Raw genomic sequence first — 55547 nt, forward strand, 5'->3', positions numbered from 1 at the left:
TACGAGATCATGCTGCCGAAGGACAAGGCGCCGCCCCTGTGGGACGCGCTGATCGAGGCCGGTGTCTCGCCGGCCGGTCTCGGCGCCCGCGACACGCTCCGGCTCGAGGCGGGTCTCGCGCTGTATGGTCACGAGATGGACGAAGAAACCACACCGCTGGAAGCGGGGCTCGGCTGGACCGTCGCCTGGAACCCCGCGGAGCGCGATTTCATCGGCCGCGAAGCGCTGGCGAAACAGCGCGAGGCGGGCGCCGATCGCGTCTTGGTGGGCCTGTTGCCGGAAGGGCGCGCGGTCCCGCGTGAAGGGCAGGTGGTGCATACCGATGCCGGCGAGGGCATCGTCACCAGTGGCGGGTTCGCGCCGACCCTGGAGCGGCCCATCGCGTTGGCCCGGGTGCCGGCCGGCTCCGGTGGCGACTGCGAGATCGAGATTCGCAAACGGCGGGTACCGGCCCAGGTCGTCGACTACCCGTTCGTTCGTAAAGGCAAGCCCGCCGTCTGAGCGCGGCAACCCTGTCAGAGGGAGACCAGTCCATGAGTGAAGTACCGAGTGATCTGAAATACACCCGCGACCACGAGTGGCTCCGTCTCGAGGACGACGCCGTGGTGACGATCGGCATTACCGACCATGCCCAGGCGCAGCTGGGTGATCTGGTGTTCGTCGAGGTGCCGGAGACCGGATCGAGTCTGGGGGCCGGTGACGCCGCCGCCGTCGTCGAATCGGTCAAGGCGGCCTCGGATGTCTATGCGCCGGTGGCCGGTGAGGTGGTCGGTGCCAACGAGCAGCTCGACGAAAGCCCCGAACTGGTCAACAACGATCCGTTCGGCGAGGGCTGGATCTATAAGCTGCGGGTCGAGAATCCGGACGCCCTGGACGAATTGATGAGCGCGGCCGATTACGAGGCCTTCGCCGAGTCCGAAGAAGACTGAGGAGGCGACAGCCGACGTGCCTTTTATTCCCCATACCGATACCGATGTCCGCACGATGCTCGACGCCATCGGCGTCGAGGATATCGACGGGCTGTTTGATGAGATCGCGGGTGGGCTGCGTGCCGGCGAGCTCGAGGGCGTGCCGGAAGGCATGCCGGAGATGGCCGTCAATCGGCTGATGGAGCGCCGGGCGGCGCAGGAAGGTCGCCCGCTGTGTTTCGTCGGCGCGGGCGCCTATCCGCACCATATCCCGCAGGCCATCTGGCAGCTCACCACCCGCGGCGAGTTCTACAGCGCCTATACGCCATATCAGGCGGAGGCGAGCCAGGGCACGCTGCAGGTGACCTACGAGTTCCAGTCCATGATGGCCGAACTCACGGGCATGGAAGTGGCCAACGCCTCGCTCTACGACGGCGGATCGGCCCTCGCCGAGGCGATCCTCATGGCCGTACGCGGGAACCGCAAGGCCAAATCGAAGCGCGTAATCGTGCCCCGCGCGGTGCATCCGCATTACCGCGATGCCACACGCACGATCGTGCGCAACCAGGGGATCGAACTGGTCGAGGTCGATTTCGACCGGTCGACCGGCACGACGCCGCTGGACCAGCTCGATGCCGTCCTCGGCGACGACCCGGTCGCCGCGGTGGTGATCCCGCAGCCGAACTTCTTCGGCCGCCTGGAGGACGTCGACGCGTTGACCGATCGGGCGCATGAACGCGGCGCCCAGGTGATTGCCGTCGCCAACCCGACCGCGCTGGCATTGCTGACGCCGCCCGGGCAATGGGGCGGCAACGGCGTCGACATCGTTGTCGGCGAGGGCCAGCCTCTGGGGATACCGCTGTCCGCCGGCGGGCCGTATATGGGGTTCCTCTGCACGCGTAAGAACCTCGCCCGCCAGATGCCGGGCCGCGTGGTCGGGCGCACCCTGGACGCCGACGGCAACACCGGTTACGTCATGACCCTGCGGGCACGCGAACAGGATATCCGCCGCTCGAAGGCGACCTCGAACATCTGCACCAACCAGGGTTTGATGGTCACCGCGGCGACCCTGTACATGTCGATCATGGGGCCCGAGGGCTTCGAGCGCGTGGCGCGGCACTGCCACGCCAACGCACGCGCGCTGCGCGACGAACTGTGCGCGATCGACGGCGTCAGTGCCGCCTTCGACGGGCCGTTCTTCCACGAATTCGTACTGCGCATCGAGGGCCGTCCGGTGACCGACGTGCTCGGCGATCTGGCCGGCGAGGACATCCTGGGGGGACTCGCGCTGGCGCCGTATTACGACGAACTGGGCGATGCGGTGCTCGTCTGTGCGACCGAGCTGCACCGCGACGACGAGCGCAAGGCATTCGCCGAGGCGCTGGCCCGCGCGGTCGCGTAGACCGGAACCCGCAGCGACCGGGTCGCCCTGCCGTTACGGCCGGTGTCCCGGTCAACACTGATCGGAAACTGCTGTCATGACCGAACTGATCTTCGACCATTCGCATCCGGGGCGCAGCAACGGCGCACAGATGCTGCCGCCGGCCCCCGAGCCGGATGACCTCCCCGAGGCACTGCGCCGTGAAGCGCGTCCGCGCTGGCCCGAGGTCTCCGAGCTCCAGGCGGTGCGCCATTACACGCGCCTGTCGCAGCTGAACTTCTCCATCGATACGCACGTGTACCCGCTGGGCTCGTGCACGATGAAGCACAACCCGCGCGCGTGTAACGCGCTGGCGATGCTGCCCGGTTTCCTTGAGCGTCATCCGCTGGCACCGCCGGAAGCGGGGCAGGGGTATCTCGCCTGCATGTACGATCTGCAGAACATCCTCGCCGAGGTCACCGGGATGCGCGGCGTGTCGCTCGCCCCGGCCGCGGGCGCCCAGGGCGAGTTCGCCGGTGTGTCGATGATCCGCGCGTACCACGATGCCCGCGGGGATACCGAGCGCCGGGAGATCCTGGTGCCGGACGCGGCCCACGGCACCAACCCGGCCTCGGCCAGCATGTGCGGCTACCAGGCGCGTGAACTCCCGACCGACGACGAGGGTGATGTCGACCTCGACGCGCTGCGTGAGGCGGTCGGTCCGCAGACCGCGGGGATCATGCTGACCAATCCCTCCACGGTGGGCGTGTTCGAGCGCAACATCGAGGAGATGGCGACCATCGTCCACGAGGCGGGCGGGCTGCTGTATTACGACGGCGCCAACCTCAACGCCATCCTGGGCAAGGTGCGCCCCGGTGACATGGGCTTCGACGTCATTCACCTGAATCTGCACAAGACTTTCTCGACACCGCATGGCGGGGGCGGTCCCGGTGCGGGTCCCGTCGGCGTGCGCGAAAACCTGCTGCCCTATCTGCCGACCCCGATGGTCGCGCACGAGGACGGCCGCTACGTCTGGCGCACCGAGGCCGAGTGCCCGGACACGATCGGCCGGATGACGGCATTCGCCGGCAACGCCGGTGTGCTGCTGCGGGCCTACGTCTATATCCGCATGCTCGGGCGCCGCGGCATGGAGCGCGTCGCCGAGTACGCCACGCTCAATGCCAACTACCTGATGACACAGTTACGCGAGGCCGGCTTCGAGGTCGCTTTCCCGAAGCGGCGCGCGAGCCACGAGTTCCTGGTTACGCTCAAGAGCGAGCATGACCGGTTCGGCATCTCGGCCATGGACTTCGCCAAGCGCATGCTCGATTACGGCTTCCACGCGCCGACCATGTATTTCCCGCTGCTGGTGCCGGAGTGCCTGCTGATCGAGCCCACCGAGACCGAGGCGAAGGAAGACCTGGATCGTATGGTCGAGGTGTTCAGGACGATCCGCGACGAGGCCGAGAACAATCCCGAACTCCTGCGTACCGCCCCGCATACGCTGCCGTTGCGCCGCCTGGACGAGGTGCGCGCCGCGCGTGAACTGCATCTGCGCTGGTCCCCGGAGGATTCGACGCCGGCCGCCGCCGAGGGCTGAGCCGGATGGCCCGCCCGGGCCGCGGCGGTCTGTCACACGCGGGACATCGGCCGGTCGCATGATGCCCCGGGCCGCGCGGCGGTCCGGTCAGTCCTGCACGAAGCGGCAGCGCGCGGAGGCGTATTCCATGTTCAGGGATCCGCACACCGGCCCACACGCGCGCCGCTACCGTCCGAAGGGAATATCGCCATGAAACCGGGCTACACCGGGATCACGCGTATCGTCCATGCCACGCGTTTCTCGCTGCAGGGCCTCGCTGCCTGCTGGCGTCACGAATCGGCCTTTCGCCAGGAAGCGGTGCTCGCCGCCGTCCTCGTGCCACTGGGCCTGTGGCTGGGGGCGAGCGGGGTCGAGCGGGCCCTGCTGGTCGCCAGCATCCTGCTGGTGCCGATCGTCGAGCTGCTCAACAGCGCCGTCGAGGCGGTCGTCGATCGTTTCGGCGCCGGCGAGCACCCGCTCTCCGGCCGCGCCAAGGACGTCGGTTCCGCGGCCGTCATGCTGACTCTTCTGTTGGCCGCGAGCGTCTGGCTGCTCGTGTTGTGGCCGGACTGAGCGCTGACCAGGCTTCCATGCCCCCGAGTCCTGTCGCAGTTCCCCGCCGCGGGGTTATGCTTCGTTCACACGGGAACGGACGGTCGCCATGCGCCGATGGATCGTAAGCTGCGTGCTGCTCTTGAGCCTGCTCCCCGGCGCGGCGAGCGCCTCCGAAATCGGTGGGGTTCGCCTGGATGACCGGGTGACGACCCGCGACGGCACCGAACTGCCCCTGCACGGTGCCGGGCTGCGCGAGAAGTTCTTCTTCGATATCTACGTCGGCGCGCTGTATCTGCCGACCACGAAGCAGCCCGTCGAGCGGATCCTGGACACCGACCAGCCCGGGCGTATCGATATGCACTTCATATATGACGAGGTCTCAAGCGACAAGCTGGCCGCGGCATGGCAGGAAGGGTTCGCCGCCAACAACGCGGATGCGGCTCTGGAGCCGCTGGGCGAACGGATCGATCGCTTCATCGACCTGTTTCCCGACGCCACGGCCGGTGACCGCTTCACGCTGGAGTATATCCCCGGGCAGGGCACCGAAGTCCGGATCAATGGCCAGCGCGCGGGGGTGATCGAGGGCGGTGGCTTCTTCCGGGCATTGCTTGCGGTCTTCCTCGGGCCGGAGCCGCCGGACGGTGACCTCAAACGCGGTATGCTCGCGCAGCCGTAGGAGACCGTTTACGGTCTCTAAGCCGGGGCCGCACAGCCGCAACAACGCATGGGCAGGACATGATCGAGCTGCGCACGTTCGAAGAGCGCGATTGGCCGGCACTTTGGGCATTGCTCGAGCCGGTCTTCCGCGCGGGTGAGACCTACGCCTTCCCCACGGACATCGACCCGGCCGAGGCGCGTTCGCGCTGGGTCGAGGCGCCGAGCGCGACCTGGGTGGCCTTCAATCCGGCCGGCGAGCTGGTCGCCACCTACTACATCAAGCCGAACCAGCCGGGTCCGGGGGCACATGTGTGCAACTGCGGCTACATCGTGGCCGAGAGCGCGCGCGGACAGGGCATCGCCGGAACCCTGTGCGAACACTCCCAGGTCGAAGCGGTGCAGATGGGATTCCGCGCGATGCAGTACAACCTCGTGGTGGAGACCAACAAAGGCGCCATCCACCTGTGGGAAAAACACGGCTTCGGCATCGTCGGGACACTCCCCGGCGCGTTCCGGCATCCCACCCACGGCTATGTCGACGCCCATATCATGTTCAAGACATTGGTGTGGGAGGGATGAAAGCCGAAGGGAAACCGATCTCTCGCCAAGACGCCAAGTGCGCCAAGGAAGTCAAAGCGTAGGCCGGCCTTGTCCGGCGTACCGGGGTGTTTCATCCGCCACTGGCTTTCGCGCCGGACAATGGCGGCATGAACCGCGCCGATGGTGACGCGCTTGTGGGCATGGGCACGCTGTCTGCGCGCGTTCGCCTTCGGCGAAAACGCGCCTACGAGTGTTATTTCTCGCCTTCCTTGGCGCACTTGGCGTCTTGGCGAGAGATCGGTTTTCTTTCGCCTTTACCCGATCAACATTCGCACACCGACAATCGCCACGAAGATCGCGAATCCCCGCCGCAACAACATTCGTGGCAGCGCGTGCGCCAGACGCGCGCCCAGGGGCGCGAAGGCCATGCTGGTGGGGACGACCGCCAGGAACGCCGGCCAGTACACGTAACCGGTCGCGCCGGCCGGCAGTCCGCTGGTGCCGAGGCCCATGACGATGAAGCCGACGGTGCCGGCGAGGGCGATCGGCAGGCCGCAGGCCGAAGCGGTGCCGACCGCGGCACGTACGTCGGTGTTGTGCCAGGTGAGCAGTGGCACGGTCAGCGTGCCGCCACCGATCCCGAGCAGGGATGAGAGGGTGCCGATGCCGGCGCCGTACGCGCTCGTGCCGGGCCAGCCCGGGAGTCGGCGATGCGCGGCCGGTTGGCCCGGTAGAAAGAGCCGCACGGAGACGACCAGCAGGAATACGCCGAACACGATCGCCAGTGTTCGTGTGGGCAGCAGATCGGCGATCGCGGCCCCGAGCAGGGCGCCCGCGATAATGCCCGGGGTGAGCCGCGCCATCACCGGCCAGTCGACCGCCCCCCGACCATGATGGGCGCGGATGGACGACAGCGCGGTCGCGACGATGGTCGCCAGCGAGGTGCCGACCGCGAACTGCATCAGCCGGTCCGTGGGGACCGTGCCGTCGCCCAGCAGGAAGGCGAGGCCGGGGACGATCAGGATGCCGCCGCCGATGCCGAGCAGACCCGCGAGGGTTCCGCCCACCGCCCCGAGGGCGAGAAAGGGCAGGATCTCCGCCAGGGTCATTCCCCGCTTCCCGCCACCGCGTGCGCGTGCAGCTGGCGCAGGCCTTCGAGATCGAGCCAGTCGTGACCATGGGCGTTGCCGGCAAGCACCCGCCATGGGCGATCGGGTTCACCGAGCGTATCGGCCACGAGTACGGCCCCCGTGAAGTCGTGCTCGTGGGTGTAACTGCTAAGGGTCACGATGGTCGGCAGGCCCGCCGACAGGGCGGCGCGGCAACCGTTCTCGGAATCCTCGATCGCCACGCAGCGATCCGCCGGCAGATCCAGGCGCTCCAGCACCCGGCGGTAGATGTCGGGATCGGGTTTTTTGGTCGCGGCGTCATCGCCGGTGACGATCGCGTCGAACCATGTCTCCGCGTCCGGCGCGAGCGCGTTCACCAGCAGCGCGCGGACATTGGCCCGCAGGCTCGAGGAGGCGATCGCCAGCTTCAGACCCGCCGCGCGGATCTCGTCGATCAGGCGGCGCACGCCGGGGCGCAGGGGGACGTCGCCGGCCCCGAGCATCGCGTGGTAATGGAGGTTCTTGCGCCGGTGCGCGGCACCGACGAAGGCGGCCCGGCCCTCGGTCGGCTCGAAGTCCGGTTCGTATTCGCGCAGGTAATGCCGCAGGCGCTCCGTGCCGCCCTCTACGCGCAGCAGATCACCATAGAGGGTCTCGCCCCACTCCCAATCGGCGCCAAGGTCTTCGAACGCCTGGTTGTAGGCGACCCGGTGTCCGTGGCGCTCAGTGTCGGCCAGGGTGCCGTCGACGTCGAAGATGACGGCCTGCAGCCCCGTGGCGGTCTCGCTCATGCGTCGCGGCTCACTCCTCGCGCTCGGGCAGATCCCTGGCGTCGGGCCAGGGTCGACCGAAGGGCCACGGCCGACTCTCGCTCGCATAGGTCGCGTAGCGCACCGTTTCGGCGAGCCACGCGCCGAGGCGGTGACCGAATTCGCGCAGACTCGGATTCGGGGCGCCGGTGAACAGGTGCCACAGGAACTGGATGGCCACGATCGCGGCCAGGATCAGTTCGGCCAGCTGGAACATCACCACATACACGACGATGTAGAGCAGGCGCAGCCATTTATCGCGGCTCGTCAGTTCGTCTTTGAGCGTTTCATCCATGGCGCGCGGCCTCCGTGGTTGCATTCAGGCTGGCAAAAGCGTCGGTGGCGGCATCGAGCGTTGCCTCGATCGCCGTATCGTCATGCATGGCCGATACGAATCCAGCCTCGAACGCCGACGGCGCCATGTACACCCCGCCCGCGACCATCGCGTGGAAGAAGCGGGCGAAGCGGTCCGTGTCGCAGGACTGGACATCCTCGAAGGTGCGCACGGCGGGCCGGTCGGTGAAGAACAGGCCGAACATGCCACCGACGTGATTGGTCGCGAGCGGGACGCCCGCGGCCTCGGCGCGCTCGCGCATGCCCGTGACGAGCCGTTCCGTCGTGGCCTCGACGGCCTCGTAGAATCCCGGCTGCGACACGATCTCCAGGGTCGCGAGTCCCGCCGCCGTGGCGAGCGGATTGCCGGACAGCGTACCGGCCTGGTAGACGGGCCCCTGCGGCGACAGGTGTTCCATGATGTCGCGGCGGCCGCCGAACGCGCCGACCGGCAGACCGCCGCCGATGACCTTGCCGAGGGCGGTCAGGTCCGGCGTGACGCCGTAGCGGCCCTGGGCGCCATGCAGCCCGACCCGGAATCCCGTCATGACCTCGTCGAAGATCAGCAGGGCGCCGTGATCGCTGCACAGGTCGCGCAAGCCTTCAAGGAAGCCCATCGCCGGCGGCACGCAGTTCATGTTGCCGGCGACCGGTTCAACCATCACGCAGGCGATCTCGTCGCCGTATTCGGTGAACACATCGAAGGCCGCGCTGATGTCGTTGTACGGCAGGCTGATGGTGTCGGCGACGACGCTCTCGGGCACTCCGGGCGAGCCGGGGATGCCATGGGTCAGTGCACCGGACCCGGCCTGGACCAGCAGCGCGTCGACGTGGCCGTGGTAGCAGCCGGTGAACTTGACCACCTTGTTGCGCCCGGTCGCGCCGCGGGCGAGGCGGATCGCGCTCATCGCCGCCTCGGTACCGGAGTTCACCAGACGCACCATGTCGAGTGAGGGCACGAGGTCGCAGAGCCGCTCCGCCATGGCGTTTTCGTTGGCGGTCGGCGCGCCGAAGGAAAGGCCTTTCGAGGCCGCCGACTGGACGGCCGTGACGACTTCTCCGCGGGCGTGGCCCACGATCGCCGGCCCGAACGAGCCGACATAGTCGACATAGCGATTGCCGTCCGCGTCCCACACGTACGGCCCTTCGGCGTGTTCCAGGAACAGGGGGGTGCCGCCGACGCTCCGCCAGGAACGGGCGGGTGAGTTCACGCCGCCGGGAATGCGGTGGCTCGCGCGCTCGAACAGCTTTTCACTCTCGGTCATGGTTCCGCTGTGGTCTTTGCTGGAAAGCGTCGCAGTGTAACAGTTGTCGCGTTCCGGGCTGAGGGCCCCGCCGGGCCTAGCCGCGCCCGTGTCGTGCTTCAGGGACGATCCTGGCGGGCCGATGATGTCTCGAAAAGCGTCGCATACTCGGCGGCGCGGGCGGCGGTGTCCGTGCGCTCGAAGAGGTCGCCGATGACGGCAAGCAGATCCGCGCCCGCCGCGATCAGCTCCGGGGCCCGGTTCGTGGTGATCCCCCCGATCGCGCAGATGGGCAGGCCGGTGGCCTCGCGGGCACGGGCCAGCAGCCCGAGGTCGGGTCGGGGCCCGCCGGGCTTGGTCGTCGACGGATACATGCGGCCGAAGGCGACGTAATCGGCACCGGCAGCGCTCGCCTGCGTTGCCAGATCAAGCCGGTCATAACAGGAAACCCCGATGATGGCATGCGGCCCCAGGCGTTCACGCACGGCGATGGGGTCGCCGTCACCCGCGCCGACGTGGACGCCGTCGGCGCCCGCCTCGGCCGCGAGGGCCGGATCATCGTTGATGATCGAGCGCGCCCCGAAGCGCCGGCAGGCCCGCACGAGCGATTGTGCCTCCCGAAGCCGGCGCGCCGCGTCCGTCCCCTTGTCCCGGTATTGCACCATGACGGCACCGCCCCGGAGCGCCGCTTCAACGGCCTCCCCGAAGCGCTCGTCGCCGATGGTTTCGCGGTCGGCGATCGCGTAGAGCCCGCGCAACGGGGGGCGCGTCGAGTGGGATCGGTCCATCTTGTCCGTTTTCATGGTTCGCTCGCGTTGGCCGTGTCATGCGTGCCGCATACAGGTTCCACCGTTACCCCGGCTGTGGGAAAATCCCGCGCCTGCAGTCACCCCGGCAGCCGTCCCGGCCGCCGCCTGCGCCCAGCTTTCAGGAGGCATGATGGAATACCGCAAATACATGTGCATCGTCTGCGGCTATATCTACGACGAGGCGCAGGGCGCCCCGGAAGAGGGCATCCCGGCCGGCACCCGCTGGGAAGACGTCCCGGTCACCTGGACCTGCCCGGACTGCGGCGCCAGCAAGGAAGACTTCGAGATGATGGAGATCTGAATCCATCGTCAACGATGGTGTAGGCCGTAGGCGCGTCTTCGACCGGCGCCACCGCACCGGTCGAATGCGCGCAGCCCGCCTGAAGCGCCTGATCCCGCCGAACCTCCGAATGCGCGCGTTCGCCTTCGGCGAAAACGCGCCTACAACCCCGCCGCCTGCCGCCTCAATCCCGGGGGGCGATACCGGCGACCCGCGCCAGCCATGCGATGCGGGCGCTGGCCTCCAGCGAGCAGTTCCACTTGTAGGCCCGGTCCAGCGTCTCCCCCCAGGCATAGACGCCGTGGCCGCGGACGATCGCGACCGGGTGCTCGGCCAGGGCGCCGGCCACGGCGGCCGGCGACTGCGCGACATAGTCGGCGTAGGCGATATCCAGTACCGGCACGCGGGGGAAATACGCGGCCCCCTCAAAATCCACCGGCACGAAATCCTCGCCCGAGAGGGACAGCGCGATCGCGTGCGGCCCGTGGCTGTGCAGAACCGCGCGGGCTTCGGGGCGGGCGCGGTATACCGCGAGATGGAGTGCGGCGTCGAGCGATGCCCCCGTGGGCGGCGGGGCGTCCAGCGGGCAGCCGACCAGGGCGTCGGACGTGAGCGTGTCACCGCAGGCCCCCGTGGGCGTCACCCAGGCGGTATCTTCCAGGCGCACCGAACCGTTGCCGGAGTGGGAATCGTTGTAGCCATGCCGTCGTAACAGCCGGTAGTAGTCGATCAGTTCAACGCGGGGATCGGCCATTGGGGGTTTCTCCGGCGGGCGCTGGCGGGCGAGTATAGGTGGAAAGCCGTTACCCGCGCGAGGCCGGCGCCCGCATCGGAGGTCCCATGTCCGCACATACGCTCCAGCTCGACGATGCGCTGCAGCGCTATCTGGCCGAACACGCGCTGCGCGAGCCCGCCGACTGCCGGCGCCTGCGCGAACGCACCGCCGGACTCGAAAACGGCGGCCAGATCAGTTCGCCGGAACAGGTCCAGTTGCTGGCCCTCATCGCGCGTCTGTGCGGGGCACGCCAGGTGCTGGAAGTCGGTACATTCACGGGGTACATGCCCCTGTGGCTCGCGCCCGTGCTGCCGGAGGCGCGATTCGTCTGTGTCGACCGGGATCACAACGCCACCGCGATTGCCCGCGAGGCCTGGACGGCGGCGGGGGTGAACGATCGGATCGATCTGCGGATCGCCGAGGCCGGGCCGGCCCTGGAACGGCTGGTCGATGGCGTGGCCGCGATTTTCGATCTCATCTATCTGGATGCGGACAAGGAAGGGCAGATCGAATACTACGAATCCTGCATGCACCTGGTCCGGCCGGGCGGACTCATCGCCGTCGACAACGTGCTCTGGAAGGGACGCGTCGCCGATCCCGGCTGTGACGATGAGACCACCCGGGCGGTGCGAGCGTTCAACGACCATGTCCACGGGGACGACCGGGTCGATCTCAGCATGATCCCGGTCGGCGATGGCCTCAGCCTGATCCGCCGTCGGACCTGACCGACCCGGCCAGGCAGGCGCGCAGCGATTCACCGAGTTTCCGCAGCAGATCCGGGTACAGATCCGGCCCGGGTGTGAGCCCGGCCCCAAGGGGGTCCAGTTCGGCGATGCGCGCCCCGGTCCCTTCGGCGATGGTGCGGGCGATCTGCGGTTCGAACTGCGGCTCGACGAACAGGCAGGTCGCGCCGAGGGCCCCGATCCGCTCGCGCAGTTCCGACAGGCGGCGCGCACCCGGAGGCCTTCCCGGGTCGACCACGATCGAACCGGCCGGTGTCAGGTCGTAGCGCGATTCGAAGTACTGGTAGGCGTCGTGGAAGACGAGATACGGCCGCTCGGCCACCGGTTCGAGCTGCTTCTTCAGGGCCATATCGATGGCCTTGATGCGTTCGATCGTCGCGTCGGCGTTGGCCCGGTACACGCCCGCATGTTCCGGGTCGATGCGACCGAGTCGCTGCGCGGCCGCGCGGACGAAGGCGATGGCATTGCGGGGGTCCAGCCAGGCATGGGGGTCAACGGTCTCAGCCGATGGGTCTCCGTGCGTCGGGTCGTCGCCGTGCTTGTGTCCATGCCCTTCGTCTCCATCGCCCGTATGCGCTGTGTCCTGCTCGCCGCCGTCCTCTCCCCCGTGCGGGTTACGCCAGACACCGCCGCTGCGGGCCCCGAGCGTGCGGACGCCGTCCATGTCCAGCAGGCGGACCTTGACCGCGTCCCCGGCGAGTGAATCCAGCGGGCGCTCGAGGAACCGGTCGGTCGCGCCGCCGGCGCTGAATACGATGTCGGCACGCGCCAGGGCGCGCGCATCGGACGGCGCCAGCGAGAAGGTGTGCGGGGACTGGCCGGCCGGGACGATCAGGTGCGGCTCCGTCCGCTCGCCGGCAACGGCCGCGACCAGGGAGTGCAGCGGGGCGATCGAGACGACCACGCGCGGACCGGCGGCAGCGGCGGAGGCGGCGCCGAGGAGCGCGAGCGCGAACAGGGCGGCGGGCAAGGAGCGCGGCATGACGGGATCCGGGTGACGTCGGGCGCGCGGAATGTTATGTTATATCGTGTTCTAGCGCAAGGCTCGTTACATGACCGACCATGGCCACATGCACGTCGACCCGGACGCCGCGATCGACCGCGCGGAGCGGGTCTGCCGTTCCCGCGGTGCCCGTTTCACCTCCCAGCGCCGGCTCGTGTACGAACTGATCGTGCGCGCCGGTGAACCCGTAACGGCCTACGAACTGCTGCATCGCATGGGTGACGAAGGGGGGCATCCCGCCCCGCCGACCGTCTACCGGGCGCTCGAATTCCTCCAGGCTCACGGTCTTGTCCATCGCCTCGCCAGCCAGAGTCGTTTCGTCGCTTGCGATCATCCGGAGACCGGAGCGCATGGCGGCGTGTTCCTGGTCTGCGCTCACTGCGGCCGCGCGCTCGAATGGCAGGACGAGCGCGTCGCGCGCGCGGTCGCGCGCTCGGCGCAGGAGGCCGGGTTCGAGCTCGGCGACGAGGTACTGCCCGAAGTCGAAGGCACCTGCGGAGACTGCCGCAATGGCTGAGGGCGAGGCCCTGATCCGGGCGGAGGACATCGGCGTACGCTTCGGTGATCGCACGATCCTGCATGATGTCGGTGTCACCATCGCCGCGGGCGAGATCGTGACCCTGATCGGCCCGAACGGGGGCGGCAAGACCACCCTCGTGCGGGTGCTGCTCGGCCTGCTCCGCCCTGGCGGTGGGCGGGTGCGGCGACGCGCGGGACTGCGCATCGGGTACGTCCCGCAACGGATGCATATCGAACCGACGCTGCCGCTGTCGGTATCCGGTTTCCTGGGGCTGGGCCGGCGCGCCGGGCGCGATGCGTATCGTGCGGCCCTCGCCGAAGTCGGTGTGGCGCATCTGCTCGACAGCCCCGTGCAGCAGGTCTCGGGCGGGGAATTCCAGCGCGTTGTGCTGGCGCGCGCGCTGCTGCGGGAACCGGATCTGCTGGTGCTCGATGAACCGGCCCAGGGGGTCGATATCGGGGGCCAGCGCGAGCTGTACAGGCTCATCGCGCGTCTGCGTGAGCGCCGCGGCTGCGCTGTGCTGCTCGTCTCGCATGACCTGCATCTGGTGATGGCGGCGACGGATCGGGTGCTGTGTATCAACGGCCACGTCTGCTGCACCGGCGAGCCGGCAAGCGTCACCGATCATCCCGAATACCGGCGGCTGTTCGGTCCGATCGACCGCGAGTTCGCCGTCTATACCCACGAACACGACCATGAGCACGACGTCCATGGCGACGTCGTCGAGCGGGAGTAATCGGGATGGACCTGCTGGCCGATCCGTTCGTCTGGCGCGCGCTCGTCGCGGGCGTCGGTGTCGCGGTGGTCGCGGCGCCGCTCGGTTGCTTCGTCGTCTGGCGGCGCATGGCGTATTTCGGCGATACGCTCTCGCATGCGGCGCTGCTCGGTGTCGCACTCGGGGTCGTCCTCGGCGCCGAGCCCATGCTGGGCGTGCTGCTCGCCGCGCTCACGACGGGGGCCGTGCTGGTCACGCTGCAACGCTTCAGCGAGTTCGCCGTCGATACCGTGCTCGGCATCCTCGCGCACTCGACGCTGGCACTCGGCGTGGTCGTCCTGAGTTTTTTCGAGAACGTGCGCGTCGACCTGTTCTCCTACCTGTTCGGCGATATCCTGGCGGTCACCGCGGGCGACATCGGCTGGATTCTGGCGGGCGGCGCCGTCGTGCTGCTCCTGCTGGTGACACTCTGGCGACCATTGATGGCCCTGACCGTGCACGCCGATCTGGCCCATGTCGAAGGCATCCCGGTCACCCTCGTGCGCCTCGTGTTCGTCCTGCTGCTGGCCATCGTCGTCGCCGTGGCGATGCGTCTGGTCGGTATCCTGCTGATCACCTCCCTGCTCGTCATCCCGCCCGCCACCGCCCGCCGCTTTGCCCGTACCCCGGCATCGATGGCGTTGCTGGCCGCCGGGGTCGCGGCCCTCGCGGTCGCCGCCGGTCTGCTGGCCTCCCTCACCTGGGACAGCCCGGCGGGCCCGTCGATGGTCGTGGCGAGCGCGCTGCTGTTCGTGGCCGCGGTCTCGGTGGCGCCCGCACGGTCGTGACCGCTTCTGCACGTTCTCGACGGGCCGCTCGTTTCGGATGGTGTCCGGGGTTCTCGCCAAGGCGCGAAGGGCGCCAAGGGACGCGAAGAAGAAGAAAAAGGAGGGAGAATGGTCTGCGCTGAGTCAGCGTGCGAGTAACATCGCCGATCCCCGTGACCGCCTGCGATTGCCGACATTGTCCGGCGCGTACCGCTTACGCGTATCGGGCCCTGTCGGATTTCCGCCAAAGCCAACCTGCATAAAAAACGCGCACGGGATCATTCCGAACGAGCCTTTGATTTCCTTTGCGTCCCCTGGCGCCCTTCGCGCCTTGGCGAGAACCGCGGACAGCGCCCGAAAGAAGCACCACGCAGGAATGTCGGTAAAGCGTCACCCGGAAACACTACCGCCTACGACGCTTTCCTCGGCGGTCGCTGCCGCCAACTGCTTGCGGACGGCCTCTTCCGCGGAGCGCGCGATCGAGCGCCGGTCGCGGTCGCCGGTGACGATCGGCGGCAGGAGCCAGACATCGACGGTGATTCGGCGTTCGCCGAGCACGCGCCAGAGGTGGGGCACGAAGCCGATGTGGTCGACGAAGGGGGCGACGTCGTTGTCGTAGTGCAGGGCGACCGGCTGGATCGGTGCGCCGGTCGCCCGGGCGGCCTCGAACAGGCGCGGGTGGAAGCGGCGCATCGGACCGCGGTTGGTCATGCCCTCGGGGAACACCGCGACCCGGTCGCCCTGTTCCAGGCGGCGGATCATCTCGCGGGTGATGCGGGCCGCGGAATCGTTGCCGCGGCGATCGATGAAGACGGTACCGCCGCGGGCGATCAGGAAACCGAGCACCGGCCAGTGCTCGAGTTCACTCTTGCCGATGAAGCCGGCGTCGACCACCGGGATCAGCGCACCGAGGTCGAGCCAGGATATATGGTTCGACACGACCAGGGCGGGCCCGTCGGGGAGCTCGCCATGGACGCGGACCTCCACACCGACGATCTCCAGCGCCCGGTAGATCCAGCGGCGCACGGTTTCCCATTCGCGTCGGCTGCGCGGTGGGCGGTCATGGGGCAGAATCGTCGCTGCCTGCCACAGGCCCACGGCGATGTGCGGGATCAGTCGGATCAGTCGGCTCAGGCGTCGCAGCAGGCGCATGGAGATTGCGGATGTTCCCCGTTCAATCCGCGCGATTGTAGCGGATGCGCCCAGGTCCGGGGCGTCCGGGCAACTCGGGACGACCGCGGGCGGTGTGCGAGGCCGCGCGGTGGCACGTTGCTTGCTACCGTTCCTGCAGCGATGGTGTGCCCATCCCGCCACGGTGTTTCACCGGCGTGGCGACCACGGAACGATGGAAGGCGGACCGGAAACGATGCAGCGAAAAAGCCCCAGTCTGCAGACCGTCGTCGCGCTTTGCCTGCTGGCAATGGGGGCGGTCGCGCTGGCGCTGGTGCTCTTCAGCGCGGGGATCTATCGATCGGTTTCGCATGAAAACCGTGCCGCCGCGCTCAAGGATATCGTCAGCAACGAGGTCCGCAATCGCCGCCAGGCGATGACCGCCGGTCAGCGGATCTTCGCCCTCGATCTTGCCCGGAATCCGGCGTTCCGGGGTGCGTGGCGCAATGGGCGCGGGGATGGACTCGATGCCGTCATGCGCTCGGCGCTGGCCGACGCGCCCGCGGACGCCGCGCTCACCGGCGTCCGCGTTCTGGACGCGGCGCTCGATCCGGCGGCGGAGGCGGGCGCCCGGTCTCGCGGGTGCCCCGCGCCGGATGAGGCGGAGGCATCACCGCTGGCCTCCGACCGCATGGCCCAGAGGGCCTGCATCCGCGCCGGCGTACCCGTACAGTCGCTGCTTATACCCTTGCCGGGGATTGAGCCGGGTGGCTTCGTCGAGGTGGTCAGTGATCCGGTCGCGGCCCTGGCGCGGATCGGCAGGGATGCCGGGATCGCGCTCCGGATCGAGCGCCCCGGTGGCGATCGGCTCTACCAGACAGACGACTGGCAGCGTCTCGCTGACGGCAGTGACACCGTCTCGACCCGCTACCTGACGCCGGCCGGGGCGAATGAGCCGGTGTTCGCGATCCGGGCGGCGACCGGTGTGGGGCTGCTCAATGAGCAGCTGGCCGCTACGCGTGATTTCGTCCTGCTCGCGGCGGGCTCCATCCTGGCGCTGGCGATTCTGATCGCGCTGGTCAGTCTGCGCCGCCTGATGCAGCCGCTGCGCTGGCTGCAGCAGGCCGCCGAAAATGTCTCCCAGGAGCGGGGCGTAGACGATTTCGTCCCGGTTACCGCGGCCGGGCCACCCGAGATCGCCACCCCGATCCGCTCGTTCAACGCCATGGTCGAGCGCGTGCGCGGCCTGGTCACGGAACTGGAGGGCGAGGTGGGCCAGCGCCGTGATGCCGAGGTGGCGGCGAACCGTGCGCGCGAGCTGGCCGAGGCGCATGCGCGCGCCGCCTCGCAGGCACGCGAGTTTTCCCAGGCCACGCTGGAGGCCGTGGTCGACGCGGTGATCGCGACTGACACCGAAGGCCGGATCGAGTACATCAATCCCGTCGCCACCCAACTCACCGGCGTGGCGGAGGCCGACGCCGTCGGCCGGCCCATCGACGAGGTCGTGGCGCTATACGATCGCGGCGGCCAGAAGCGCGAGAGCCATCTGGTTGACCGCTGCGTGCATGAGCGCCGCACGACCGGCGCGCGGCGGATCGGACGGCTCGCGGGCGCCGCGGACGCCGACGACGGGGAGATGCGCTATGTCGATTACGCCCTCGTGCCGATGCGCGACCGGGGTGGTGCGGTGGTCGGTGCCGTGCTCATTTTCCATGACGTGACCGAGGCCCAGCGCATGACCGAGCGCCTGCGCTGGCAGGCGACGCACGATTCCCTGACGGGCCTGATCAACCGCTACGAGTTCGAGAATCGCCTCCATCAGGTGCTGCAGTCCGCCCGCGATGACGCGGGCGCTGGCGTGCTGTGCTACCTCGACCTGGACCAGTTCAAGCTCGTCAACGATACCTGCGGCCATGTCGCGGGCGACGAGCTCCTGCGCCAGCTGTCATTCATGCTCGGTGACCGGCTGGCGGGGCGCGGGACGCTGGCGCGGCTGGGCGGAGACGAGTTCGGTCTGCTGCTGCACCCCTGCGGGATCCCGGCCGCGCGCGCCATCGCCGAGGATCTGCGCGAGGCGATCCAGCAGTTCCGGTTCGTGTGGACGGAACACATTTTCACCATCGGGGTGAGTATCGGGGTGGTCTCCATCGATGCCGAGAGCCCGAGCACGGACATCCTGCTGAGCGCGGCCGATACCGCCTGTTACATGGCGAAGGACCAGGGGCGCAATCGCGTGCAGGTGTACGAGGCCGACGACGCGGCCCTGCAGGCGCGCCATGCCGAGATGCACTGGGTGACCGAGATCAACCGGGCCCTCGAGGAGGACCGCCTGATCCTCTACTGCCAGGATATCGTCGATGCCGTTACGCCGGAGCCGGTGCGCCATTTCGAGATCCTGCTGCGCATGGCGGACGGGGACGGCACCATCCGCCAGCCCGGCAGCTTCCTGCCGGCCGCTGAACGCTACAACCTCGCCCCGGCGATCGATGAATGGGTGGTCCGCCACGCGCTCGCCTGGATCGCCTCCAACGACGTCCCGGATGACGCCCTGTACTCGATCAACCTCTCCGGGCGATCGCTCGCCAGCGACGGTTTCCTCGACACGGTGCTGGGCGAGATGGATCGCTACGCGGTGTCGCCGCGGAACCTGTGTTTCGAGGTCACGGAGACGGCTGCGATCTCGAATCTCGCGTCGGCGCGGGCGTTCATGGAGGCGCTGCGTGCCCGCGGTTGCCGCTTCTCGCTCGATGACTTCGGCAGTGGACTGTCGTCGTTCAACTATCTGCAGAATCTGCCCGTCGACTTCCTCAAGATCGATGGCGCGTTCGTGCGCGATATCCATTCCAATCCCGTGCACCAGTCGATCGTGCGCTCGATGAACGACGTCGGTCACGCGCTGGGCATGTACACCATCGCCGAGTTCGTCGAGAACGACGCGGTGATCGAGGTCCTGCGCGGGATCGGTGTCGATTTCCTCCAGGGCTACGGCTACGCCCGCCCGCGACCGCTCGAAGCCGTCCGCATGCCCGCTGGAGTGCGCGCGACAGGCGACTGAACGGGGGGCGATCCCGTACACTGTGTCGCCATGCTCGACTATCCCCGCATCGACCCCGTAGCGATCGAAATCGGCCCGGTGGCCATCCACTGGTATGGCCTCATGTATCTCATCGGTTTCGCCGCGGCGTGGCTGCTGCTGCGTCGGCGTATCGACCATGGTGCCCCGGGCTGGCGGCGTGAACAGCTCGACGATCTGCTGTTCTGGGGGGCGGTCGGCGTGCTGGCGGGGGGCCGGATCGGATATGTGCTGTTCTACGGCTTCGGGGAACTGCTGGCCGACCCGCTGTCGATCTTTTACATCTGGGAGGGTGGCATGTCCTTCCACGGCGGCATGCTCGGCGTGATCGCCGCGATGGGCTGGATCGCCCGACGCCAGGGGCGCCACCTCGCCGACGTGACCGACTTCATTGCCCCGGTGGCGCCGATCGGGCTGGGCGCCGGGCGCCTCGGCAATTTCATCAACGGCGAGTTGTGGGGACGTCCCACGGATCTCCCATGGGCGATGGTTTTCCCCGGCGCCGGTCCGGAGCCCCGCCATCCATCGCAGCTGTACGAATTCCTGCTCGAGGGCGTCGTGCTGTTCGCCCTGCTGTGGTGGTTCTCGGCCCGGCCGCGGCCACGCTGGTCCGTCTCCGGGCTGTTCCTGCTCGGTTACGGGGTGTTCCGGTTCGCCGTCGAGTTCGCCCGTGCGCCGGACCCGCACCTGGGCGCGGTGGCGTTCGGCTGGATGACGATGGGCCAACTGCTGTGCGTGCCGATGATCCTCGGCGGAATCCTGTTACTCTTCCTTGCGCGTCAGCAACCGGCCACGGAGACACGGTGAGACAAAACTTCATGGAAGCTTAGTATGCGCGCCTATCTCGATCTGCTCGCCGAGGTCCGCCACCACGGCACACCGAAATCGGACCGCACGGGGACGGGGACGCATTCCGTATTCGCACGTCAGTTGCGCTTCGACCTCAACGAGGGGTTCCCGCTGGTCACGACCAAGCGGGTGCACCTGAAGTCGGTGATCCACGAGCTGCTGTGGTTCCTCGCCGGCGACACGAACATCGATTATCTGCGCCGCAATGGTGTGCGCATATGGGATGAATGGGCGGATGCCGATGGCGAACTGGGGCCCGTATACGGTCGTCAGTGGCGCTCCTGGCCGGCGCCCGACGGCGCGACCATCGATCAGCTGGCGGATGTGGTCGACCGCATCCGCCGGGATCCGGATTCACGGCGCCTGCTCGTCTCCGCCTGGAATGTGGCGGAGCTGCCGGACATGGCGCTGGCACCCTGCCACGCGCTGTTCCAGTTCTACGTCGCCGACGGACGCCTCTCATGTCAGCTCTATCAACGCAGCGCGGATCTGTTCCTGGGCGTCCCTTTCAACATCGCCTCGTATGCGCTGTTGACCCATATGGTGGCGCAGGTCACCGGTTATGAGGCGGGCGAGTTCGTCCATACCTTTGGTGACGCACACGTGTACCTGAATCATTTCGACCAGGTCGATCGGCAGCTCGAGCGCGAACCCCTGCCGCGGCCGACGCTCCGGCTGGATCCGGGCGTGGATGATCTGTTTGCCTTCGACTATGCGCACATCCATATCGAAGGCTATGATCCGCATCCCGCAATACCCGCGCCGGTGGCCGTATGAAACACGAACTCAGCCTGATCGTTGCGCTCGACCGCAACCGCATGATCGGTCACGAAGGCCGCTTGCCCTGGCATCTGCCCGATGATCTGAAGTGGTTCAAGCGCTGCACGCTGGGCAAGCCGATCGTGATGGGGCGCCGCACGTGGGAGTCGATCGGCCGGGCGCTGCCGGAGCGGCCGAATATCGTGATCTCGACGAAGCCCGATTTCGAGGCCCCGGGCGCGACCGTCGTGCCGAGTCTCGAGGGCGCGCTCGAGGTAGCCCGCGATTATCCGGAGGTGATGATCATCGGCGGCGGTGTGCTGTTCGCGGCGACGCTCAATCTGGCCGACCGCCTCTATCTGACGGTGGTGCACGGCGAATACCCGGGCGATACCTTCTTCCCGGCGTTCGAGATGGGCGAGTGGCGCGAGACCTTCCGCGAAGACCACGAGGCCGATGAGCGCCACGAATGTGCCTACAGCTTCCTGATCCTGGAGCGGATCGGGGACTGAGTTCAGGCGGCAGGGCGAAGGGCCAAGGGCCAAGGGCCAAGGGCCAAGGGCCAAGGGCCAAGGGCCAAGGGCCAAGGGCGCGGACGTAAGCCGGCATTCCCCGGCGGTCGTGATTGGCGCACCTCTCGAATACGCAAGGCGCCGGGCAAGCCAGCCTTCACTCCTTCGCCCTTGCCCCTGCCGCCTCATCCCATCGGCACCATCGCCCGTCACACTCGACCTGCACGACTCGCGGCTCGCGTTCGAGCGCCAGACGAGGCCACGGTCTTGTGCGGGGGCTGCCGGCTGTTACCTTCGGAAAAAACCGGCCTACGATACCTTGGCCCTTGGCCCTTGGCCCTTGGCCCTCACCCCACCGGCACCATCGCCCCCTCACACTCCACCTGCACCGCCCGCGGCTCGCGTTCGAGCGCCAGTGCCGTCAACCGTCCACCCCAGAGGCAGCCGGAATCGAGTGCATACGCGCCGCGCGATCTGTAGTACCCCAGCGTGGACCAGTGACCGAACAGGATGCGCAGATCGGCGTTGGCGCGCCCGGGCAGTTCGAACCACGGCAGCAGGCCCTCGGGCTGCGTGCCGGGCGGGCCCGTCGGCCCAAGGTCGAGACTGCCGTCGGGCCGGCAGTAGCGCATGCGCGTGAAGATGTTCACGGCGCAGCGGATGCGCGCCTCGCCAGTCAGGTCGGGCGACCACTGTTCCGGCTCGTCGCCGTACATGTAGTCGAACAGGCGTTCGTAATCGTCGGCGCGGAGAATAGTCTCTACCTCGGCCGCCACCCCAAGCGCGGTATCGAGGTCCCAGTCGCGATGCAGGCCGGCGTGGACAAGCGTGTAGCCGAGATCGGGGTCGTGATGCATCAGCGGCCGGTGGCGCAGCCAGTCCAGCAGCTCGGCGCGGTCGGGCGCGTCCAGGATCTCGTCGAACCGGTCCTTGCTCCGTGGCGTCCGCGCGCCGGCGGCTCGGGCAAGCAGGTGCAGATCATGGTTGCCGAGCACGCAGACCGCCGTATCGCCGAGGTCGCGGACGGCGCGCAGGCACGCGAGCGAGTCCGGACCGCGGTTGACCAGATCACCGACGAACCAGACGCGGTCACGCGTTGGATCGAGCGCGATCCGATCGAACAGACGGCAGAGGTCGTCATGGCAGCCGTGCAGATCGCCGATGGCCCAGGTGGTCACGGACGCCTCGGCAACGAAACGTCAGCAACCTTCCCGGTGGCTCTGTGGCACGCGCGCATCACGTACATGGTTTCCCGGGCAGGCTCCTAGTGCAGGATGCGCGGCGTGGTGAGCAGGAACTCGGGAATGGTGGCCTGGAAGTGCTCGCCATTCGCGTCGATCATGCCGTAACGGCCCGCCATCGTCCCGAGCGGGGTCTCCAGATTGGCGCCGCTGGTATAGCGGAAGCCTTCGCCGGGGCGCAGATACGGCTGCTCGCCGACGACCCCATCGCCATGGACCTCCCGCACGTGACCGTTGTCATCGGTGATGCGCCAGTACCGTGTCAGCAGGCGGGCCGGCTGTTCGCCGTCGTTGTGAATCGTGATCGTGTAGGCGAATACGTAACGGCCTTCCCCGGGATTGGATTCGGCCTCGAGATAGTCCGTCTCTACGTCGATGCGGATGCCGTTTTCGTCGCTCATGAAGGCTCCTCGGCTTGTTCGGCATCATAACGTATACATGCCTGCGCCGGGGCGTTCACGTCCCGGCGAGGCGGGCGAAATCCTCGACGCGGAGCTGTTCCGGGCGGATGCCGGGATCGATGCCGGCGGCCGTGATCGTGTCTGCGTCCACAAAACCACGCAGTCCATTGCGCAGGGTTTTCCTGCGTACCGAAAACGCGCGCCGCACGATTTCGCCGAAATGGGCCGCATGCGCGGCGTCGACCAGCGGCTGCGCGCGCGGCACCAGGCGCACGACGGCCGACTCGACCGCGGGCGGCGGCCGGAAAGCCCCGGGTGGAACCCGGAACAGCCGCGTGACCCTACAGTACGCCTGGATCATGACCGACAGCCGACCGTACACGCCGGAGCCGGGCGCGGCTGCCATGCGGTCCACCACCTCGCGCTGAAGCATGAAATGGATGTCCGCGATGGCGGCGCGCTGTTCCAGCAGATGGAACAGCAGCGGTGTGGAGATATTGTAGGGCAGGTTGCCGACCACCCGGACGCGACTACCCTCGGGCGCCAGCGCCGTGAAGTCGAATCGGAGTGCATCGGCCTCGTGCACCCGCAGCGTGTCGGCCCATTCCGCGCGCCCGCGCAGCGTCGCGGCCAGGTCGCGATCGACCTCGACGACGTGGAGCCGGCCGGTGGCGGCCAGCAGGGGTTCGGTCAGTACGCCCTCACCGGGACCGATCTCGACCACGGTCTCGCCGCGCGCGGGCGCAACGGCCGCCAGGATCCGGTCGACCGTCCCGCGGTCGTGCAGAAAGTGCTGGCCGAAACGCTTGCGTGGGCTATGGGCCACGGTCTGATGTCCTTTAACGGGAGTTCGCCGAGTTTTCTCGGCGAGGCATCGGGGTGGGTGGCAAGGCGCGCCGACGACCAATAGCGCATCGTATTGGGAGGAGGCGCAACGCCGCCAGCCGCCCCGAGGGCCGGCGAGAAGCCGGTGAACTTCCGTTAAAGGGCACTAGCCCTGACCGCCGAGGCGAACGGCCAGTTCGAACGCCGCATTCAGGCTGCCGGATTCCGCCCGGCCGCTCCCGGCCAGTTCCAGTGCCGTGCCGTGGTCCACGGAGGTTCGCACGATGGGCAGGCCGAGGGTGACATTCACGGCCCGGCCGAAGCCGGCGTATTTCAGTACCGGCAGGCCCTGATCGTGGTACATGGCGAGCACCGCATCGGCCCCGTCGAGCGCGCGCGGGGTGAAGGCGGTATCCGCGGGCAGCGGGCCGGCGACGTCGATGTCTTCCGCACGCAGACTCGCCAGGGCGGGCTCGATGATATCGCGCTCCTCGGTCCCGAGATGGCCGCCCTCGCCGGCGTGCGGATTCAGGCCGAGGACCAGTACGCGCGGGCGCTCGATGGCGAAGCGCTGGCGGAGATCGCGCTGCAGGATCCGCGCGACGTCTTCGACCCGCTCGCGCGTGATCGCGTCGGGCACGGCCCGCAGCGGCAGATGCGTGGTGACCAGCGCCACGCGGAGATCTCCGGCGACGAGCATCATGACCGGATCGCCGCCGGTGCGCTCCCCGAGGAACTCCGTGTGGCCCGTGAAGGGGATGCCGGCATCGTTGATGACGCCCTTGTGCACCGGGGCGGTCACCATGGCGGCATAATGCCCGGCGAGACAGCCATCCACGGCCCGGGTGAGCGTTTCGAGCACGTAGTGGGCGTTGCGCGGATCGAGTCGGCCCGCCTCGACGGCGGCCCCGGTCGGGATGTGATCCACCGCGATCTCGCCCGCGGCCTGCGCGCGCGGGGGCGCCGCCGGATCGAATGCGTAGGGCGCCAGATCATGGCCAAGGGCTGCGGCGCGCGCGGCGAGCATGTCGCGGTCGGCGATCACCACGCGCTCGGCGGGACTCGCATGCGCCGCGATCGCCGCGATCAGATCCGGGCCGATGCCGGCCGGCTCGCCCGGGGTCAGCGCGATCCGCCGGATCGGGGCGGGCATGATCCAGGCGCCCCCTATCCGTCCGCCCGGATTTCGACGTAGGCCTGGTCGCGCAGGCGCTGCCGCCAGCGCTGGGCCTCCTGCTCGAGTTCGCGTTCGTACAGGGCCCGTCGCGCCTGCGCGCGCTGATATTCCTCGATATCCTGGCGTTGCCGTTTTTCGAGGACTTCGGCCAGGTGCCAGCCGTACGGTGAGCGGAACGGCTCGCTGAGCGTCCCGGGCTCCAGACCCTCGATGACCTGCTGGAAGGCGGGTGTCATTTCCCCGGGACCGACCCAGCCGAGGTCACCGCCGCGGCTGGCGCTGCCCTGATCTTCGGAGTTCGCGCGCGCGATCTCGGCGAAATCCGCTCCGGCCCGGATACGCTGGCGCAGCGCCTCGAGCCGTTCCCGGGGCGATTCGCCTTCCGTCTCCGCGTCGGCCGGGGCGTCCGGATCATCCATACCGCCGTCGTCCTTGAGCAGGATGTGCCGGGCCCGGATCTCGGTTACGGTCTGTTCCGAGCCGCCGCGCCGGTCCTCGACCTTCAGGATGTGGAAACCGTTCGGGCTGCGCAGCGGGTCCGAGATCGCACCGGTCGACATTCCCCGGACGGCCTCGACGAACAGCGTCGGCAGCGAGGTGGCGGAACGCCAGCCGAGATCGCCCCCGTTCAGGGCCTCGGGCCCATCCGAGGCGCGCGTAGCGATGCTTGAGAACTCGGCATCATCACGCAGCCGTTCGACCAGTGCCTCGGCCTCCTCGCGCGCCTCGGTGACCTCGGCGCTCGTGGCGTCCGACGGCAGGCCGATGAGAATGTGGCTCAGCCTGTATTCCGCCTCCTGCTGGTTGGCCTGCTCCATGCGGTCGAGGGCGGAGTCGACCTCGTCCTCCGAGATCTGGACCTGACTCGCCACCTCGCGCTGGCGCAGCCTCGACACGATCAGTTGCCGGCGGATGTCGTTGCGCAGGCGCTGGAAATCCATCCCGTCGGCTTCGACCCGCTGGCGCAGACCGGAGAGGTTGGTGCCGTTGCGGTCCGCCATGTTGCGCAGCGCGTTGTTGACCGCTTCGTCGTCCACGCTGATGCCCCGCTGCTCGGCGCGCTGGATCTGGATATTCTCCAGGATCAGGCGCTCCAGCACCCGCTCGCGCAGGACGCTGTCGGGCGGGACGCGCTGGCCATTGCGCCGCATCTGGTCACGCACGAAGTCGACTTCCGCACGCAGTTCGCTGTGCAGGACGACATCCTCGTTGACCACCGCGGCGATCCCGTCGAGGGTTTCGGCTGCCCGCGCGGGCGCCGCCGCGGGCAGTGCGATCGCGATAACGCAGGCGATGGCCGTCAGGTGGCGGCGCAGTCGGGACATGGGATGGTCACTCGGTTGTGCGGTGGTACCGGGCCGGGACGGCGGGGCGCTCCGCCATCCACGATCAGCGCGAATAGCCAAGGATAGCACGGTCAAGAAGGTCGCCGGCATCGTCGCCGAACCCGCCCAGACCCTTGAGGACAAACTCGATCACGAAGCCGTTGTCCTGTCCCTGACCGCTCGCGTAGCGCCGCGCTAGCGCCCGTACCTTATAGCAGCAGCTCTCGTATTCCGCCCCCAGCAGGGTCTCGAAATTGCGGTCGTCGCGCAGGGAATAACGGGTGCTGCCGACGGCCAGCCAGCGCGGGGACAGGGGCCATGCGAAGGCGAGATCGACGGCTTCCTTCGACTCGCGGGTGTAGCGGTAACCGAAGTTCACGATCCGGTTCCTGCCGCCGTCGAAACGGGCATCGAACGACCCGTCGGTGATCTTGTCCAGTTCCGGATTCCAGCGCAGGTCCAGGCCGCTGCGCCAGGCCTCCGTGGGTTGCACGGCGATCTCGGCCGCGATGTCCGAGTTGTCACGCGTCTCTACCGGCTGGTTCGGCAGCTGGACCGTCCGGTCGTCGAAGTAGTGGATGCCGCCGATGCTCGCGCGGAGGACCTCGCGCCCCTGGTCGCGGTCGAGCAGCCGGGTCGTCAGTGCGAGCGTCAACCGGTTGGCGTCGGCCATCCGGTCGGGGCCGGTGAATCGGCGTTCGCTGAACAGTTGCGCGAAGGAAAAATCGTACTCACCGGTATCGAACACCGGCAGATCGTCCTGCGCCTCTTCCGGCGTGTAGACATAGAACGCCCGCGGTTCCAGTGTCTGGCGGTAGCTGCCGCCGGTGCGCTCGAAGATCAGGCCGCTGTCGAGCGAGGCGAACGGCAGGGACCGGTCCGGATTGCTCGGGCCGGTGGTGGTGTCGCGGTTCAGGTCGTAGGCGGTGTAATCCCAGCCCAGCCTGGGGCGCAGGAACCAGCCCGGGGTCTCGATCGGATAGCCCACCGACGGCCGCGCATTCAGGCGGGTGCCGGTATCGCTCGCCGCGCGCTGGAAGTTCACGAGCTCCGTCTCATAGCGGGTCTCGAAACCGCCGAAGCGTTGCTCACCGTCGAACGTCAGCTGCGGTCGCTGTTCGTACGGCCGCCGGTTGGCCGCCAGGCTCTCGTCCAGCGTCTGCCACGTCTCGTAGCGTGCGCGCAGCGTGCCGGGTGCGCCGGACCACCGGACGTCGGCCCGTCGCCGCAACTGGGATTGGCTGGACAGGGAAAGATTGGAGGACAGATCCTCGAAGTACGCCTCGTCGGAGGCGCTCTCGGCGTCGATGTGCGTGCGCCAGCCCGCGCCGAAACTGCCCTCGTGCTCGATGCGCGTCAGCACGCGGTCGTCGCCGAAACGGTCATCATCGGGCAGATACTCGTTGTTGAGTTGCCAGTATCCGGCCGGTCCGAGCCAACGCCACTCGGAGCGCAGCTGGCCGCCGCGATCCGAGAGGTAGCGCGGTTCCAGAGTGGCATCGAAGTTGGGGGCCGCATTCCAGTAATAAGGCACGCCGACCGTGAACCCGGAGCCGCTCGAACTGCCGACACTCGGAACCAGCAGACCGCTCATGCGCTCATCGCCGATCGGGAACCGGAACCAGGGGGTATAGAAAATCGGCACGCCCTTGAAACGGAGCAGGGCGTTGGTCGCCGTGCCCTGGCGCGTGTTCGGATTGAGTTCGACCGAATCGGCCTTGAGCTGCCAGTCCTCATCGTCGCGCGGGCAGGTTGAATACGTCGCCCGTTCGAAGCGGCTGACACCGGCCTCATCGCGATCGATCCGCCGGGCGCTCCCCTGAGCGTGGAGCTCGGCGGCCCGGTAATCGGCCCGCTCCAGGCTGAATGCCCCGGAATCCAGATTTACGGACCCGCGACGCCCCTCGATGACAAAACCGTTCTCGCGCAGGAATACACTCCCCGAGGCCTCCGCCGTGCGCCCCTCGCGGTCGATCCGGACGCGTTCAGCGCCGAGCGTGCGATTGCCCCGCCGCACCGCCACATCGCCCTGGAGGGTGGTGATCGAGCCGCGTGTTTCCATCGACTCGGAGGCCGCCCGCGTAACGCCCTGGGCGTCGGGCTGTTCGACATCGGTCGCTGGCAGAACCGGGGGAGGGGGGCATAACAGCCAGTCGTCCGCATTGGCTGGCGGTGAATCGTCCGCGTCGGCCGGCAGGGGCAGGGCCAGCAGCGCGGCGAGGATTGACGGGCGCAGTCGGTGCAAGGTTGTCACGGTCCGGCGGGTCGCCACGCAGGATACGCGCCTGGCGCCTGGAACTGAATCACCACCGCTTGCGTGCCTTGCGCGTCCGTCGGTAATGACGCTGCGTCTGTCGGGAAGCACTCCAGATCGGTATAATCCCGCGTTTTTGTCAACCGGCGAACCGGGAGCGCAGTCCAGCATGGATCTGAACAAAATCGATATCGGCAAGAACTGTCCCGATGAAATCAACGCGGTGATCGAGGTTCCCACCTACGGGGCCCCGGTCAAATACGAGCTCGACAAGGACAGCGGCGCCCTGATGGTCGATCGGTTCTTCGGGACCGCGATGCACTATCCGTGCAATTATGGTTTTATTCCGCACACGCTCGGCGAGGACGGCGATCCGCTCGATATCCTGGTGATCACGAACTCGCCGCTGATGTCGGGGGTCGTGATCCCGTGCCGGCCGGTGGGCATGCTGCACATGGAAGACGAGTCCGGTGGCGATGCCAAGCTGCTGGCGGTGCCGACGAACAAACTGACCCCGCTCTACCGCAACGTCCAGGAGTACACCGATGTAGCGCGTTCGCTGCTCGACGAAATCGCGCATTTCTTCGAGCAGTACAAAGCGCTCGAGGCGGGCAAATGGGCGCGTGTGGATCACTGGGACGGCGCAGAGGTAGCGCGCGAAGAGATCCGCGCCAGCGTCAAGCGGTACAACAACGCCACGACCTGAGACGGTCGTGGCCGGCCGCGGCGAGCAGCCGCGGCGGGAGCCTGAATGGCCGGATCCGACCGGCTGCGAGACTACGAACACGAGGCGGGTCTATACCGTCGGCGCGCTGTCGCCGCCGGTGTGGGGGCGCTCGTGCTCGTGCTCGTGCTGGCCGGGCGGCTGTTCCACCTGCAATACCTCAGCCACGAGCATTACGCCACGCTCTCGGACGACAACCGGGTCCGCATCGAGGCCATCGCGCCGACCCGCGGACTGATCCACGATCGTGACGGCCGCATCCTCGCCGAGAACCTGCCGAGTTTTACCCTCGAGCTCGTACCCGAACGGGTCGAGGACCTCGACGCGACGCTCGAACGCCTGCGTTCCTTCGTCGACTTCGACAGCGCCGATGTCGAGCGCCTGCGGCGCGCGTGGCAGCGTGCACGGCCGTTCGAGGGCGTTCCCCTGCGTTTCCGGCTCAGTCGCGAGGAGGTCGCCCGCCTGTCCGTGAACCGCCATCGATTCCCGGGGGTGGATATCGTCGCCGGGCTCACGCGGCATTACCCCTGGGGGCGAACGGGCGTGCACGCGCTCGGCTACGTCGGGCGCCTGGACGAGGCGGATCTGCAGCGTCTTGATCCGCGTTCTTATCGGGCCACCAGCCATGTCGGCAAGAACGGCATCGAATATGCGTACGAGGAGGTCCTGCACGGCGATCCGGGGGTTCGCCGGGTGGAGGTCAACGTCGAGGGGCGGGTGCTCCGCGTGCTCGATGAACAGGCACCGGTCCCGGGCGAGGATATCCAGCTGACCCTCGATCTCGGTCTGCAGCGTTTCGCCGAGCGCCTGCTGGGGCCCGAGGATGGCGCGGTGGTCGCGCTGGATCCGCGCGACGGTGCAGTGCTCGCGCTGGCGAGCCAGCCCGGCTTCGACCCCAATCTGTTCGTCAACGGGATCGGCCGCGATACCTACGCCGCGTTGCGGGACTCCCCCAGCCGCCCGTTGTTCAACCGCGCGATCCGCGGTCAGTACCCACCCGGTTCCACCATCAAGCCGATCATCGCGCTCAACGGGCTCGAGCGGAAATCGCGGGACCGCGATGAGGAAATCCATTGCCGCGGTTATTACACGCTCGAGGGCAGGAGCCGCCGCTATCGGGATTGGAAGGCCCACGGCGAGGTCGATCTGAGCGATGCGATCAGCCAGTCCTGCGACGTCATGTTCTACGACCTCGCCATGGATCTCGGCATGACCGAAATGGCCGGGTTCCTGCGCAAATTCGGGCTCGGGCAGCCGACCGGGATCGATCTGCCCGGTGAACGCGATGGGCTCATCCCCGACCCTGAGTGGAAACGCCGCAATCGCGGTGAACCCTGGTACAGCGGCGAGACGGTGATCCACGGCATCGGTCAGGGCTACATGCAGGTCACGCCCCTGCAACTGGCCACCGCGACGGCCCAGATCGCCAATCGGGGCCGGCCGGTGCGTCCCCACCTGCTGGCCGAAGCCGGACCGGCCGAGGTGCGCACGGATACCAAAGAGGAGGCGCCGCAGAACGGCGATGCCGTGGTCGCGCGGGCGCGCGAGCCGGTCGTGGAACCTGTCGACCTCAAGGTGGAGACGGACTGGGATTTCGTGATCGACGCGATGGTCGACGTGACCGAGGGCGAACGCGGCACCGCCCGGGCCATCGGCTGGAAGAGCCCGCATACGATCGCCGGCAAGACCGGGACGGCGCAGGTTTTCTCCATCGCCCAGGGCGAGGAGTATGACGCCGAGGCGATTGCCAAGCAGCTGCGCGATCACGCCCTGTTCGTTGCGTTCGCGCCAGCGAAGGCGCCGCGCATTGCCGTTGCCGTGCTGGTCGAGAATGGCGGCAGCGGCTCCGCCACGGCGGCGCCGGTCGCCCAGCAACTGATCGACCGCTGGCTCGAAGAGCATCCGCCGCCCGCGGACGGGGAAGACGATGGTGGATAACGATGGACTGCTGGGCGCACGGGCGCGCGGCGCACCACTGACGCGGCTGCTGCTCGCGCTGCGGGTGGACCCCCCGCTGCTGCTCGGGATCCTCGCCATCGCCGCCGTCGGCATGGTGGTGCTCTACAGCGCCGGCGGCGAGTCGACCGATCTGTTGATCCAGCAGGGCGTGCGCCTCGGTATCGGCCTGTTCGTCATGCTGGTCGCCGCCCAGATCCCGCCCCGCAACCTGCGGTTGTGGTCACCCTGGCTGTTCGCGGCGGGTCTCGGTCTGCTCGTATGGGTGCTGGTCGCCGGCGAGATGGGGGGCGGCGCGCGGCGCTGGATCGATCTCGGCATCGTGACCGTGCAGCCCTCGGAGGGCATGAAGATCGCCGTTCCGATGATGGTTGCGTGGTATCTGGGTGACCGCGCATTGCCGCCCTCGTTTGGCCGTGTGCTCGTCACCGGCGCGCTGATCATGGTCCCGGTCGCGCTGGTGGCCTGGCAGCCCGATCTGGGCACTTCGCTGCTGATCGCCAGTGCCGGCGCCTTCGGCCTGTTCCTCGCCGGGCTGCGCTGGCGCCTGATGCTGGGGTTCCTGCTGACCGGCGCCGCGCTGATCCCGGTCGGCTGGCACATGATGTACGATTACCAGCGGCGCCGTGTGCTGACCTTCCTCGACCCGGAGAGCGATCCGCTCGGGGCCGGTTACCACATCATCCAGTCGAAGATCGCCGTCGGCTCCGGTGGCCTCTACGGCAAAGGATGGCTGAACGGCACGCAGTCACGTCTCGATTTCCTGCCGGAGCGGTCGACCGATTTCATTTTCGCGGTTTTCGGTGAAGAATTCGGCTTTTTCGGTGGCGTATTGCTGCTGTTTCTGTATCTGTGCGTGATCGGGCGTGCGCTGTATATCTCCGCCGAGGCGCAGGACAGCTTCGGGCGTCTGCTCGCCGGCAGTCTGGCGCTGACCTTCTTCGTGTACGTCGTGGTCAATATCGGTATGGTGATCGGCCTGTTGCCCGTTGTCGGCGTACCGCTGCCGCTCGTGAGTTATGGCGGCACATCGATGGTCACATTGCTCTGCGCGTTCGGCATAATCATGTCCATCCGTTCCCACAAGCGGTTACTTGCCCCATGACGATTCGCCCGGTCCTTGCCGCCGTCCTCTGGCTCGCGGCGGTCGCACCCGCCAGCGGTTCCTTCCTTGAGCGCGACGGTGTCCGCGCGTTCATCGACGACGTATCCAGCCGCCAGGATTTCAACGCCGCCGAGCTCCGCGGTCTGTTCGAGAATGTGGAGCGCCAGGAGGCGGTACTCGAGGCCATCGCGGCGCCGGCCGAGGCGATGCCCTGGTATCGGTATCGACCGATTTTCATTACCGATCCCCGGATCGAGGGCGGGATCGAATTCGTGCGCGACAATTCTGATCTGCTAGCGCGGGCCGAGCGCGAATTCGGGGTCCCGCCCGAGATCGTCGCCGCGATCATCGGCGTGGAAACGTTCTATGGTCGCCACAAGGGGCGTCACCCGGTACTCGATACGCTGGCCACGCTGGCGTTCGAGTATCCGCCGCGCAGTGACTTTTTCCGGCGCGAACTCGAGCAGTTCCTGCTGCTGGCGCGCGATGAGCGCATCGCGCCGACGTCGGTGAAGGGGTCGTATGCGGGTGCCATGGGGATGCCGCAATTCATATCGAGCAGCTACCGTCATTACGCCATCGATTTCGACGGCGATGGCCGGCGGGATCTGTGGAACAGCAACGCCGATGTGATCGGCAGTGTCGCCGCGTATCTGGCCGACCATGGGTGGAGCGCTGGCGAGCCGATCGTGCATCGGGTGCGGCCATCCCGCGATGACTGGCGCGAGCTGACAAGCAAGAGCCTGAAGCCGCGGGTCGACCAGAGCGACCTGCGGGCGGCGGGCCTCGGCGTCGAGCCGCCGGTGGGCGCCGACGAGCGCGTGCACGTGTTCTCGCTGGAAACGGAGGCCGAGCCCGAGGTGTGGGTTGGCCGCGGGAATTTCTACGCCATTACCCGCTATAACCACAGCGCGCTCTACGCCATGGCGGTCTACCAGCTGGCCGAGCGGATCCGCCGCGGCGTCGAGACGGAGCCCGCGGAGTGAAACCCGCGATCCGCGCCGCGGCGGTGGCCATGCTGACGGCGCTGTTCGCCGGCTGCAGTACGCTGTCGGGCGAGCCCGCCGATGGTCCTGGGGCGGAAATCGATCCGGACAGCCTGCCGACGGTCGTTCCGCGCGACGAGCCCCGCAGCCGTTACGGCAATCCGGAGTCCTATGTCGTCAACGGCCAGCGCTATCATGTGCGCGATTCGGCGCGCGGGTATGTGGCCGAAGGCATCGCCTCGTGGTACGGCAGCAAGTTCCATGGCCGGCGGACTTCGAGTGGCGAGCCCTACGACATGTACGAGATGACGGCCGCGCATCGCTCGCTGCCGTTGCCGACGTATGTGCGGGTGACGAACCTCGACAATGGGCGCAGCACGGTCGTGCGGGTCAACGACCGTGGCCCGTTCGTCGATGATCGGGTGATCGACCTGTCGTATGCCGCGGCGACCCGGCTGGGTGTGATCGATAGCGGAACGGCGCGGGTGCGCGTGCGGGCGCTGACGCCGGGTGACTCGACCGCCGACTCGCAGTCGGACACGGCCCCCGCTACCGGCACCGATGCCGACGGTGAGGTGTTCCTCCAGGTGGGTGCGTTCCGCGAGTACGCCAATGCGCAGCGCATGCGTGCCCGGGTACGCGGGGCTGGCATCCAGCCGGTCAACGTCGAAAAGGCGGAGTCCGCCGCCGGGGTGTCCGTGTACCGGGTCCGCATCGGTCCGCTGGACGGCGATACCGACCGCGACGCCATGCTGAGCAGCCTTGATGAGGCGGGCGTGGAGGGAGCGCGATTCATCACGGAGTGAACGTGTCGGTGTTACATCTCGATCCGCGTCGATACAATCTTCTTTTCAGCCCCGGGGCCGGACCGCTGCGGCCCCATCCCAACGAGAGCCCTGGACCCATGAAGTATCTGCCCGCTCTGTGTGCCTGTCTGTTCCTGTTCCTGAGCCTGCCCGCTATCGCGCAGCCGATTCCGAAGCCGCCGTCCACCTCCGGCGAGAGCTATATCCTCATGGAGGCGGAGACCGGCAAGGTGCTCGCCGCAAAGAATGCCGATAAGCGCCTGCCGCCCGCTAGCCTGACCAAGATCATGACGGGTTACGCGGTGTACCGCGCCCTCGACGACGGCAGCATCACGCTCGATGATGAGGTCGAGGTCAGCGAGGCCGCCTGGCGCATGGGTGGCTCGCAGATGTTCCTGGAGGTCGGTGACAAGGTGACGGTGGATAAGCTGCTGGATGGCCTGGTCGTGCAGTCCGGCAACGACGCCGCGCTCGCGCTGGCCGAGTATGTCGGCGGCAGCGAAAGCGCCTTCGTCGAACAGATGAATTTCTATGCGGACGAACTCGGGCTCGAGAACACCCGCTTCGAGAACCCGGAAGGGTTGAACCGGGAAACGCATTATTCGAGTGCCCGGGATATGGCGGAACTGTCGCGCGTGATGATCCGGCAGTTCCCGGAGCGCTATGAGCGCTACGCGAAGCGGGAGTTCACCTATAACGACATCCGCCAGTACAACCGTAACGATCTGCTGTACGCGACCGATTACGTCGATGGCATCAAGACCGGTTATACCTCCGAATCCGGTTACTGCCTGGCCGCGTCCGGCGAGCGCGACGGTACGCGACTGATCAGTGTCGTCATGGGCGAGCCCAGCGCGGACGCGCGCGAGTCCAGTAGCCGCGCGCTGCTGTCCTGGGGGCATCGCTTTTACGAGAGTCATCGGCTGTACGCGGCCGGCGAGACGCTCAAGGAGGCGCGGATCTGGAAAGGCGCGGCCGACCAGGTGCGTCTGGGGTTGTCGGAGGACCTCCACGTCACCATCCCCAAGGGTAAGTACGATGCGCTCGAGGCCAGCATGACCTTCCCCGGCCAGTTGGTGGCGCCCGCGGATGAAGGGGAGGAATTGGGCCAGGTGACCGTCAAGCTCGACGGCGAGGTCGTCGCCGAGGCGCCGCTCGTTGCCCTGTCGGGGGTGGCGGCCGGCAGCTTCTTCCAGCGCATGACCGATGCCGTACTGCAGTGGTTTGAATAACTCCGGCACGCCCCGGGGGCGGAGGGCCTGATGACCGAAGACACGCTGCTGGAATTTCCCTGCGACTTCCCGATCAAGGCGTTCGGCTATGATACGGGCGATTTCGGCACGCTCGTGGTCGAGTTGATCCAGCCTCACGCCCCGGAAGTGACGCACGATGACGTGCAGACACGCAGCAGCAGCGGGGGACGCTATCTGGCGGTCACTATCACCGTGCGTGCCGTGAGCCGGGAACAGCTTGACCGCATTTACCATACGCTCAGCGCCCATGAACGGGTGCTGGTGGCGCTCTGAACGCGATCGGGATGTGTCCGCGTTGATCCCGGACCTGGTGGTGTGTCGCCCCGGCCGGGTGGATTACGAGCCCGCCTGGCGCGCGATGCAGGCCTTCACGGATGGGCGCGAGCCCTCGACTCCGGACGAATTCTGGTTGCTCGAACACCCGCCGGTCTTCACGCTGGGGCGTGTAGCGCGCCCGGAACACGTCCTCGATGCCGGTGATATCCCCCTGGTCCAGGTGGACCGCGGGGGGCAGGTCACCTACCATGGCCCGGGACAGATCGTCCTCTACACGCTGGTTGATCTGCGCGCTCGCGGTATCGGGGTGCGTAGTCTGGTGGCGACCCTGGAACAGGCCGTGATCGACGTGCTGGGCACGGAAGGTGTCGAGGCGGCTCGGCGCGACGGCGCGCCCGGCGTCTACGTCGATGGCCGCAAGATCGCGGCGCTCGGGCTGCGGGTGCGACGCGGCTGCAGTTACCATGGTCTGGCGCTCAACGTCGACTGCGGTCTCGAACCGTTCGCGCGTATCGATCCATGTGGCTACCGTGGCCTCGAGGTCACGAGTACGTTCACCGAGGGTGTGACCGCTGATGGCGATCTGCTCGGCGAGCGGCTGATCACGCGGCTCGTGTCCGCTCTCGGCTACCGCGCCGTAGCCGAAGGCACGCGGGTGCCGCCCGATATGGAGTACCCATGAGCGATAAATCCTATATCTCGCCATCCCGGCTCGATCCAGCCGGTCATCGTCGCGCCAGCGACAAGGTGCGCAGCATCCCGATCAAGGTGGAAGGCGAGGCGCCCGCGCCGCAGGAGCGCCAGCGCAAGCCGTCCTGGATTCGCGCGAAGGCCCAGGTGCACCCGCGGGTGCGCCAGATCAAGCGGATCCTGCGCGAGCGCAACCTGCACTCGGTGTGCGAAGAGGCGGCCTGCCCGAACCTGGGGGAGTGCTTCAGCAAGGGGACCGCGACCTTCATGATCCTCGGCGACATCTGTACCCGGCGCTGCCGGTTCTGCGATGTGGCCACGGGGCGCCCCGACCGGCCGGATCCGAACGAGCCGCGGCAACTCGCCGAGACGGTCGAGGCACTCGGGCTCGATTACGTCGTGATCACCTCGGTCGACCGTGACGACCTGGCCGACCGTGGGGCGGGGCAGTTCGTCGAGTGCATCCGCGAGATCCGCGCGCGCACGCCGGGTACCCGCGTCGAGATCCTGACGCCGGATTTCCGCAACCGGATCAATCATGCGCTCGATCTGCTCGATGAGGCGCCGCCGAATGTGTTCAATCACAACGTCGAGACGGTGCCGCGCCTGTACAAGCCGGTGCGACCGTCCGCCGACTACCAGGGCTCGCTCGATCTGCTCGCGGAAGCGGGACGCCGGCATCCGGAGATCCCGACCAAATCGGGCCTGATGCTGGGTCTCGGAGAGGAGATCGCGGAAGTCGAGGAGGTTATGCGCGACTTGCGCGCGCACGGCTGCTCGATGCTCACGATCGGGCAGTATCTGCAGCCGACACCGGCGCATCTGCCGGTGGCGCGCTATGTCCACCCGGATGAGTTCGATCGGCTGGCCGAGATCGGTCACGGGATGGGCTTCGCCCACGTGGCGAGTGGCCCGATGGTGCGCTCCTCGTATCATGCCGATGAGCAGGCCCGCGAAGTACTGGATCCGGCCGGCTGACTCCGGACCCTGGGAAGACGCGAAGGAACGACATGGCCGCTCGTGGGTCAAACGGGTAGCCACCTTTGCGTAACCGGGAGTCGTGCCCATGCGATCGCTGATCCTCCTCTTTTTCGTTCTGATCACTGGACCGTCTCTTGCGGAAACGCCCGGTGAACCGCCGGCCGGGAAGGCGGTTGCGACCTTCGCCGGGGGGTGTTTCTGGTGCGTGGAGGAGGCATTCGACGGCGTCGACGGTGTCGAATCCACCACATCCGGCTACACCGGTGGCGATACCGTTGATCCGACCTACCAGCAGGTGAGCTCCGGCGGTACCGGCCATGCCGAAGCTGTCCGGGTGGTTTACGATCCCGATGTGGTGTCCTATCGCAGGCTGCTGGACGTGTTCTGGCACAACATCGATCCGACGGTGGAGGACCGCCAGTTCTGCGATGTCGGGTCGCAGTACCGCAGTGCCATCTTTTTCCACGACGATAACCAGCGCCGTCTGGCGCGCGAAACGCGGACGGAGATCGAGGAGAGCGGCGTGCTGCCCGGTCCCGTCAAGACGGAGATCGTGCCTGCGCAGACGTTCTACATCGCCGAGGACTATCACCAGAACTACCACCAGGAGAATCCCATCCGCTACAAGTGGTACACGAGCGGTTGCGGGCGTTACGACCGGCTGGAGACACTCTGGGGCGAGAAGGCCCGAACGGGCTGACCGGAGCCTTCAATGTTGACGGCTCATGTTCGGGGTCTGATAGGCTGTTTTCATCGCGAAGCACGAAGTTGTGCTGTTTCGCATGCTCCATCACCCGGATGTGCAGGCCATTCAGGCCGCTACCCGTCTATGGGTTGCACGGTTGGCCGGCCTGCCCGTCGCTTCCCCGCGAGCCGGGTGGCGGGCTGGGAAACGTGAGCGGCGATGGGGTCCGCGCGGATGCCCATCGCTGACGAGCCGACAACGCTGTCGGCCTCGGCCTGCGCTTCAATACCGGAACGCATGCCGATGATCGGTTACGACGACACGAGGAGGTGTACATCATGAGTAAACGAATACTTGGAATGATTGCGGCTATCGGACTCGCCTTCGGCGCAGTCTCGACCGCTCACGGTCAGGATTCGGTACGGATCGGCTGGACGGCCTGGTCGGATGCCGAGTTCGTGACCAAGCTGGCCGCGCGAATCCTTGAAGAGCGTATGGATCAGGACGTGGAGCTCGTCCAGACCGACATCGCGCCGCAGTATCAGGGCGTGGCCTCGGGCGATATCGACGTCATGCTGATGTCCTGGCTGCCGGGGACGCACTCGGACTACATGGACAAGGTCGGCGGTGACGTCGTCAATCTCGGCATGCTCTACGATCATGCCAAGCTCGGCTGGATCGTTCCGGAGTACATCCCGAAGGATCAGATCAGCTCGATCGAGGACCTCAAGAACGACTCGATCCGCGAGAAGCTGGACGGCACGATCACCGGCATCGACCCGGGCGCCGGCCTGACGCGGCTGTCGAAGGACGCGATCGAACAGTATGGCCTCGACGGCTATAACCTGCAGACCTCGTCCGGCGCCGCCATGACCGCCGCGCTCGAGCGGGCGGCCAAGGATGAAGACTGGATCGTCGTCACGGGCTGGAGCCCGCACTGGAAGTTCGGTGCCTGGGATCTGCGCTATATCGATGATCCCAAGGGTGTCCTCGGCTCCTGGGAGCGGATCCACGCGATCGCCCGCCAGGGCTTCTATCAGGAGAACATCGACGCCGCCACGATGCTGGGGCGCATGTGGATCCCGATCGACGATCTGCAGGCCGCCATGTACGAGGCGCGCGAGAGCAGCTACGAAGAGGCGGTAACCAACTACATCAACAACAACGGCGACCGCGTCGAGTACTGGGTCTCCGGCGAGATGTAAGCCGGTCCCGTTCCGCTGTACCGAAAGCCCGGCCGCGTCCCGCGCGGTCGGGCTTTTTTTGTATCGGCGTGTTTCGCCGCCGGCCGCGGGCGGATTGCCGCGGGGGGTCGTGCGACCCGCCGGGGGCTGTGCCATAATCCGCCGGCACGCAGTCAGGGGAGCCGCCAGCGTGAGCATCAAGCCCGACCACTGGATTCGTCGGATGGCCGACGAGCACGGCATGATCGAGCCCTTCGAACCGGGTCAGGTCCGGGCGAACGACGGGGGCAAGATCGTGTCCTACGGCACGTCGAGCTACGGTTACGACGTGCGCTGCTCGCCGCAGTTCAAGGTCTTCACCAACATCAACTCGGCGTTCGTCGACCCCAAGGGTTTCGATGAGCGAAGCTTCGTCAACGTCGAGTCCGATGTCTGCATCATTCCGCCCAATTCATTCGCGCTCGCCAGCACCGTCGAGTACCTGCGCATCCCGCGCAGCGTCCTGACGATCTGTCTCGGCAAGTCGACGTACGCGCGCTGCGGCATCATCGTCAACGTGACGCCGCTCGAGCCCGAATGGGAGGGGCACATCACGCTGGAGTTCTCGAACACCACCACGCTGCCGGCGAAGATCTACGCCCATGAGGGGGTCGCGCAGCTGATCTTCCTCGAGTCCGATGAGGAATGCGAGACCTCGTACAAGGATCGTGGGGGCAAGTACCAGGGGCAGCGCGGGGTCACCCTGCCCACCACCTGAGATCCTGCAGGGCGAGGACTTTAGCCGGGTTCGGGTCCGTCGCCGCGCGCGGGCTCTTCCAGACGCGGTTCGAGCCGTTCGGTATGCTCGCCGTGCCAGTCGGCGAGCGCCTGCCGCGCGGCCTGATGGCCCTCCTCGATCAGGCGCGCGCCCCGGCTGGACCGGAAGCGCCCGTAGGAAGACAGATGGGGCGCGATGTGCAGATCGATGGCATCGCTGGTCTGCAGGCGGGTCGCGTTGTTGATCGCGATGTCGGTGGCGTTGAGCACGACGTCGATCAGGTCATCCGGCTGCTGGTAACTGCGCCGGCTGTTCAGGTCCGCGCCGATGACCGTGCGGGCACCGAGTGACCGGACCACGGAGCCCGGCAGATTCTCCACCAGGCCGCCGTCCACAAGCATACGCCCGTCATGCTCGACCGGCTGGAAGATGCCCGGCATGCAGGCGCTGGCGAGCACCGCCGGCACGACCGGACCACTGCTGAAAACGACCCGTTCCCCGGTACCGATATCGGTCGCGACGACGCCAAACGGGATCCGCGCGTCCGCGAAGTCCGGCTGGCCGATCGCCTCCGCGAGCACATCTCCAAGGCGGCGGTTGTCGAGCAGACCGAGGCGCGAAGGCCGGAAGCTGGAGATCGACAGCCAGGTCATGTCCAGCGCGATCTCTTCGATATCGTCGATCGGCGTGCCGAAGGCGTACAGCGCGGCGGCGACGGCACCGATGCTGGTGCCCGACAGGCGTTCGACGCCGACTTCCGCCTCTTCGAGCGCGCGCAGGATGCCGACGTGGGCCGCGCCCAGCGTCGCGCCGCCGCTGAGTGCAAGACCCACGGGGCGGCGCAGCTGTCGCCGGCGCCACCAGTAGCGCGCCCGGCCCAGCCAGTCGGCACTCTTGTCCAGCGCTTGCATGCCTGCGGATCCTGCGGGGCCTGATCGGGATTCTGGCGGCTGTGCCATGCGGCGTCCATGCCGCGAACGAAGATTTACGCCGCGTCCCGGTTCACGGGGATCCGTTCCATCAGATGGCACAGGCAATCCTGGCGGATAATCCTCGGATCCGGGGTCAGCAGGGATGGCATCACCGCCCGGCGCAGCCGCAGTTCATGGTCACTGCACTCGAAGAACGTTCCCGTCACGTCGCGCCCGGCGGGATCGGAGGCCCGTACGGGCGCGCGCGGCCCACGGCAGCGGCCGATCGCCGTGCCGGCCGCCAGTTCGCGGAAATTGAGCCGGTCGATGTCGCCGGGCAGGCAGAGGTCGAGATCATCCGCGGCACGGTGTGCGGGCCATTCAAAGTCGAACCGGACCGATTCCGGGATCGCGACCACCGCCACACTCCCGAACAGGTCGAGATCGCCGGGCGCCGGGGGATCCGCGGGGAGGGTGTCGAGGCACAGGCAGTCCGCCAGGAAATCCTGGGCGTGGGTAACACCCTCGGGCGAGCCCACGCGGCCGCATTCCAGGATGACCGCCGGACACAGCCCGAGGAACGCCTGCGCCTGCGCGCCCCGCGGCCGGGTGAAGTGGACAACCGTGCGGCTGAAGCGATGCGCGAGCTGCAGGCAACGTGGATCGAGCGAATTGACGCCCACATGATGGGGACTGCTGCCGCTCGTATTGTGGATATCGATACTGGCGAACAGCGGCCGTTCCCGCATGCGCGCGAAGACCTCGGCGAGCAGGCGAGTCTCCGGCCCCGCCGGCTGTTCCGTTCCCGGCCAGGCGCGGTTGAAGTCCAGCTGGCCGTCGAGGTGGCGCAGGCCGTGGCGCGCGGCCTCGACGTTGCCGATGAACAGGCTCAGCGCTCGGGGCAGCGGACGCCCGTCGTACGCCGCGAGCAGCCGCTGGACCGCCAGCAGCCCGGCGTCTTCGTTGCCGTGCTGCAGGACCGAGACGAACAGCGCGTCGGGACGCTCGCCAGGGATGTGGATCAGGGTCGGCCCGGGCAGGATGCGCTGCAGTGAGGGGGCGGGTGTCTCCAGCAGGCCGGGCGGCAGGTGGTGAAACTCGTGCAGCGTCGTCAAAGCGGCCACCGGTGCACGGGTGCCCCGTCGGCCTGGCGCTCGGCGTAGGCGGCCGTCATCGCCTCCATGTCCCGTCCATGGCGTTCTACCCAGGCGCGTTGCCAGCCGGCGCCGTTGCGGCCCGAAGCGACCCGTTCCTCGATGATGCCGAGGTAGCGGTCGATATCCTCGCCCGCCAGACCGAGGTCACTCAGCCCCAGGCGTGCGCAGGGCAGCAGCGTGCGCAGAATGAGGCGCGTCACCGGATGAACCTCTCCGTCCGTCCAGCGGACCCGCGCGCCCAGTCCGTGCCGTGCGCAGGCGTAGAAATTGTCGCGCGCGACCGGGAAGGTCAGCAGCCGCTCCGGCGATTCCCCGGCGAGCGTCGCGAAATAGCGGGCCAGGCCGTAAAACAGGGCGGCGTTGGCGATGGCGTCGGCGGCACTCGGGCCGCCGGGGACGACGCGGTGTTCGATCCGCAGGTGTGGCTCGCCATCGTCATCGATCCCCACGAGCGGCCGGTTCCAGCGCCAGATGGTGCCGTTCTGCAGCAGCAGGTGCGCCAGCGGGCCGTCCGACGGGTCCATGACTGTCGGCAGCAGGACCGGGAAGTGCGCTTCGTTCTCGCGGAAAACCTCGATCAGTGACGCGCGCGCATAGCCGGTTCCGAAGCCGACCCGCCTGGGCGGTCCATGGGCCGCGCCGCCGAGGCCGCCGCTCTCGACCGCCTGCTCGAACAGTGGGATGCGCGTCTCGTCCCACAGGTCGCGGCCGAACAGATAGGGGGAGTTGGCGCTGGCGGCGACCAGCGGCCCCGATACCAGCAGGGCGGCGTTGTAGTAATCCGCCGCCCGACTCGCGGGCACCTGCATATGGATCTGGAATGAGGTGGCCGCCGATTCGAGCATCACGTCGGGGTGATCGGTGCGCAGCCGCTCGCGGCCGCAGATGTCGATCCGCAGCGGCCGATCCTCGCGCTGGCGCAGCACCTGATCGTTGAGCGCGGCGTAGCGGTCGCTGGGCGTCATCGCGGCATGGCCGAGATCGTCCTGGCGGACCGTCGGCAGGATGCCGATCGCGATCAGCCGCGCACCCAGCGTCGCCGCCCCGGCGCGGGTGCGCTCCCAGGTGGCTTCGAGATCACGTTCCATCGCGCGCAGGGCGTTGTCGCGCAGGGTCCGTGGCGCCGTATTCAGCTCGATGTTGAATTGCGCGAGTTCATGCGTGAGGAGCGGGTCCTGCAGCGTTTCGAGCAGGCGTTCATTTACCGCCATCGGGCGTCCCGAGGCGTCGGTCAGCCAGGCCTCGAGCTCAAAACCGCCGACGGGATGGGCTTCGGCCAGACGGTCGTCGGAGAACCAGGTCGCGAGCCGCTCGGTTTCCGCGCGCAGGCGTTCCGAGAATGCCCGGAAGTCCTCGTCGGTGAAGGCGCTGGTACTGATGTCCCGGCCCATCCATGCCTCCATGACGGCGATCCGTCGATTGCCCGTCTCGCGCGAGCGTCGTGACCACCATCATGCCGTAAACCCGCGGCCGTATCATCGGGGTGGATGGCTCCCCGCAAGTTGCGCGTCGAGTTCGCGCAGGCGCTCGGGCGTGCCGATGTCATGCCAGGCACCGCGGTAATGCTCGCCGCTCACCAGGCCGGCGGCGATCGCGCGCCGCAGAATCGGCGCGAGCCGCAATGGCTGCACGGGGAGTCCACTGAACAGCGCCGGGCGGTATACGCCGATGCCGGCGAAGGTCAGGCGCGGGCCGGTCGCCATCGTGACCCGACCCCCTTCGAGCGCGAAATCGCCCTCCGGGTGCTGTGGCGGATTGTCGACCAGCACGAGATGCGCGAGGTGGCCGGCGGGGAGCGCCAGGCGCTCGAACGGGAAGTCGGTGTAGATGTCACCGTTGATGACCGCGAACGGTCGCGGCCCCAGCAGCGGCAGCGCGCGGGCGATCCCGCCGGCCGTCTCCAGAGCCCGATCGCCTTCGTCGCTGTAGCGTACATCGAGCCCGCGGGCGTGGCCGTCGCCGACCCAGGCGCGCAGCTTCTCGCCCTGCCATGCGGTGTTGATGACCACGCGGCTGCAACCGGCCCGCGCCAGCGCTTCCAGGTGCCAGTCGATCAGCGGCCGGCCGCCGGCATGGAGCAGCGGTTTGGGGCAGTCGTCGGTCAGCGGGCGCATGCGTTCGCCGCGGCCGGCGGCGAGGATCATCGCGTTCATGCCTCCACCGCTGCCCGCTCGAGCCGTGTGGCGATGTCCCGTTCGCGGGCGAACCGTGCGAGCGGTTCCAGCTCGGCGTAGCGGCCGAACAGCGCCTCGATATAGCCCCACGTGCGCGGGATGTCGGCGAGATAGCGGGGTTTGCCATCGCGATGCCAGAGGCGCGCGAAGATGCCGATCGCCTTCAGATGGCGTTGCGCCCCCATCAGGTCGAACCAGCGCCGCAGGGTTCCGCGGTCGGGGAGCTCGATGCCGCGAGCGAGCGCGGCCTCGCGGTAGCCCTCGATCCAGGCGGTCACGCGCTCGTCCGGCCAGCGGATGTAGCAGTCACGCAGCAGCGAGACCAGGTCATAGGTGACCGGGCCCGCGACGGCGTCCTGGAAATCGAGGACGCCGGGGTTGTCCTGCGCCAGCACCATGAGGTTGCGCGAATGGTAATCGCGGTGCACGAAGACACGGGGCTGTTCGAGCGCCGCTGCGGTCAGCGCCTCGAAAGTGGCTTTCGGGTCCGCGCCGATCCGGTCGGGGCCAAGGCCCAGGTGCTCGCCCAGGAACCAGACCGGGAACAGATCCATCTCGGCGTCGAGGCGCGCCGCGTCGTAGGGCGGCAGACCGCTGGTCGGGATGTCCGCCTGCATGCGCACGAGGGCACCGAGGGCGTCGTCGTACAGCGGGTCGGCGGAGCGGTCGTCGAGTTCGTCCAGATACAGCCGGTCGCCGAGGTCGCTCAGCAGCAGGAAGCCGCGATCGCGGTCGCTTGCCAGTACCCGGGGGGCGGTGACGCCGGCGGCCTCGAGGCGCCCGGCAATGTCCACGAACGGTCCCGTGGATTCGCGCTCGGGTGGGGCATCCATGACGATGCGCCTGCCGGCGTCGGTGGTGACCCGGAAATACCGCCGGAAGCTGGCATCACCCGTGATCGGCGTGAGCGGCCCGCCGGCGTCCGGGCATGTGCGTGCGAGCCAGGCGCGGAGTTCATCCGCACGCGTATCGGTGGTCATGGAACGGCTCCCGGCAGACGGCGAGCGGCCACAAGGGCCTGTGGATTACGGGCGCCCAAAGCGCACGCGCGGAAAACAGTATAAAAGAGTGCTACACACGTCTGTATACCGTTACCGTGCGGTTCATCGAACTTGATCGCCCATTGCCCCACACCTACCATTCACGCACCCGCTCTATCCCGCTGGAGGGATTCGCACATGATGAAACGTTTGCTGGGGGCCGCAGCCCTCGGGGTATGTTCAACGACGACCCATGGGGCCGGTCTGGATATCGCGCTCGGTCAGGACACGGCCAGCCTGGTCTACCTCACCGATACCGCGAGCATGGGGTACGGTGGCGCGGACATCGGATTCGGCGGCTTCTTCAACAACGACGATGACATCATGGTGACCGGGAACTTCCTCGTGACCGGCAGCCCGGGCCAGAACATCCCGCTGCAGTTCGGGGTGGGGGCGAAGGGCTATTACACGGATCTCGATTCCAACCGGGATGCGAGCGCCATCGGCATCGGCGGGCAGGTGCGGTATCTGTTCCCGACCGAGACGCACCTTGCGTTCTCCGTCGAGGGGTATTACGCGCCGCGTATCACCACTTTCCAGGACGCCGATTCGCTGGCGGAATTCAATCCGCGCTTCGAGCTCGAGGTCGTGCCCGGCACCCACGCGTTCGTCGGTTATCGCTGGATCGAGTTCGACATGGACGGCGGCCGGGATGAAGAGCTCAGCGATGAGATCAATGTCGGTATCCGGCTGACCTTCTGAGGCCGCTCGCGGATGGCGGCGATCGATCGCGTGCTGGCGGTGATGGCGCGTCTGCGGGATCCGCAGACCGGTTGCCCATGGGATGTCGCCCAGGATTTCCGCTCCATCGCCCCGCATACGGTGGAAGAGGCCTATGAGGTCGCTGATGCCATCGAGCGTGGCGACTTCGATGACCTGCGCGACGAACTCGGCGACCTGCTGCTGCAGGTCGTCTATCACGCCCGCATGGCCGAGGAGCGCGATGCGTTCGATTTCGAGGGCGTCGCCGACGGGCTCGCGGCCAAACTGATCCGGCGCCACCCGCATGTATTCGGCGAGGCGGGCGCGACCGACGCGGATACGCGTGAACAGCTCTGGGAACAGGCGAAGGCCGACGAGCGCGCCGAACGCGGTGAATCCGACCCGAGTGCGCTCGCGGGCGTGACCCTGGGGCTGCCCGCCCTGACCCGTGCGCAGAAGCTCTCACGCCGGGCCGCCCGCGCCGGTTTCGATTGGCCCGATGCCTCCGGCCCCGCCGCCAAGGTGCGCGAGGAACTGGAGGAGATCGAGGCCGCCGGTGAGGATCCGGATGCCCGTGAGGCCGAAGTCGGGGATCTGCTGTTCGCCGCGGTCAATCTCGCGCGCCATCTGGACGTCGACGCCGAGACCGCGCTGCGCCGTGCCGGTCAGCGTTTCGAACGCCGCTTCCGCGCGGTGGAGGGGCATGCACGGCGCGATGGCGGTGGCACGGCGGGCATGCCGATGGATACCCTGGAAGGGTATTGGCAGGCCGCCAAGCGCGACGAGTGAACCGCGTGGCCCGGCCGTTCGCGGCACTGTACTGGTCCGTGTTCGCCGGCGCGCTGCTCATCGCCAGTCTGTTCGTTTCCTGGCAGGCCCTTGCGGCCTTCGATTTCGCCTATCCGGTCTGGCACGAGGCGCTCGGAATCGATGACACGATCGCGCGCTACGGCCCCGAGAACCGCTGGCGCCAGGGCTTCGAGCAGACGACCGCGGGCGAGCGGGCCCGTCTGTTCGCCGCCATCGTCGATGCGATCCATGCCGATGGCCGCGGTCTCGCCGAACTGCGCTACCACGCCCCCGACGGCCGCGAGATCGGACGCCTGCTGCGCGAGCCCGAGATCGTACATCTGCGCGATGTGGCCCGTCTGGTCGGCTGGTTCGAAAACGCCGGCATCACGGCCCTGGCGCTCGTGATCGTGTTCGCCGCCGAGGCCCGGTGGCGGCGTCGTACGCTGCCCTCGGCGCGGCGGTTCCTCGGGGGGGCCGCCGTGATGCTCGGCGTGGCCGGTGTCGCGCTCCTCGCGATCGGCCCGGTCGAGCTGTTCTACGCGCTGCACGAGGTTGTATTCCCGGACGACCATCAGTGGTTCTTCTGGTACCAGGACTCGCTTATGACCACCCTGATGCAGGCACCGAACCTGTTCGGCGCCATCGCCGCCGTGTGGATCCCGTTTGCACTCGCATTGGCTGGGGCCGGGCTGTGGGCGGTCGGTCGTTTGCTGGAGCGCGGCCACCCGCTGTCTGCGTGAGTCACTACAACGTCCATCGTCGCGACATGGACCGTGGCAAGGTTCGTGACCCGATCAGGTTGCAGGTTGCTGGAGGAGCGATCGATGAAGGAATTGATTCTGATCCGGCATGGCAAATCCAGCTGGAAAGGCGATCTCCCGGATCACGAGCGCCCCTTGGCACCGCGCGGCGAGCGCGATGCGCCCGAAATGGGCCGCCGTCTGGCCCGTACGGGCAGCGTACCCGAGCGCATTGTCACTTCGGATGCCGAGCGCGCCCGGGCCACCGCCGTGGCACTGGCGGGTGCCGCTGGTCTCCCGGCCGGGGCGGTCGTGGAAGAACCCCGGCTCTACCACGCCGGCGCTGATGAAATCCCGATGCTGGCGCGTGGGCTGCACGATGGTTTTGACCGGGTCGCGCTGGTCGGCCACAACCCGACGCTGCAAATAGCCGCGGAACGATTGTGTGGCCTTCATGCGAAAAAACTGCCGACCGCCGCCGTGGTGCGGATGCATTTCGCCATTGACCGCTGGGCGGATCTGCCCGACCAGGGCGGGACGTGTATCGAGTTCGATTACCCGAAGAAACGCGGGGCCTGATCCGGGGTTGGTCGGGGGATTCACGCAGCGGCGCGGCGCGCGCAAAGGTCGCCATGAACGGTGGGCTTGGCAGATCGAGCAGTTCGTAGCCCGGATGAAGTGAAACGGAATCCGGGGAACCGCGCGCCGCATGCGGTCACGCGCGCTCTGTGCAGGAGCCCCTCGCCCGGATTCCGGCTGTGCCTGCATCCGCGCTACGCGTTGCGGCCTCCCGAGACATTCCGCCTCCTTTGCGTTCCCTGGCGCCCTTTGCGTCTTGGCGAGAACCGATTCTCCCCCGGGCAGGACTCGATGCTCAGGCGTCGGGCTTGTCTCCGGTCGCCTGCGTGACCACCTTCCGCACCCGCTCCAGATAGTCGGCCTCGTCGGGCTGCGTGCCCGCGCGCTGGGCCGCGTGCAGCACCTCGCCCAGCGGCTCCATCAGCCGATGCTCGGCCTCGAGGTGGTCCCCCTCGTGGCGCGCGAGCTGCTCGAACAGGGCGCGGATGCCTGGTGGTCGATCGGTGCCGGTCTGTTCGCGCAGGGCGATGTGCATGCCCATGTGCAGGAACGGATTCGTCTGCCCGTCCTCGGGCATGTAGTCGCGGTCGAGCACCGCCTCGTTGCCGGGTGCCAGCAGCGGCTGGTATTCCGGGTGCTCCGAGATTACGGTCGCCACCATCCGCTCCATCGGATCGAGCGTCTCCCCGGCATTCGCCTTGCGCCAGGTCTCGACGTAATAACGCCGCATGCTTTCGCGATCATTGCCGAACATCGGTTTGCCTCACGCGGTCTTGTCGGGGTATTCGCAGAGATCGTGAATCCGGCAGTCACCGCAGCGGGGTTTACGGGCGGTACAGACATAGCGCCCGTGCAGGATCAGCCAGTGATGGGCGTGGCGCAGGTAGGCCTTGGGCATCACCTTCACCAGTTGATCCTCGACCGCGCGCACATTCTTGCCGGGTGCGAAGCCCGTGCGGTTGGCGACGCGGAATATGTGCGTATCCACGGCGATCGTCGGTTCGCCGAAGGCGGTATTCAGGATCACGTTCGCGGTCTTTCGCCCGACGCCCGGTAACGCCTCCAGCGCCGCGCGGTCGCGCGGTACCTCGCCGCCATGATGCTCGACGAGCATGCGGCAGGTCTCGACGACATTCTTCGCCTTGTTGTTGAACAGGCCCAGCGTGCGGATATGTTCCTTTACTCCCTCGACGCCGAGCGCGAGCATCGATTCCGCGTCCGGCGCGGCCGGGAACAGGCGGGCCGTCGCGGCGTTCACGCCCCGGTCCGTCGACTGGGCGGAGAGGATGACGGCGATCAGCAGCTGGAACGGCGTCTCGAAATGCAGCTCCGTGGTCGGTTCCGGGTCGCGCTCCGCCAGCCGGGCCATGATCTGTTCGCGCCTGGCGCGGTTCATCGCTGATCCGTGGTGCGCCGACGTTTCGCGCGGGCGCGCTCGACGGCTGCCGCGACCTCCGCGCGCCGGCTCTCGCGATCCCCGTCGGGCCGCTTCGCCGCCCGCGCCGCCTCGCGCTCACGCCGCCGCCGTTCGAGGCGTTCATTGCGCGCGTGGTACCGGGCGCGGAAGTATTCCGCGCGCTCGCGCAACGGGGTCGGGTCCGGGGACGGCTCGAGCGAGATGCAGTCGACCGGGCAGGGCGGGATGCACAGTTCGCAGCCGGTGCACTCCGACGCGATCACGGTGTGCATCTGTTGCGAGGCCCCGAGGATGGCGTCAACGGGGCAGGCCTGGATGCACTTGGTGCAGCCGATACAAACCGACTCGTCGATGAAGGCGACCACGGGTTGCTCCACGGGTTCACCACACTCGGGATCCATGGGCTTGCTCGTGGAACCCAGCAGCGCCGCCAGCGCATCGATTCCCTCACTGCCGCCCGGCGGACAGCGGTTGATATCCGCTTCCCCCGCGGCGATCGCCTCGGCGTAGGGCCGGCAGCCGTCATAGCCGCACTGCGTGCACTGCGTCTGCGGCAGCAGTGCATCGATGCGGTCGGTCAGGGTCTGGTCGTTTCCGCGGTCGGTCAGGGTCTGGTCGTTTCCGCGGTTCACGGTTTGCGTGTGGTCATCATGCATGGTGTGCATGATACCGGCGGTTTGGTTGTGCTGTCGTGGGTGGTTATCCGGGGTGGGTTCCACTGGGATGTGTGGGTCGGGTTTCGCCCGCTGTCGCGGGCGAGTGACTTTCTTTTGCACGAAAAGAAAGTCACCAAAGAAAGCGTGCCCTGGTTGGCGCGCCCCGCCGCCCTCGGCGGGGATTCTTTGCGGCGATACGGACATGATCGGGTCGTGCCCGTCGGTTCCCGCGACCAGTTGCTGGCGGCCGAGGGCGACGAGGTGCCCTGTGCTTCTCGCGAGCGCCGGGGCGCGCAGACGGCACGTCCGTGTGCCGACTGCGCGGACTCGCCGTCCTGGCGAGTCCCGCTTCGCGGCCTGATCCGGCGCTCGCTGCGATGCTCGGCGCTCCAAACGGGCGAACCGTTTGCCGATCGGTGCATGGACTTCGTGATCCGCAAAGTGGGTGAGCGATGCTGTGCCTGCACTGGATCGCCGCGCTCGCTCGCGATGACGGATGCCCTCGCTGCGCGGCCCAGGCGCTGCGACAGCGCTGTACGAAGTCCCGAGTTGGTTCGGCTACGGGGTTTAATCCCGTCTGGCTCGCCGAGCATCGCAGGGGCGAGTGGATCAGGCCCGAAGGGGAGCCGGCAGGAAGCCGGCTCCGCGCAGTCGGCACACGGACGTGCCGTCTGCGCGCCCCACTCGACCCGAGAAGCACAGGGGAGCCTGCCCGGGTCCCGACTGCGTGCACTGCTGGTGGTTCCCTTCTGCCCGCAGGCGAACGCGATCGCGGTGATCACTCTTGACCCGGGCAGGCCGAGCCGGTCAGGGCGTGCTTTCTTTGGTTCCTTTCTTTTCACGCAAAAGAAAGGAACTCGCCCGCGACAGCGGGCGAAACCCACCCACATCCATCACAGTGACAACACCCCCAAACGCCTCCGCCACGTACAAACCTCAGAACAAACCAAACAGAAACCCGACCCCCATCAACCCAAGAATCCCCGCCGAGATCAGCGTCAGCCCCCGTTCGGCATGCTCGAGCCGGTGCGCGAACCGCCGCAGCCCGGCGACCAGCAGCAGGGTCAGGGCGACCAGTGCGGTGATCACGGCGAGCGCATACGACAGCATCAGCTCGAGGCACAGCGCCGAGCCGGTGCACAGCGCGATGATCTGGAATTCCTCTTCGTGGGCGAATCCGAGCGTGAACGCGAACACCGCTAGCGGCCAGAGCCCGGCCGTGGGGGCGGGGCCGTCACCGTGGTCATGCTGATGGCCGTGATGATGATGGTGGTGATGTCCTCCGCGCAGCGCGGCGCGCAACTGCCAGGCGGCCAGCGCGAGCAGCAGCCCACCGGCGATCCAGTCCATCCAGCCGCTGGCGCCGAGGTCAAAATATTCCTTGATGCCGAAGTACAGCAGCACGACGGCAATGCTGCTCACCAGATGACCGATCCCGATCACCACCGCGGCGATCACGCCGGCGCCCCACCGGCCCCGCCGCGCCGAGGCCCACGCCGCCGCCACCGGCCAGCCATGCCCCGGCTCCATGCCGTGCAACAAGCCCAGTCCGATGGCCCCGAGGAACAGTCCGATCACACCTTCCATGCCGGAAAATCCGTTTGCTGATGGTTGGGAGGGTCTGAAAAAAGCGGTTCTCGCCAAGACGCCAAGCGCGCCAAGAAAAGCATGTTTGGAACGAACATAGTCCCCGATGCCCCGGGTGATGCGGAATATGAGGGTTCAGGCAGCGTTGAACCACACCTGATCCCGGTCATTTGGGCGGGGCCGCAAGGTATTGGATGGTCGTGTTTTTTTTCGGTTTACCACTTGGCGCGCTTGGCGTCTTGGCGAGAGATCAATTGGCGGTTCCAAGCCCCCACAGTACACGGATTCTCCCTGTCAGGCGTCAGCGGATACGCATGCCCGGCTCGGCGCCGCTGTCCGGTGAGAGGATGTGGATGCCTTCGCCGTCGCCGGCGGCGAGGACCATGCCCTCGGAGGTGCCGAAGCGCATCTTCCGCGGTGCCAGGTTGGCGACCATGACCGTCAGTCGGCCCTCGAGGGCAGCCGGATCGTAGGCCTTGCGGATGCCCGCGAACACGGTGCGCTGCTCCGTGCCCAGGTCGAGCGTGAGCCGCAGCAGTTTGTCGGCGCCCTCGACGCGTTCGGCGGCGGCGATGCGCGCGACCCGCAGGTCGACCTTCGAGAAATCGTCGACGTTGATGGTCTCGGCGATCTCCTCGCCGCCCGGCGGCCCGGCGGGCGCCTCGGCGCCGGCATTGCCGGCGAGATCGGCCTTTGACTGCTCGAGCATGGTGTCGATCGTGGTGCGCTCGATCCGCGTGATCAGCGGTTTGAACTTCGCGATTTCATGGTCCAGCAGCGGCCGCGCCGCGTTGTCCCAGTCGAGCGGATCGCACTGCAGGAACGCCTCGGTGCGTGCGGCCGTCTCGGGCAGCACGGGTTTGAGCCAGGCCATCAGCGTGCGGAAGCAGTTCAGACCCTGGGTACAGACCCGCTGGACCTCGGCCTCGCGGCCTTCTTCCTTGATGGCCTGCCACGGTGCACGCTCCGCGATCCAGGCGTTGGCGTCATCGGCGAGATCCATGATCTCGCGCATGGCGCGACCGAAGTCGCGGCGCTCGTACGCGGCGGCAATCGACTCGCCGGCGGCGACCATCTCCTCGAAGCGTTCCGGCGCCTCCAGTTCTCCGGCGAGTCGGCCGTCGAAGCGTTTGCTGATGAACCCGGCGCAGCGGCTGGCGATGTTCACGAGTTTGCCGACCAGATCGCTGTTCACGCGCTGGATAAAGTCGTCGAGGTTGAGGTCGAGGTCGTCGACGTCGGCGGACAGCTTGGCGGCGAAGTAATAGCGCAGATACTCCGGACCCAGATGGTCGAGATACGTGCGCGCCTTGATGAAGGTGCCCCGCGACTTCGACATCTTCTGGCCGTCGACGGTCAGGAAGCCGTGGCAGTAGACGCCGTCCGGCGTGCGGAAACCGGCGCCGTGCAGCATGGCCGGCCAGAACAGCGTGTGGAAATAGGCGATGTCCTTGCCGATGAAGTGATACAGCTCGGCGTCGCTTTCCGCACCCCAGACGGCGTCGAAATCCTCGCCGTTGCGATCGCACCAGTGGCGGTGGGCCGCCATGTAGCCGATCGGCGCGTCGAGCCAGACGTAGAAGTACTTGCCGGGCGCATCCGGGATCTCGAAGCCCCAGTAGGGGGCGTCGCGCGAGATGTCCCAGTCGGCGAGACCGGTCTCGAACCATTCATCCAGTTTGTTCGCGATCGCCGGCTGCAGATGACCGCCCCGGGTCCACTCGCGCAGCATGTCGGTGAAGTCGGCCAGCTGGAAGAAGTGGTGTTCGGATTCGCGCGTGACCGGCGTGGAGCCGGACAGCGCCGAGACCGGATTCTTCAGGTCGTTGGGCGTGTAGGTCGCGCCGCAGACCTCGCAGGAATCACCGTACTGGCCGGCCGCGCCGCAGCGCGGGCATTCGCCCTTGATGAAGCGGTCGGGCAGGAACATGCCGGCCTCTTCGTCAAAGGCCTGTTCGATGGTGCGCACGGCGATGTGGCCGTTGTCGCGCAGCCGCGTGTAAATGGTCTCCGCGAGTTCCCGGTTCTCCTCCGAGTGCGTGCTGTAATACGTATCGAAACCGATCAGGAAGTCGGCGAAATCGCGTTGATGTTCGGCGCTGAACCGGTAGATCAGGTCTTCGGGGGTCGTGTCTTCCTGCTGCGCCTTGAGCATGATCGGCGTGCCATGCGCGTCGTCCGCGCAGACGTACACGCATTGATTGCCACGCAGGCGCTGAAAGCGCGCCCAGATATCGGTCTGCACGTACTCGACCATGTGCCCGAGATGGATCGGGCCGTTGGCGTAGGGCAGGGCACTCGTGACCAGGATGCGACGCGGCGCGTTCATCTGCTCGGGCTTCCGGTTCGAAACAGGGACAGCCGGCAAACGTAACAGCAATGCGGGTATGCCGCCACCGCAGTGCCGGCCGTCATTGCCGGGACGGTGCCGGGGTCCGTACCATCGCGCGATCACTTATCGCGGCGCCGCCCGGTTCCCGCGGAGTTCGCATGGCAATCAACTGGAGAGCGTCTTGATCACCTGCCCCTCCCGCGCCGCCTGCGGCGCCCTGTTACTGTCCCTCCTCGCCACGCCGGTCTTCGCCGATGAAGATGCCGCCGGTGACGGTTCAGCGGAGACGCCCGAGTATCCCGAGGTCTCCGGCAACGTCACGCTGGGTCTGTTCAGCGCCTCCGGCAACACCGAGAGCGAGAGCGTCAAACTCGATGTCGAGACCGAAGTCGAGTATGACAAGTGGCGGCATACCGCGGCGGTCAACGGCTACCAGGCGTCGGAAGACGGCGAGGAATCCGCCGAGCGCTACGCGGGGCGGCTGCAGTCGGACTACCGCATTACCGAGCGCACCTATCTCTTCGTGGTCGGGCGTTATGAGCGCGATCGCTTCGGCGCCTTCGATCGTCGTGCCTCGCTCGCCTCCGGTCTCGGCCGCAGGTTCATTGAAACCGAGGACGTCGAACTGGATCTGGAGGTCGGTGCGGGTCGTCGGGTCGCCGAGCCGGACGGCACCAACGAGCGTGAATACGATACGATCGGCGTGCTGCGGGGGGACTTCGACTGGCAGTTGTCGGAGGTCAGCGAATTCAGCCAGGAGCTGCAGGTGGAGTCCGGCGAGGAAAACACCTCGACGAGCAGCGTGAGCGCGATCCGCTCGAAGTTCGCGGGCAACCTGTCGTGGGTGCTCTCCTACACCATCGAACACAACAGCGACGTGCCCGCGGGCACCGAGAAAACGGACCGGTTCACGGCGGTTTCGCTGCAGTACGGTTTCTGAGGCCCCACGACGGCTGCACCGTCATTCGATGTCTACACTGACGGGCAGGTCCGGGTGGTGTCGCACCGGGAGGACGCAGAAGTGAACGAGCCCGTAGATGCCGATCGGGATCGCACCGCGGTCCAGGCGGCCCTGGCGGAGGTGGAACGGCGCATCGACGCCGCGTGTGAGCGCGCCGGTCGCGATCGCGCCGGCGTGGCGGTGCTGCCGGTCACGAAAACGGTGCCGCCCGAGCGTATCGCCTGGGCGATCGAGGCGGGTTATCGAACGCTCGCGGAGAACCGTGTCCAGGACGCCGCCGCCAAGGCGGAGGCGTTGGCCGATCAGGGCGTGAGCTGGCACCTGATCGGCCATCTGCAGCGCAACAAGGTCAAACAGGCACTCGGGTTCGTCACCTGCATCGAGACCCTGGACCGGGAGAATCTCGTCGAACGCCTGGCGGATCAGCTGGCCGCGCGCGGTGAGAGCCGCGAGGTGTTGATGCAGGTCAACACTTCCGGCGCCGCCAGCCAGTTCGGGGTCATGCCGGAGGCCGCGGCCGAACTCGCGACCGTCATCGCGAAGCGGCCGGAGCTGGAATGGAAGGGGCTGATGACGATCGGCCGCTTCAGCGAAGACCCCGAGGACACGCGCGATTGTTTCCGCACACTGCGCCGGCTGCGGGACGATCTGCAGGAGCGGTCCGGCCAGGCGCTCCCGGTGCTCTCGATGGGCATGTCGGGCGACCTTGAAGTCGCCGTGGAGGAGGGGGCTACGCTGGTGCGTGTCGGCAGCGCCGTATTCGGCGCGCGCGGCTGAGCCAGTGGCGAACGCCGTCAATCGCCCCGTAGGCTGATCACCGGCCAG

At 67.5% G+C, this 55547-nt stretch carries 58 protein-coding genes and 1 pseudogene (1 of these 59 running past the window's edge); 34 read left to right on the plus strand and 25 right to left on the minus strand.

The genetic code is table 11. The annotated features are described in order from the left end of the window. From A0W70_RS12010 to A0W70_RS12040, 7 genes are all read left to right on the plus strand, one after another. Positions 1 to 501, plus strand: a 501-nt coding sequence (locus tag A0W70_RS12010) for a glycine cleavage T C-terminal barrel domain-containing protein (protein ID WP_281182045.1), incomplete at its 5' end; no start/stop codon positions are given. A 32-nt stretch (positions 502 to 533) separates the two neighbouring features. Then, complete coding sequence (gene gcvH / locus A0W70_RS12015) at positions 534 to 929, plus strand: glycine cleavage system protein GcvH (protein WP_067562636.1); 396 nt, start codon at positions 534 to 536, stop codon at positions 927 to 929. A gap of 16 nt (positions 930 to 945) precedes the next feature. After that, the gene (gene gcvPA, locus A0W70_RS12020) at positions 946 to 2310 is read left to right on the plus strand and encodes an aminomethyl-transferring glycine dehydrogenase subunit GcvPA (protein WP_067562640.1); all 1365 of its coding nucleotides are present in this window, start codon (positions 946 to 948) and stop codon (positions 2308 to 2310) included. 76 nt (positions 2311 to 2386) lie between these two features. Continuing rightward, on the plus strand, positions 2387 to 3868 hold the full coding sequence (gene gcvPB, locus A0W70_RS12025; RefSeq protein WP_067562643.1) for an aminomethyl-transferring glycine dehydrogenase subunit GcvPB: 1482 nt from the start codon (positions 2387 to 2389) through the stop codon (positions 3866 to 3868). 189 nt (positions 3869 to 4057) lie between these two features. Next, positions 4058 to 4420, plus strand: coding sequence for a diacylglycerol kinase (locus A0W70_RS12030; RefSeq protein WP_067562646.1), 363 nt, complete (start codon positions 4058 to 4060; stop codon positions 4418 to 4420). A gap of 88 nt (positions 4421 to 4508) precedes the next feature. Further along, a complete protein-coding gene (locus tag A0W70_RS12035; RefSeq protein WP_067562649.1) occupies positions 4509 to 5078 on the plus strand; it encodes a chalcone isomerase family protein in 570 nt (189 codons plus the stop codon). Between the two features lie 59 nt (positions 5079 to 5137). After that, on the plus strand, positions 5138 to 5638 hold the full coding sequence (locus tag A0W70_RS12040) for a GNAT family N-acetyltransferase (RefSeq protein ID WP_067562653.1): 501 nt from the start codon (positions 5138 to 5140) through the stop codon (positions 5636 to 5638). A 275-nt stretch (positions 5639 to 5913) separates the two neighbouring features. On the opposite strand, the gene A0W70_RS12045 is transcribed toward A0W70_RS12040, so the two are convergent. From A0W70_RS12045 to thiE, 5 genes are all read right to left on the minus strand, one after another. Continuing rightward, positions 5914 to 6708 (minus strand): sulfite exporter TauE/SafE family protein, encoded by a 795-nt coding sequence (locus A0W70_RS12045; RefSeq protein WP_175443115.1) that lies wholly within the window; start codon positions 6706 to 6708, stop codon positions 5914 to 5916. Further along, entirely contained in the window at positions 6705 to 7499 is a 795-nt protein-coding gene (locus tag A0W70_RS12050) for an HAD-IA family hydrolase (RefSeq protein ID WP_067562656.1), read from the minus strand. The genes A0W70_RS12045 and A0W70_RS12050 overlap by 4 nt, the downstream gene beginning before the upstream one ends. A 10-nt stretch (positions 7500 to 7509) precedes the next feature. Continuing rightward, positions 7510 to 7812: a DUF4389 domain-containing protein gene (locus A0W70_RS12055; RefSeq protein ID WP_067562659.1), complete on the minus strand. Its 303-nt coding sequence runs from the start codon at positions 7810 to 7812 to the stop codon at positions 7510 to 7512. Further along, positions 7805 to 9115, minus strand: coding sequence for a glutamate-1-semialdehyde 2,1-aminomutase (hemL, locus tag A0W70_RS12060; protein WP_067562662.1), 1311 nt, complete (start codon positions 9113 to 9115; stop codon positions 7805 to 7807). The genes A0W70_RS12055 and hemL overlap by 8 nt, the downstream gene beginning before the upstream one ends. A 98-nt stretch (positions 9116 to 9213) precedes the next feature. After that, positions 9214 to 9897 carry a thiamine phosphate synthase gene (thiE, locus tag A0W70_RS12065; protein ID WP_217495441.1) on the minus strand — a complete coding sequence of 228 codons (684 nt, stop codon included), beginning with the start codon at positions 9895 to 9897 and terminating at the stop codon, positions 9214 to 9216. Between the two features lie 136 nt (positions 9898 to 10033). On the opposite strand from thiE, the gene A0W70_RS12070 reads away from it, so the two are divergent. Then, positions 10034 to 10204 carry a rubredoxin gene (locus A0W70_RS12070; protein ID WP_067562666.1) on the plus strand — a complete coding sequence of 57 codons (171 nt, stop codon included), beginning with the start codon at positions 10034 to 10036 and terminating at the stop codon, positions 10202 to 10204. A 163-nt stretch (positions 10205 to 10367) separates the two neighbouring features. On the opposite strand, the gene A0W70_RS12075 is transcribed toward A0W70_RS12070, so the two are convergent. Continuing rightward, positions 10368 to 10937 carry a class II aldolase/adducin family protein gene (locus tag A0W70_RS12075; protein WP_067562669.1) on the minus strand — a complete coding sequence of 190 codons (570 nt, stop codon included), beginning with the start codon at positions 10935 to 10937 and terminating at the stop codon, positions 10368 to 10370. An 86-nt stretch (positions 10938 to 11023) separates the two neighbouring features. On the opposite strand from A0W70_RS12075, the gene A0W70_RS12080 reads away from it, so the two are divergent. After that, positions 11024 to 11683, plus strand: coding sequence for an O-methyltransferase (locus A0W70_RS12080; RefSeq protein ID WP_067562845.1), 660 nt, complete (start codon positions 11024 to 11026; stop codon positions 11681 to 11683). On the opposite strand, the gene A0W70_RS12085 is transcribed toward A0W70_RS12080, so the two are convergent. Further along, the gene (locus A0W70_RS12085) at positions 11658 to 12683 is read right to left on the minus strand and encodes a zinc ABC transporter substrate-binding protein (RefSeq protein WP_067562673.1); all 1026 of its coding nucleotides are present in this window, start codon (positions 12681 to 12683) and stop codon (positions 11658 to 11660) included. The genes A0W70_RS12080 and A0W70_RS12085 overlap by 26 nt on opposite strands. Positions 12684 to 12753: 70 nt before the next feature. On the opposite strand from A0W70_RS12085, the gene A0W70_RS12090 reads away from it, so the two are divergent. Genes A0W70_RS12090 through A0W70_RS12100 form a run of 3 tightly spaced genes read left to right on the plus strand, consistent with a single transcriptional unit; the run spans position 12754 to position 14766 of the window. Beyond that, positions 12754 to 13221 carry a Fur family transcriptional regulator gene (locus A0W70_RS12090; RefSeq protein WP_067562676.1) on the plus strand — a complete coding sequence of 156 codons (468 nt, stop codon included), beginning with the start codon at positions 12754 to 12756 and terminating at the stop codon, positions 13219 to 13221. After that, the gene (gene znuC, locus A0W70_RS12095; protein ID WP_067562680.1) at positions 13214 to 13960 is read left to right on the plus strand and encodes a zinc ABC transporter ATP-binding protein ZnuC; all 747 of its coding nucleotides are present in this window, start codon (positions 13214 to 13216) and stop codon (positions 13958 to 13960) included. The genes A0W70_RS12090 and znuC overlap by 8 nt, the downstream gene beginning before the upstream one ends. Before the next feature lie 5 nt (positions 13961 to 13965). Next, positions 13966 to 14766 (plus strand): metal ABC transporter permease, encoded by an 801-nt coding sequence (locus A0W70_RS12100; protein ID WP_067562684.1) that lies wholly within the window; start codon positions 13966 to 13968, stop codon positions 14764 to 14766. Positions 14767 to 15135: 369 nt separating this feature from the next. Here the strand turns inward: A0W70_RS12100 and A0W70_RS12105 are convergent, their stop codons facing one another. After that, on the minus strand, positions 15136 to 15897 hold the full coding sequence (locus tag A0W70_RS12105; protein ID WP_067562688.1) for a lysophospholipid acyltransferase family protein: 762 nt from the start codon (positions 15895 to 15897) through the stop codon (positions 15136 to 15138). A gap of 214 nt (positions 15898 to 16111) precedes the next feature. Between A0W70_RS12105 and A0W70_RS12110 the strand changes: the two genes are divergently transcribed. The 4 genes from A0W70_RS12110 to folA are packed head-to-tail and all read left to right on the plus strand — an operon-like array spanning position 16112 to position 21048. After that, entirely contained in the window at positions 16112 to 18910 is a 2799-nt protein-coding gene (locus A0W70_RS12110; RefSeq protein ID WP_175443116.1) for an EAL domain-containing protein, read from the plus strand. Positions 18911 to 18940: 30 nt separating this feature from the next. After that, on the plus strand, positions 18941 to 19735 hold the full coding sequence (lgt, locus tag A0W70_RS12115; protein WP_067562696.1) for a prolipoprotein diacylglyceryl transferase: 795 nt from the start codon (positions 18941 to 18943) through the stop codon (positions 19733 to 19735). Between the two features lie 24 nt (positions 19736 to 19759). Continuing rightward, complete coding sequence (locus tag A0W70_RS12120) at positions 19760 to 20554, plus strand: thymidylate synthase (protein WP_067562700.1); 795 nt, start codon at positions 19760 to 19762, stop codon at positions 20552 to 20554. Continuing rightward, positions 20551 to 21048 (plus strand): type 3 dihydrofolate reductase, encoded by a 498-nt coding sequence (folA, locus tag A0W70_RS12125; RefSeq protein WP_067562704.1) that lies wholly within the window; start codon positions 20551 to 20553, stop codon positions 21046 to 21048. Before A0W70_RS12120 ends, folA begins: the two co-directional genes overlap by 4 nt. Before the next feature lie 347 nt (positions 21049 to 21395). Here the strand turns inward: folA and A0W70_RS12130 are convergent, their stop codons facing one another. The 6 genes from A0W70_RS12130 to A0W70_RS12155 all read right to left on the minus strand — a co-directional run bounded on the left by A0W70_RS12130 (position 21396) and on the right by A0W70_RS12155 (position 28262). Further along, entirely contained in the window at positions 21396 to 22226 is an 831-nt protein-coding gene (locus A0W70_RS12130; protein WP_067562708.1) for a symmetrical bis(5'-nucleosyl)-tetraphosphatase, read from the minus strand. An 86-nt stretch (positions 22227 to 22312) separates the two neighbouring features. Further along, entirely contained in the window at positions 22313 to 22690 is a 378-nt protein-coding gene (gene apaG / locus A0W70_RS12135; RefSeq protein ID WP_067562711.1) for a Co2+/Mg2+ efflux protein ApaG, read from the minus strand. Between the two features lie 55 nt (positions 22691 to 22745). After that, entirely contained in the window at positions 22746 to 23516 is a 771-nt protein-coding gene (rsmA, locus tag A0W70_RS12140; RefSeq protein ID WP_067562715.1) for a 16S rRNA (adenine(1518)-N(6)/adenine(1519)-N(6))-dimethyltransferase RsmA, read from the minus strand. A 165-nt stretch (positions 23517 to 23681) separates the two neighbouring features. Beyond that, positions 23682 to 24671 (minus strand): 4-hydroxythreonine-4-phosphate dehydrogenase PdxA, encoded by a 990-nt coding sequence (gene pdxA, locus A0W70_RS12145; protein WP_217495443.1) that lies wholly within the window; start codon positions 24669 to 24671, stop codon positions 23682 to 23684. Between the two features lie 11 nt (positions 24672 to 24682). Then, positions 24683 to 26017: a peptidylprolyl isomerase gene (locus A0W70_RS12150; protein ID WP_067562722.1), complete on the minus strand. Its 1335-nt coding sequence runs from the start codon at positions 26015 to 26017 to the stop codon at positions 24683 to 24685. A gap of 64 nt (positions 26018 to 26081) precedes the next feature. Beyond that, complete coding sequence (locus tag A0W70_RS12155; RefSeq protein WP_175443117.1) at positions 26082 to 28262, minus strand: LPS-assembly protein LptD; 2181 nt, start codon at positions 28260 to 28262, stop codon at positions 26082 to 26084. 178 nt (positions 28263 to 28440) lie between these two features. Here A0W70_RS12155 and ppa point away from each other — a divergent pair, with 178 nt between their 5' ends. The 12 genes from ppa (at position 28441) to dcd (ending at position 39674) form a co-directional block, all read left to right on the plus strand. Further along, positions 28441 to 28977, plus strand: coding sequence for an inorganic diphosphatase (gene ppa / locus A0W70_RS12160; RefSeq protein WP_067562729.1), 537 nt, complete (start codon positions 28441 to 28443; stop codon positions 28975 to 28977). 45 nt (positions 28978 to 29022) lie between these two features. Then, complete coding sequence (mrdA, locus tag A0W70_RS12165) at positions 29023 to 30933, plus strand: penicillin-binding protein 2 (protein ID WP_067562733.1); 1911 nt, start codon at positions 29023 to 29025, stop codon at positions 30931 to 30933. 7 nt (positions 30934 to 30940) lie between these two features. Continuing rightward, positions 30941 to 32056, plus strand: a complete 1116-nt coding sequence (gene rodA / locus A0W70_RS12170; protein WP_425402603.1) for a rod shape-determining protein RodA — start codon at positions 30941 to 30943, stop codon at positions 32054 to 32056. After that, positions 32053 to 33042, plus strand: coding sequence for a lytic murein transglycosylase B (gene mltB, locus A0W70_RS12175; protein ID WP_067562741.1), 990 nt, complete (start codon positions 32053 to 32055; stop codon positions 33040 to 33042). The genes rodA and mltB overlap by 4 nt, the downstream gene beginning before the upstream one ends. Then, positions 33039 to 33848 carry a septal ring lytic transglycosylase RlpA family protein gene (locus A0W70_RS12180; protein ID WP_067562745.1) on the plus strand — a complete coding sequence of 270 codons (810 nt, stop codon included), beginning with the start codon at positions 33039 to 33041 and terminating at the stop codon, positions 33846 to 33848. The genes mltB and A0W70_RS12180 overlap by 4 nt, the downstream gene beginning before the upstream one ends. Positions 33849 to 33946: 98 nt before the next feature. Next, a complete protein-coding gene (locus tag A0W70_RS12185) occupies positions 33947 to 35080 on the plus strand; it encodes a D-alanyl-D-alanine carboxypeptidase family protein (RefSeq protein WP_067562748.1) in 1134 nt (377 codons plus the stop codon). Positions 35081 to 35110: 30 nt separating this feature from the next. Then, positions 35111 to 35374: a YbeD family protein gene (locus A0W70_RS12190; protein ID WP_067562751.1), complete on the plus strand. Its 264-nt coding sequence runs from the start codon at positions 35111 to 35113 to the stop codon at positions 35372 to 35374. 85 nt (positions 35375 to 35459) lie between these two features. Continuing rightward, positions 35460 to 36059 carry a lipoyl(octanoyl) transferase LipB gene (gene lipB, locus A0W70_RS12195; RefSeq protein ID WP_245675880.1) on the plus strand — a complete coding sequence of 200 codons (600 nt, stop codon included), beginning with the start codon at positions 35460 to 35462 and terminating at the stop codon, positions 36057 to 36059. Then, entirely contained in the window at positions 36056 to 37045 is a 990-nt protein-coding gene (gene lipA, locus A0W70_RS12200) for a lipoyl synthase (protein ID WP_067562759.1), read from the plus strand. Before lipB ends, lipA begins: the two co-directional genes overlap by 4 nt. A gap of 88 nt (positions 37046 to 37133) precedes the next feature. Beyond that, positions 37134 to 37748 (plus strand): peptide-methionine (S)-S-oxide reductase MsrA, encoded by a 615-nt coding sequence (msrA, locus tag A0W70_RS12205; protein WP_067562762.1) that lies wholly within the window; start codon positions 37134 to 37136, stop codon positions 37746 to 37748. A gap of 323 nt (positions 37749 to 38071) precedes the next feature. Then, on the plus strand, positions 38072 to 38938 hold the full coding sequence (locus tag A0W70_RS12210; protein WP_067562765.1) for a glycine betaine ABC transporter substrate-binding protein: 867 nt from the start codon (positions 38072 to 38074) through the stop codon (positions 38936 to 38938). Positions 38939 to 39107: 169 nt separating this feature from the next. Next, on the plus strand, positions 39108 to 39674 hold the full coding sequence (gene dcd, locus A0W70_RS12215; RefSeq protein WP_067562769.1) for a dCTP deaminase: 567 nt from the start codon (positions 39108 to 39110) through the stop codon (positions 39672 to 39674). Positions 39675 to 39694: 20 nt separating this feature from the next. Here the strand turns inward: dcd and A0W70_RS12220 are convergent, their stop codons facing one another. The 5 genes from A0W70_RS12220 to A0W70_RS12240 form a co-directional block, all read right to left on the minus strand. Beyond that, positions 39695 to 40585 carry a patatin-like phospholipase family protein gene (locus A0W70_RS12220; RefSeq protein ID WP_067562772.1) on the minus strand — a complete coding sequence of 297 codons (891 nt, stop codon included), beginning with the start codon at positions 40583 to 40585 and terminating at the stop codon, positions 39695 to 39697. A gap of 74 nt (positions 40586 to 40659) precedes the next feature. Next, on the minus strand, positions 40660 to 41700 hold the full coding sequence (locus A0W70_RS12225) for a M14 family metallopeptidase (RefSeq protein WP_139150857.1): 1041 nt from the start codon (positions 41698 to 41700) through the stop codon (positions 40660 to 40662). Then, on the minus strand, positions 41697 to 43145 hold the full coding sequence (locus A0W70_RS12230; RefSeq protein ID WP_245675878.1) for a glutamate-cysteine ligase family protein: 1449 nt from the start codon (positions 43143 to 43145) through the stop codon (positions 41697 to 41699). Before A0W70_RS12230 ends, A0W70_RS12225 begins: the two co-directional genes overlap by 4 nt. A gap of 72 nt (positions 43146 to 43217) precedes the next feature. Next, the gene (gene murU / locus A0W70_RS12235; RefSeq protein WP_067562775.1) at positions 43218 to 43895 is read right to left on the minus strand and encodes an N-acetylmuramate alpha-1-phosphate uridylyltransferase MurU; all 678 of its coding nucleotides are present in this window, start codon (positions 43893 to 43895) and stop codon (positions 43218 to 43220) included. Beyond that, a complete protein-coding gene (locus tag A0W70_RS12240) occupies positions 43892 to 44896 on the minus strand; it encodes an aminoglycoside phosphotransferase family protein (protein ID WP_067562779.1) in 1005 nt (334 codons plus the stop codon). The genes murU and A0W70_RS12240 overlap by 4 nt, the downstream gene beginning before the upstream one ends. Positions 44897 to 45094: 198 nt before the next feature. On the opposite strand from A0W70_RS12240, the gene A0W70_RS12245 reads away from it, so the two are divergent. The 4 genes from A0W70_RS12245 (at position 45095) to A0W70_RS12260 (ending at position 47769) form a co-directional block, all read left to right on the plus strand. Then, positions 45095 to 45658 carry a YfaZ family outer membrane protein gene (locus A0W70_RS12245; protein ID WP_067562782.1) on the plus strand — a complete coding sequence of 188 codons (564 nt, stop codon included), beginning with the start codon at positions 45095 to 45097 and terminating at the stop codon, positions 45656 to 45658. Between the two features lie 12 nt (positions 45659 to 45670). Then, positions 45671 to 46447 carry a nucleoside triphosphate pyrophosphohydrolase gene (gene mazG, locus A0W70_RS12250; RefSeq protein WP_067562785.1) on the plus strand — a complete coding sequence of 259 codons (777 nt, stop codon included), beginning with the start codon at positions 45671 to 45673 and terminating at the stop codon, positions 46445 to 46447. A 5-nt stretch (positions 46448 to 46452) separates the two neighbouring features. Next, positions 46453 to 47190 carry a lipoprotein intramolecular transacylase Lit gene (locus tag A0W70_RS12255; RefSeq protein ID WP_175443118.1) on the plus strand — a complete coding sequence of 246 codons (738 nt, stop codon included), beginning with the start codon at positions 46453 to 46455 and terminating at the stop codon, positions 47188 to 47190. An 84-nt stretch (positions 47191 to 47274) separates the two neighbouring features. Next, the gene (locus A0W70_RS12260; RefSeq protein WP_067562789.1) at positions 47275 to 47769 is read left to right on the plus strand and encodes a SixA phosphatase family protein; all 495 of its coding nucleotides are present in this window, start codon (positions 47275 to 47277) and stop codon (positions 47767 to 47769) included. A gap of 295 nt (positions 47770 to 48064) precedes the next feature. Here A0W70_RS12260 and A0W70_RS12265 read toward each other — a convergent pair whose 3' ends face one another. The 5 genes and pseudogenes from A0W70_RS12265 to metG form a co-directional block, all read right to left on the minus strand. Further along, positions 48065 to 48523: a DUF1841 family protein gene (locus tag A0W70_RS12265; RefSeq protein ID WP_067562791.1), complete on the minus strand. Its 459-nt coding sequence runs from the start codon at positions 48521 to 48523 to the stop codon at positions 48065 to 48067. Positions 48524 to 48532: 9 nt separating this feature from the next. Further along, the gene (nth, locus tag A0W70_RS12270; protein WP_067562795.1) at positions 48533 to 49165 is read right to left on the minus strand and encodes an endonuclease III; all 633 of its coding nucleotides are present in this window, start codon (positions 49163 to 49165) and stop codon (positions 48533 to 48535) included. 188 nt (positions 49166 to 49353) lie between these two features. Beyond that, positions 49354 to 49767 (minus strand): annotated as a pseudogene (locus A0W70_RS17175) (RnfABCDGE type electron transport complex subunit B); the annotation flags it as partial. A gap of 1011 nt (positions 49768 to 50778) precedes the next feature. Next, the gene (locus A0W70_RS12280) at positions 50779 to 51429 is read right to left on the minus strand and encodes a hypothetical protein (protein WP_067562798.1); all 651 of its coding nucleotides are present in this window, start codon (positions 51427 to 51429) and stop codon (positions 50779 to 50781) included. A gap of 301 nt (positions 51430 to 51730) precedes the next feature. Continuing rightward, on the minus strand, positions 51731 to 53758 hold the full coding sequence (metG, locus tag A0W70_RS12285; RefSeq protein WP_067562800.1) for a methionine--tRNA ligase: 2028 nt from the start codon (positions 53756 to 53758) through the stop codon (positions 51731 to 51733). Positions 53759 to 53942: 184 nt separating this feature from the next. On the opposite strand from metG, the gene A0W70_RS12290 reads away from it, so the two are divergent. Together A0W70_RS12290 and A0W70_RS12295 are read left to right on the plus strand one after the other, a co-directional pair. Further along, positions 53943 to 54701, plus strand: a complete 759-nt coding sequence (locus A0W70_RS12290; protein WP_067562801.1) for a DUF481 domain-containing protein — start codon at positions 53943 to 53945, stop codon at positions 54699 to 54701. A gap of 81 nt (positions 54702 to 54782) precedes the next feature. Next, positions 54783 to 55499, plus strand: coding sequence for a YggS family pyridoxal phosphate-dependent enzyme (locus A0W70_RS12295; RefSeq protein WP_070989402.1), 717 nt, complete (start codon positions 54783 to 54785; stop codon positions 55497 to 55499). A 17-nt stretch (positions 55500 to 55516) separates the two neighbouring features. Here the strand turns inward: A0W70_RS12295 and A0W70_RS12300 are convergent, their stop codons facing one another. Then, positions 55517 to 55547 carry the end of a histidinol-phosphatase gene (locus A0W70_RS12300; protein ID WP_067562807.1) on the minus strand. The gene runs 629 nt beyond the window's last position, so 31 of the gene's 660 nt are visible here — the last part of the coding sequence; the start codon falls outside the window, past its right edge; the stop codon is at positions 55517 to 55519.

It is taken from the genome of Halofilum ochraceum (assembly GCF_001614315.2).
Lineage (GTDB): Bacteria > Pseudomonadota > Gammaproteobacteria > XJ16 > Halofilaceae > Halofilum > Halofilum ochraceum.

Excerpts from the sequence above, each read along its gene's own strand:
- gcvH (WP_067562636.1), top strand. The coding sequence starts at position 534 with ATGAGTGAAGTACCGAGTGATCTGAAATACACCCGCGACCACGAGTGG.
- gcvPB (WP_067562643.1), top strand. The coding sequence starts at position 2,387 with ATGACCGAACTGATCTTCGACCATTCGCATCCGGGGCGCAGCAACGGC.
- A0W70_RS12030 (WP_067562646.1), top strand. The coding sequence starts at position 4,058 with ATGAAACCGGGCTACACCGGGATCACGCGTATCGTCCATGCCACGCGT.
- A0W70_RS12035 (WP_067562649.1), top strand. The coding sequence starts at position 4,509 with ATGCGCCGATGGATCGTAAGCTGCGTGCTGCTCTTGAGCCTGCTCCCC.
- A0W70_RS12040 (WP_067562653.1), top strand. The coding sequence starts at position 5,138 with ATGATCGAGCTGCGCACGTTCGAAGAGCGCGATTGGCCGGCACTTTGG.
- A0W70_RS12045 (WP_175443115.1), bottom strand. The coding sequence starts at position 6,708 with ATGACCCTGGCGGAGATCCTGCCCTTTCTCGCCCTCGGGGCGGTGGGC.
- A0W70_RS12050 (WP_067562656.1), bottom strand. The coding sequence starts at position 7,499 with ATGAGCGAGACCGCCACGGGGCTGCAGGCCGTCATCTTCGACGTCGAC.
- A0W70_RS12055 (WP_067562659.1), bottom strand. The coding sequence starts at position 7,812 with ATGGATGAAACGCTCAAAGACGAACTGACGAGCCGCGATAAATGGCTG.
- hemL (WP_067562662.1), bottom strand. The coding sequence starts at position 9,115 with ATGACCGAGAGTGAAAAGCTGTTCGAGCGCGCGAGCCACCGCATTCCC.
- thiE (WP_217495441.1), bottom strand. The coding sequence starts at position 9,897 with ATGAAAACGGACAAGATGGACCGATCCCACTCGACGCGCCCCCCGTTG.
- A0W70_RS12070 (WP_067562666.1), top strand. The coding sequence starts at position 10,034 with ATGGAATACCGCAAATACATGTGCATCGTCTGCGGCTATATCTACGAC.
- A0W70_RS12075 (WP_067562669.1), bottom strand. The coding sequence starts at position 10,937 with ATGGCCGATCCCCGCGTTGAACTGATCGACTACTACCGGCTGTTACGA.
- A0W70_RS12080 (WP_067562845.1), top strand. The coding sequence starts at position 11,024 with ATGTCCGCACATACGCTCCAGCTCGACGATGCGCTGCAGCGCTATCTG.
- A0W70_RS12085 (WP_067562673.1), bottom strand. The coding sequence starts at position 12,683 with ATGCCGCGCTCCTTGCCCGCCGCCCTGTTCGCGCTCGCGCTCCTCGGC.
- A0W70_RS12090 (WP_067562676.1), top strand. The coding sequence starts at position 12,754 with ATGACCGACCATGGCCACATGCACGTCGACCCGGACGCCGCGATCGAC.
- znuC (WP_067562680.1), top strand. The coding sequence starts at position 13,214 with ATGGCTGAGGGCGAGGCCCTGATCCGGGCGGAGGACATCGGCGTACGC.
- A0W70_RS12100 (WP_067562684.1), top strand. The coding sequence starts at position 13,966 with ATGGACCTGCTGGCCGATCCGTTCGTCTGGCGCGCGCTCGTCGCGGGC.
- A0W70_RS12105 (WP_067562688.1), bottom strand. The coding sequence starts at position 15,897 with ATGCGCCTGCTGCGACGCCTGAGCCGACTGATCCGACTGATCCCGCAC.
- A0W70_RS12110 (WP_175443116.1), top strand. The coding sequence starts at position 16,112 with ATGCAGCGAAAAAGCCCCAGTCTGCAGACCGTCGTCGCGCTTTGCCTG.
- lgt (WP_067562696.1), top strand. The coding sequence starts at position 18,941 with ATGCTCGACTATCCCCGCATCGACCCCGTAGCGATCGAAATCGGCCCG.
- A0W70_RS12120 (WP_067562700.1), top strand. The coding sequence starts at position 19,760 with ATGCGCGCCTATCTCGATCTGCTCGCCGAGGTCCGCCACCACGGCACA.
- folA (WP_067562704.1), top strand. The coding sequence starts at position 20,551 with ATGAAACACGAACTCAGCCTGATCGTTGCGCTCGACCGCAACCGCATG.
- apaG (WP_067562711.1), bottom strand. The coding sequence starts at position 22,690 with ATGAGCGACGAAAACGGCATCCGCATCGACGTAGAGACGGACTATCTC.
- A0W70_RS12150 (WP_067562722.1), bottom strand. The coding sequence starts at position 26,017 with ATGTCCCGACTGCGCCGCCACCTGACGGCCATCGCCTGCGTTATCGCG.
- ppa (WP_067562729.1), top strand. The coding sequence starts at position 28,441 with ATGGATCTGAACAAAATCGATATCGGCAAGAACTGTCCCGATGAAATC.
- mrdA (WP_067562733.1), top strand. The coding sequence starts at position 29,023 with ATGGCCGGATCCGACCGGCTGCGAGACTACGAACACGAGGCGGGTCTA.
- mltB (WP_067562741.1), top strand. The coding sequence starts at position 32,053 with ATGACGATTCGCCCGGTCCTTGCCGCCGTCCTCTGGCTCGCGGCGGTC.
- A0W70_RS12185 (WP_067562748.1), top strand. The coding sequence starts at position 33,947 with ATGAAGTATCTGCCCGCTCTGTGTGCCTGTCTGTTCCTGTTCCTGAGC.
- A0W70_RS12190 (WP_067562751.1), top strand. The coding sequence starts at position 35,111 with ATGACCGAAGACACGCTGCTGGAATTTCCCTGCGACTTCCCGATCAAG.
- lipB (WP_245675880.1), top strand. The coding sequence starts at position 35,460 with ATGCAGGCCTTCACGGATGGGCGCGAGCCCTCGACTCCGGACGAATTC.
- lipA (WP_067562759.1), top strand. The coding sequence starts at position 36,056 with ATGAGCGATAAATCCTATATCTCGCCATCCCGGCTCGATCCAGCCGGT.
- msrA (WP_067562762.1), top strand. The coding sequence starts at position 37,134 with ATGCGATCGCTGATCCTCCTCTTTTTCGTTCTGATCACTGGACCGTCT.
- A0W70_RS12210 (WP_067562765.1), top strand. The coding sequence starts at position 38,072 with ATGAGTAAACGAATACTTGGAATGATTGCGGCTATCGGACTCGCCTTC.
- A0W70_RS12220 (WP_067562772.1), bottom strand. The coding sequence starts at position 40,585 with ATGCAAGCGCTGGACAAGAGTGCCGACTGGCTGGGCCGGGCGCGCTAC.
- A0W70_RS12230 (WP_245675878.1), bottom strand. The coding sequence starts at position 43,145 with ATGGAGGCATGGATGGGCCGGGACATCAGTACCAGCGCCTTCACCGAC.
- murU (WP_067562775.1), bottom strand. The coding sequence starts at position 43,895 with ATGAACGCGATGATCCTCGCCGCCGGCCGCGGCGAACGCATGCGCCCG.
- A0W70_RS12240 (WP_067562779.1), bottom strand. The coding sequence starts at position 44,896 with ATGACCACCGATACGCGTGCGGATGAACTCCGCGCCTGGCTCGCACGC.
- A0W70_RS12245 (WP_067562782.1), top strand. The coding sequence starts at position 45,095 with ATGATGAAACGTTTGCTGGGGGCCGCAGCCCTCGGGGTATGTTCAACG.
- mazG (WP_067562785.1), top strand. The coding sequence starts at position 45,671 with ATGGCGGCGATCGATCGCGTGCTGGCGGTGATGGCGCGTCTGCGGGAT.
- A0W70_RS12260 (WP_067562789.1), top strand. The coding sequence starts at position 47,275 with ATGAAGGAATTGATTCTGATCCGGCATGGCAAATCCAGCTGGAAAGGC.
- A0W70_RS12265 (WP_067562791.1), bottom strand. The coding sequence starts at position 48,523 with ATGTTCGGCAATGATCGCGAAAGCATGCGGCGTTATTACGTCGAGACC.
- nth (WP_067562795.1), bottom strand. The coding sequence starts at position 49,165 with ATGAACCGCGCCAGGCGCGAACAGATCATGGCCCGGCTGGCGGAGCGC.
- A0W70_RS12280 (WP_067562798.1), bottom strand. The coding sequence starts at position 51,429 with ATGGAAGGTGTGATCGGACTGTTCCTCGGGGCCATCGGACTGGGCTTG.
- metG (WP_067562800.1), bottom strand. The coding sequence starts at position 53,758 with ATGAACGCGCCGCGTCGCATCCTGGTCACGAGTGCCCTGCCCTACGCC.